This is a genomic window from Bradyrhizobium sp. CCBAU 051011, from assembly GCF_009930815.1.
In the GTDB taxonomy this organism is placed as follows: Bacteria; Pseudomonadota; Alphaproteobacteria; order Rhizobiales; family Xanthobacteraceae; genus Bradyrhizobium.
In genome coordinates, this window is sequence record NZ_CP022222.1 from 7,716,872 (window position 1) to 7,771,645 (window position 54,774).

55 protein-coding genes, 1 tRNA gene and 5 pseudogenes (1 of these 61 running past the window's edge) are annotated in these 54,774 nt (G+C 62.9%); 24 read left to right on the forward strand and 37 right to left on the reverse strand.

Annotated elements, in window-relative coordinates:
• Window positions 1–376: 376 nt before the first annotated feature.
• Complete coding sequence (locus tag ACH79_RS43380; RefSeq protein ID WP_202639378.1) at window positions 377–556, reverse strand: hypothetical protein; 180 nt, start codon at window positions 554–556, stop codon at window positions 377–379.
• A gap of 60 nt (window positions 557–616) precedes the next feature.
• On the opposite strand from ACH79_RS43380, the gene ACH79_RS36410 reads away from it, so the two are divergent.
• Window positions 617–856: a hypothetical protein gene (locus ACH79_RS36410; RefSeq protein ID WP_161855233.1), complete on the forward strand. Its 240-nt coding sequence runs from the start codon at window positions 617–619 to the stop codon at window positions 854–856.
• A 579-nt stretch (window positions 857–1,435) separates the two neighbouring features.
• Here the strand turns inward: ACH79_RS36410 and ACH79_RS36415 are convergent.
• The gene (locus ACH79_RS36415) at window positions 1,436–2,005 is read right to left on the reverse strand and encodes a hypothetical protein (protein WP_161855234.1); all 570 of its coding nucleotides are present in this window, start codon (window positions 2,003–2,005) and stop codon (window positions 1,436–1,438) included.
• A 462-nt stretch (window positions 2,006–2,467) separates the two neighbouring features.
• Between ACH79_RS36415 and ACH79_RS36420 the strand changes: the two genes are divergently transcribed.
• Window positions 2,468–3,127, forward strand: coding sequence for a peroxiredoxin (locus ACH79_RS36420; RefSeq protein WP_161855235.1), 660 nt, complete (start codon window positions 2,468–2,470; stop codon window positions 3,125–3,127).
• Window positions 3,128–3,251: 124 nt separating this feature from the next.
• On the opposite strand, the gene ACH79_RS36425 is transcribed toward ACH79_RS36420, so the two are convergent.
• The 3 genes from ACH79_RS36425 to ACH79_RS36435 form a co-directional block, all read right to left on the reverse strand.
• A complete protein-coding gene (locus tag ACH79_RS36425) occupies window positions 3,252–3,653 on the reverse strand; it encodes a DUF2177 family protein (protein ID WP_161855236.1) in 402 nt (133 codons plus the stop codon).
• Window positions 3,654–3,760: 107 nt separating this feature from the next.
• The gene (locus ACH79_RS36430) at window positions 3,761–5,497 is read right to left on the reverse strand and encodes a methyl-accepting chemotaxis protein (protein ID WP_161855237.1); all 1,737 of its coding nucleotides are present in this window, start codon (window positions 5,495–5,497) and stop codon (window positions 3,761–3,763) included.
• A 131-nt stretch (window positions 5,498–5,628) separates the two neighbouring features.
• On the reverse strand, window positions 5,629–6,504 hold the full coding sequence (locus ACH79_RS36435; protein WP_161855238.1) for a DMT family transporter: 876 nt from the start codon (window positions 6,502–6,504) through the stop codon (window positions 5,629–5,631).
• A gap of 68 nt (window positions 6,505–6,572) precedes the next feature.
• Between ACH79_RS36435 and ACH79_RS36440 the strand changes: the two are divergent.
• Window positions 6,573–6,754, forward strand: a pseudogene (locus tag ACH79_RS36440) (S-(hydroxymethyl)glutathione dehydrogenase); the annotation flags it as partial.
• Window positions 6,755–6,918: 164 nt separating this feature from the next.
• Here ACH79_RS36440 and ACH79_RS36445 read toward each other — a convergent pair.
• Window positions 6,919–7,365 carry a hypothetical protein gene (locus ACH79_RS36445; protein WP_161855239.1) on the reverse strand — a complete coding sequence of 149 codons (447 nt, stop codon included), beginning with the start codon at window positions 7,363–7,365 and terminating at the stop codon, window positions 6,919–6,921.
• Window positions 7,366–7,691: 326 nt separating this feature from the next.
• Between ACH79_RS36445 and ACH79_RS36450 the strand changes: the two genes are divergently transcribed.
• Window positions 7,692–7,952, forward strand: coding sequence for a hypothetical protein (locus ACH79_RS36450; RefSeq protein ID WP_161855240.1), 261 nt, complete (start codon window positions 7,692–7,694; stop codon window positions 7,950–7,952).
• 49 nt (window positions 7,953–8,001) lie between these two features.
• A tRNA-Arg gene (locus ACH79_RS36455) sits at window positions 8,002–8,078 on the forward strand.
• A 37-nt stretch (window positions 8,079–8,115) separates the two neighbouring features.
• Here ACH79_RS36455 and ACH79_RS36460 read toward each other — a convergent pair.
• From ACH79_RS36460 to ACH79_RS36480, 5 genes and pseudogenes are all read right to left on the reverse strand, one after another.
• Window positions 8,116–9,300, reverse strand: a pseudogene (locus ACH79_RS36460) (IS481 family transposase).
• Between the two features lie 66 nt (window positions 9,301–9,366).
• Window positions 9,367–9,630 carry a hypothetical protein gene (locus ACH79_RS36465; protein ID WP_246738271.1) on the reverse strand — a complete coding sequence of 88 codons (264 nt, stop codon included), beginning with the start codon at window positions 9,628–9,630 and terminating at the stop codon, window positions 9,367–9,369.
• A 1,510-nt stretch (window positions 9,631–11,140) separates the two neighbouring features.
• The gene (locus tag ACH79_RS36470) at window positions 11,141–11,485 is read right to left on the reverse strand and encodes a hypothetical protein (protein WP_161855241.1); all 345 of its coding nucleotides are present in this window, start codon (window positions 11,483–11,485) and stop codon (window positions 11,141–11,143) included.
• Between the two features lie 300 nt (window positions 11,486–11,785).
• A complete protein-coding gene (locus tag ACH79_RS36475) occupies window positions 11,786–12,796 on the reverse strand; it encodes an alpha/beta hydrolase (RefSeq protein ID WP_202639107.1) in 1,011 nt (336 codons plus the stop codon).
• 471 nt (window positions 12,797–13,267) lie between these two features.
• A complete protein-coding gene (locus tag ACH79_RS36480; protein ID WP_161855242.1) occupies window positions 13,268–14,437 on the reverse strand; it encodes a cupin domain-containing protein in 1,170 nt (389 codons plus the stop codon).
• Between the two features lie 257 nt (window positions 14,438–14,694).
• On the opposite strand from ACH79_RS36480, the gene ACH79_RS36485 reads away from it, so the two are divergent.
• Entirely contained in the window at window positions 14,695–15,063 is a 369-nt protein-coding gene (locus tag ACH79_RS36485; RefSeq protein ID WP_161855243.1) for a hypothetical protein, read from the forward strand.
• A gap of 15 nt (window positions 15,064–15,078) precedes the next feature.
• On the opposite strand, the gene ACH79_RS36490 is transcribed toward ACH79_RS36485, so the two are convergent.
• Complete coding sequence (locus ACH79_RS36490) at window positions 15,079–15,576, reverse strand: hypothetical protein (RefSeq protein ID WP_161855244.1); 498 nt, start codon at window positions 15,574–15,576, stop codon at window positions 15,079–15,081.
• A 146-nt stretch (window positions 15,577–15,722) separates the two neighbouring features.
• Window positions 15,723–16,307, reverse strand: a complete 585-nt coding sequence (locus ACH79_RS44460) for a hypothetical protein (RefSeq protein ID WP_246738272.1) — start codon at window positions 16,305–16,307, stop codon at window positions 15,723–15,725.
• A gap of 281 nt (window positions 16,308–16,588) precedes the next feature.
• Between ACH79_RS44460 and ACH79_RS36500 the strand changes: the two genes are divergently transcribed.
• The gene (locus ACH79_RS36500) at window positions 16,589–16,972 is read left to right on the forward strand and encodes a VOC family protein (protein WP_161855245.1); all 384 of its coding nucleotides are present in this window, start codon (window positions 16,589–16,591) and stop codon (window positions 16,970–16,972) included.
• Between the two features lie 3 nt (window positions 16,973–16,975).
• Here ACH79_RS36500 and ACH79_RS36505 read toward each other — a convergent pair whose 3' ends face one another.
• Window positions 16,976–17,422 carry a hypothetical protein gene (locus ACH79_RS36505; RefSeq protein ID WP_161855246.1) on the reverse strand — a complete coding sequence of 149 codons (447 nt, stop codon included), beginning with the start codon at window positions 17,420–17,422 and terminating at the stop codon, window positions 16,976–16,978.
• A gap of 237 nt (window positions 17,423–17,659) precedes the next feature.
• Between ACH79_RS36505 and ACH79_RS36510 the strand changes: the two genes are divergently transcribed.
• The gene (locus ACH79_RS36510; RefSeq protein WP_161856748.1) at window positions 17,660–18,010 is read left to right on the forward strand and encodes a GrlR family regulatory protein; all 351 of its coding nucleotides are present in this window, start codon (window positions 17,660–17,662) and stop codon (window positions 18,008–18,010) included.
• A 17-nt stretch (window positions 18,011–18,027) separates the two neighbouring features.
• Here ACH79_RS36510 and ACH79_RS36515 read toward each other — a convergent pair whose 3' ends face one another.
• Both ACH79_RS36515 and ACH79_RS36520 read right to left on the reverse strand, forming a co-directional pair.
• Window positions 18,028–20,709 carry a PAS domain S-box protein gene (locus ACH79_RS36515; RefSeq protein ID WP_161855247.1) on the reverse strand — a complete coding sequence of 894 codons (2,682 nt, stop codon included), beginning with the start codon at window positions 20,707–20,709 and terminating at the stop codon, window positions 18,028–18,030.
• 108 nt (window positions 20,710–20,817) lie between these two features.
• A complete protein-coding gene (locus ACH79_RS36520) occupies window positions 20,818–21,588 on the reverse strand; it encodes an AraC family transcriptional regulator (RefSeq protein WP_161855248.1) in 771 nt (256 codons plus the stop codon).
• A gap of 76 nt (window positions 21,589–21,664) precedes the next feature.
• Between ACH79_RS36520 and ACH79_RS36525 the strand changes: the two genes are divergently transcribed.
• Window positions 21,665–22,087 (forward strand): nuclear transport factor 2 family protein, encoded by a 423-nt coding sequence (locus tag ACH79_RS36525; protein WP_161855249.1) that lies wholly within the window; start codon window positions 21,665–21,667, stop codon window positions 22,085–22,087.
• 7 nt (window positions 22,088–22,094) lie between these two features.
• Here the strand turns inward: ACH79_RS36525 and ACH79_RS36530 are convergent.
• The 11 genes and pseudogenes from ACH79_RS36530 to ACH79_RS36580 all read right to left on the reverse strand — a co-directional run bounded on the left by ACH79_RS36530 (window position 22,095) and on the right by ACH79_RS36580 (window position 35,865).
• A pseudogene (locus ACH79_RS36530) lies at window positions 22,095–22,974 on the reverse strand (DMT family transporter).
• A 69-nt stretch (window positions 22,975–23,043) separates the two neighbouring features.
• On the reverse strand, window positions 23,044–23,844 hold the full coding sequence (locus ACH79_RS36535; RefSeq protein WP_161855250.1) for an NUDIX hydrolase: 801 nt from the start codon (window positions 23,842–23,844) through the stop codon (window positions 23,044–23,046).
• 4 nt (window positions 23,845–23,848) lie between these two features.
• Window positions 23,849–24,805 carry a dihydrodipicolinate synthase family protein gene (locus tag ACH79_RS36540; RefSeq protein ID WP_161855251.1) on the reverse strand — a complete coding sequence of 319 codons (957 nt, stop codon included), beginning with the start codon at window positions 24,803–24,805 and terminating at the stop codon, window positions 23,849–23,851.
• A 116-nt stretch (window positions 24,806–24,921) separates the two neighbouring features.
• Window positions 24,922–25,803: an SDR family oxidoreductase gene (locus ACH79_RS36545; protein ID WP_161855252.1), complete on the reverse strand. Its 882-nt coding sequence runs from the start codon at window positions 25,801–25,803 to the stop codon at window positions 24,922–24,924.
• A 207-nt stretch (window positions 25,804–26,010) separates the two neighbouring features.
• Window positions 26,011–26,871 carry a MaoC/PaaZ C-terminal domain-containing protein gene (locus ACH79_RS36550; RefSeq protein ID WP_161855253.1) on the reverse strand — a complete coding sequence of 287 codons (861 nt, stop codon included), beginning with the start codon at window positions 26,869–26,871 and terminating at the stop codon, window positions 26,011–26,013.
• Window positions 26,872–27,154: 283 nt separating this feature from the next.
• The gene (locus ACH79_RS36555; RefSeq protein WP_161855254.1) at window positions 27,155–27,544 is read right to left on the reverse strand and encodes a Zn-ribbon domain-containing OB-fold protein; all 390 of its coding nucleotides are present in this window, start codon (window positions 27,542–27,544) and stop codon (window positions 27,155–27,157) included.
• Complete coding sequence (locus ACH79_RS36560) at window positions 27,544–28,692, reverse strand: thiolase domain-containing protein (RefSeq protein WP_161855255.1); 1,149 nt, start codon at window positions 28,690–28,692, stop codon at window positions 27,544–27,546. The genes ACH79_RS36555 and ACH79_RS36560 overlap by 1 nt, the downstream gene beginning before the upstream one ends.
• An 837-nt stretch (window positions 28,693–29,529) precedes the next feature.
• Window positions 29,530–29,874: a GcrA family cell cycle regulator gene (locus ACH79_RS36565; protein ID WP_161855256.1), complete on the reverse strand. Its 345-nt coding sequence runs from the start codon at window positions 29,872–29,874 to the stop codon at window positions 29,530–29,532.
• 243 nt (window positions 29,875–30,117) lie between these two features.
• Window positions 30,118–31,083, reverse strand: coding sequence for a magnesium and cobalt transport protein CorA (locus tag ACH79_RS36570; protein WP_161855257.1), 966 nt, complete (start codon window positions 31,081–31,083; stop codon window positions 30,118–30,120).
• Between the two features lie 82 nt (window positions 31,084–31,165).
• Window positions 31,166–32,145 (reverse strand): annotated as a pseudogene (locus ACH79_RS45270) (CorA family divalent cation transporter).
• 213 nt (window positions 32,146–32,358) lie between these two features.
• Window positions 32,359–35,865, reverse strand: a complete 3,507-nt coding sequence (locus ACH79_RS36580; protein WP_161855259.1) for an indolepyruvate ferredoxin oxidoreductase family protein — start codon at window positions 35,863–35,865, stop codon at window positions 32,359–32,361.
• A gap of 291 nt (window positions 35,866–36,156) precedes the next feature.
• On the opposite strand from ACH79_RS36580, the gene ACH79_RS36585 reads away from it, so the two are divergent.
• A complete protein-coding gene (locus tag ACH79_RS36585) occupies window positions 36,157–37,377 on the forward strand; it encodes a cytochrome c (protein ID WP_161856749.1) in 1,221 nt (406 codons plus the stop codon).
• Window positions 37,378–37,381: 4 nt separating this feature from the next.
• Here ACH79_RS36585 and ACH79_RS36590 read toward each other — a convergent pair whose 3' ends face one another.
• Window positions 37,382–38,023: a trimeric intracellular cation channel family protein gene (locus ACH79_RS36590; RefSeq protein WP_161855260.1), complete on the reverse strand. Its 642-nt coding sequence runs from the start codon at window positions 38,021–38,023 to the stop codon at window positions 37,382–37,384.
• Between the two features lie 133 nt (window positions 38,024–38,156).
• Here ACH79_RS36590 and ACH79_RS36595 point away from each other — a divergent pair, with 133 nt between their 5' ends.
• The 4 genes and pseudogenes from ACH79_RS36595 to ACH79_RS36610 form a co-directional block, all read left to right on the forward strand.
• On the forward strand, window positions 38,157–38,561 hold the full coding sequence (locus ACH79_RS36595; RefSeq protein ID WP_161855261.1) for a hypothetical protein: 405 nt from the start codon (window positions 38,157–38,159) through the stop codon (window positions 38,559–38,561).
• A gap of 183 nt (window positions 38,562–38,744) precedes the next feature.
• Entirely contained in the window at window positions 38,745–39,485 is a 741-nt protein-coding gene (locus ACH79_RS36600) for a bifunctional 2-polyprenyl-6-hydroxyphenol methylase/3-demethylubiquinol 3-O-methyltransferase UbiG (protein ID WP_161855262.1), read from the forward strand.
• 152 nt (window positions 39,486–39,637) lie between these two features.
• Entirely contained in the window at window positions 39,638–40,075 is a 438-nt protein-coding gene (locus ACH79_RS36605) for a VOC family protein (RefSeq protein WP_161855263.1), read from the forward strand.
• A 19-nt stretch (window positions 40,076–40,094) separates the two neighbouring features.
• Window positions 40,095–40,274, forward strand: a pseudogene (locus ACH79_RS36610) (hypothetical protein); the annotation flags it as partial.
• A gap of 94 nt (window positions 40,275–40,368) precedes the next feature.
• Here ACH79_RS36610 and ACH79_RS36615 read toward each other — a convergent pair.
• Together ACH79_RS36615 and ACH79_RS36620 are read right to left on the reverse strand one after the other, a co-directional pair.
• Entirely contained in the window at window positions 40,369–41,178 is an 810-nt protein-coding gene (locus ACH79_RS36615) for an oxaloacetate decarboxylase (protein ID WP_161855264.1), read from the reverse strand.
• A gap of 68 nt (window positions 41,179–41,246) precedes the next feature.
• The gene (locus ACH79_RS36620) at window positions 41,247–41,555 is read right to left on the reverse strand and encodes an NIPSNAP family protein (protein ID WP_161855265.1); all 309 of its coding nucleotides are present in this window, start codon (window positions 41,553–41,555) and stop codon (window positions 41,247–41,249) included.
• Window positions 41,556–41,781: 226 nt separating this feature from the next.
• Here ACH79_RS36620 and ACH79_RS36625 point away from each other — a divergent pair, with 226 nt between their 5' ends.
• The 6 genes from ACH79_RS36625 (at window position 41,782) to ACH79_RS45275 (ending at window position 46,113) form a co-directional block, all read left to right on the forward strand.
• Entirely contained in the window at window positions 41,782–42,480 is a 699-nt protein-coding gene (locus ACH79_RS36625) for a helix-turn-helix transcriptional regulator (RefSeq protein WP_161855266.1), read from the forward strand.
• A gap of 57 nt (window positions 42,481–42,537) precedes the next feature.
• Window positions 42,538–43,047 carry a hypothetical protein gene (locus ACH79_RS36630; RefSeq protein WP_161855267.1) on the forward strand — a complete coding sequence of 170 codons (510 nt, stop codon included), beginning with the start codon at window positions 42,538–42,540 and terminating at the stop codon, window positions 43,045–43,047.
• Between the two features lie 76 nt (window positions 43,048–43,123).
• Window positions 43,124–44,344, forward strand: a complete 1,221-nt coding sequence (locus ACH79_RS36635; protein WP_161855268.1) for a bifunctional 2-polyprenyl-6-hydroxyphenol methylase/3-demethylubiquinol 3-O-methyltransferase UbiG — start codon at window positions 43,124–43,126, stop codon at window positions 44,342–44,344.
• A 131-nt stretch (window positions 44,345–44,475) separates the two neighbouring features.
• Entirely contained in the window at window positions 44,476–45,489 is a 1,014-nt protein-coding gene (locus ACH79_RS36640) for an alpha/beta fold hydrolase (RefSeq protein ID WP_161856750.1), read from the forward strand.
• 83 nt (window positions 45,490–45,572) lie between these two features.
• Window positions 45,573–45,827 carry a GCG_CRPN prefix-to-repeats domain-containing protein gene (locus ACH79_RS44470; RefSeq protein ID WP_246738275.1) on the forward strand — a complete coding sequence of 85 codons (255 nt, stop codon included), beginning with the start codon at window positions 45,573–45,575 and terminating at the stop codon, window positions 45,825–45,827.
• Window positions 45,805–46,113 (forward strand): hypothetical protein, encoded by a 309-nt coding sequence (locus tag ACH79_RS45275; protein ID WP_161855269.1) that lies wholly within the window; start codon window positions 45,805–45,807, stop codon window positions 46,111–46,113. Before ACH79_RS44470 ends, ACH79_RS45275 begins: the two co-directional genes overlap by 23 nt.
• 368 nt (window positions 46,114–46,481) lie before the next feature.
• On the opposite strand, the gene ACH79_RS36650 is transcribed toward ACH79_RS45275, so the two are convergent.
• Entirely contained in the window at window positions 46,482–46,796 is a 315-nt protein-coding gene (locus ACH79_RS36650; protein ID WP_161855270.1) for a hypothetical protein, read from the reverse strand.
• 187 nt (window positions 46,797–46,983) lie between these two features.
• On the opposite strand from ACH79_RS36650, the gene ACH79_RS36655 reads away from it, so the two are divergent.
• Window positions 46,984–48,231: a glycerophosphodiester phosphodiesterase family protein gene (locus tag ACH79_RS36655; RefSeq protein WP_161856751.1), complete on the forward strand. Its 1,248-nt coding sequence runs from the start codon at window positions 46,984–46,986 to the stop codon at window positions 48,229–48,231.
• Window positions 48,232–48,339: 108 nt separating this feature from the next.
• Here the strand turns inward: ACH79_RS36655 and ACH79_RS36660 are convergent, their stop codons facing one another.
• From ACH79_RS36660 to ACH79_RS36675, 4 genes are all read right to left on the reverse strand, one after another.
• Window positions 48,340–49,089 (reverse strand): protein-L-isoaspartate(D-aspartate) O-methyltransferase, encoded by a 750-nt coding sequence (locus ACH79_RS36660; RefSeq protein WP_246738277.1) that lies wholly within the window; start codon window positions 49,087–49,089, stop codon window positions 48,340–48,342.
• A 165-nt stretch (window positions 49,090–49,254) separates the two neighbouring features.
• A complete protein-coding gene (locus ACH79_RS36665) occupies window positions 49,255–50,058 on the reverse strand; it encodes a hypothetical protein (RefSeq protein WP_161855271.1) in 804 nt (267 codons plus the stop codon).
• 225 nt (window positions 50,059–50,283) lie between these two features.
• Entirely contained in the window at window positions 50,284–51,525 is a 1,242-nt protein-coding gene (gene ftsZ, locus ACH79_RS36670) for a cell division protein FtsZ (protein ID WP_161855272.1), read from the reverse strand.
• A 51-nt stretch (window positions 51,526–51,576) separates the two neighbouring features.
• Window positions 51,577–52,083, reverse strand: coding sequence for a hypothetical protein (locus tag ACH79_RS36675; protein ID WP_161855273.1), 507 nt, complete (start codon window positions 52,081–52,083; stop codon window positions 51,577–51,579).
• A 254-nt stretch (window positions 52,084–52,337) separates the two neighbouring features.
• On the opposite strand from ACH79_RS36675, the gene ACH79_RS36680 reads away from it, so the two are divergent.
• The 3 genes from ACH79_RS36680 to ACH79_RS36690 all read left to right on the forward strand — a co-directional run bounded on the left by ACH79_RS36680 (window position 52,338) and on the right by ACH79_RS36690 (window position 53,580).
• On the forward strand, window positions 52,338–52,547 hold the full coding sequence (locus tag ACH79_RS36680; RefSeq protein WP_161855274.1) for a hypothetical protein: 210 nt from the start codon (window positions 52,338–52,340) through the stop codon (window positions 52,545–52,547).
• A gap of 64 nt (window positions 52,548–52,611) precedes the next feature.
• Window positions 52,612–52,962 carry a cupin domain-containing protein gene (locus tag ACH79_RS36685; RefSeq protein WP_161855275.1) on the forward strand — a complete coding sequence of 117 codons (351 nt, stop codon included), beginning with the start codon at window positions 52,612–52,614 and terminating at the stop codon, window positions 52,960–52,962.
• A 156-nt stretch (window positions 52,963–53,118) separates the two neighbouring features.
• Window positions 53,119–53,580, forward strand: coding sequence for a glyoxalase/bleomycin resistance/extradiol dioxygenase family protein (locus ACH79_RS36690; RefSeq protein ID WP_161855276.1), 462 nt, complete (start codon window positions 53,119–53,121; stop codon window positions 53,578–53,580).
• 113 nt (window positions 53,581–53,693) lie between these two features.
• Here the strand turns inward: ACH79_RS36690 and ACH79_RS36695 are convergent, their stop codons facing one another.
• Window positions 53,694–54,053, reverse strand: a complete 360-nt coding sequence (locus ACH79_RS36695; protein WP_161855277.1) for a hypothetical protein — start codon at window positions 54,051–54,053, stop codon at window positions 53,694–53,696.
• 122 nt (window positions 54,054–54,175) lie between these two features.
• Window positions 54,176–54,774: the final stretch of an acyl-CoA carboxylase subunit beta gene (locus ACH79_RS36700; RefSeq protein WP_161855278.1), read on the reverse strand. 934 nt of this gene lie beyond the right edge of the window; only the last 599 of its 1,533 coding nucleotides appear in the window; its start codon lies beyond the right edge, outside the window; the stop codon is at window positions 54,176–54,178.

Genomic DNA, 54,774 nt, shown 5'->3' on the forward strand with positions numbered 1-54,774 from the left:
TGAGCCTGCCGCTGGAGGCACTGGTGTGAGCTGCTTCACCTTCAAAAAATTATTCTTCGCGCTGTCACTTGAGGCCAATCTGCGCGCCAGCGTTGAGCGTTGTCGGCTTCGCACATGGTTGGTTGAGCCACGCGATTTCGCAGAAGAGCACTGATCGGCCGCGTCATGACCGAGGGGATGCCGAACGACCGAAAGCCGATGCCGGCACCGTGACATCAAAGCCGTCGGCCAACGGCCTGCGCACGTGTTGAACTTCCAGCGCGTCGGCTCGCAGCGCTATTTCGATGCCGCGGATTTTTCGGGACGAACGCTTGGGCTGAAAGCGGAAGGTGAAAGCAGAAAACGGCGGGGAAATAAGCCCGCCGCATGTATCTGACTATCCGATGCGCCAATGCCCCTTGTGGATGTCGAATTTCACCAGACCCTCGTCGCGCATCTTCAGAAGCAGGGATTGGCAGGCTTCCTCATTCGGGAGATTGGCGCGCCGCATGACTTGATACGTCTTGAGCGGCTTCTCGCGGAGCGCATTGAGGATATTCTCGCGATCTTTCAGCATGACTGATGCAATCCAAAACTGGCGTTCATGATGAACCGATCAGGCCACGACGAGTTTGATATGGCCGTCTTCAAGATTTCCCGCCGCGAGCGCGTCGCGCGCCATCTTTTCGATAACAGGCCAATTTGCGAGAAGATATTTTTGGGCCAGCGCCTTCGTCGGCAACCCGGTTTGCAGAATGCAGAGCTGCCGCGCGTTCCCGTTCGCGATCTGAAAGGACACCGCTTGCGGCCCCTCGACGGTCTCTTGTTCGGTGGGCTTGGCAGCTATCCGCATCCGCTATTCGCTCTGAATTCTTGATTAAGGCAGCACTGTCGGGTCGACATCCCTGCCGCGACTTACGTTCGTTTCGGGCTGGTAGGCAATCAATCCAATACGGTTGATCGACGGACGTCAATCAGCCTGGTCGTCCTCGACCTTCGAGCCTCTCGGCTTGGAGCTCGGTTGCGTGTTGCGGACCGCCTCGGCCAGCATCAGACGCAACTCGTCCTTTGTCATCGGTGGTTGCCGCGTGGTCGATGATTTCCATTGTGCCATAAGAGTCTATATGGGGTGCCCAAGTGACAGTTAAAGCCCCGGAACCGAGCACAACGTAGTCGCTTATACCGCGTCGCTCGCACCTTAATGTTTCGTGGCTGCTCGTTAGATCGTGAGCCCGATGTCGTTGTTCTTCCGCCTTCGCTCGTTGAGCTACGGCGGACAACTCGCTTTGCCCACCGCGCCGCGAGAGTGCGAAACGGTATTCACAGTCTCGCAATGACGCGGAAAGGCCGCGTTATACTGGATGCCCTGCCCTCGCCGGACAGGGCGAGGAAGCCCGACAACAAAAACGGCGGGGAATGACCCCGCCGTCTTCAAATCAGTGATCACCGAATGAACCTACAGCATCCCCATATCCAGCATGCCCGGCAATTGCGCGAGCGGCAGCGCGGCGACGCCGACGAGCGTGGCGACCAGTGCTGCGAGCCTGCGGTTGCTGTGACGCTTGCCGCGCATCTGGCTGGCGATCCATTCCAGCACCTGGGTGTCGATATTGGCGGCCTTGGTCGGCGCCCAGCTCTCGATGTCGGTATCGGGCGACAGCGCAACCGTGCGCGGCGGCACCGGCAGGCCGGACTCGGAGGCCGCATGGTGGGCGACCGCCTTGGCCAGCAGATCGTCGAAACGGCCGTCGTCGGTACGCTCCGCGGCGGCGTCGCTGATTTCGAACAGCGCTTCGATTTCGGCGCGGCTCACCGGCTGATGCTCGACCGCGCTCACGGTCAGGATGCGCGCGCACCAGGCGGCGTCATCGGCGTCGAGCGCGCGGGAGAAATGGATACGGCCCCGGGTCGTGGGCCCCTCGCCGGTGATCACGCCGTCGCGCACGATGGTGAGCGCATGCGCGGCGGTCTTGCGGCAGGATGGTTCAAGGGATGTTTCAGCGGCTACAGCCGTCACGGCAGACATAGTTGCACTTCTCAATTTCAATTTCAGCCCAGCATTTCCATACCGGGCATGAACGAGCGGTTAACGATTCGAAACTCGCATTTCGAGATTTTTACATGGTTGCCAATTGGTCGCTGTGAGGTTGGTCACGGTTCAGCGAAAGCCCCCTCGGGTGCAAAGCGGCCCGGGGTGATGCGGGCGATAAAAGGCAATATCGGGGCAGGCAAGGCAGAAAAGTGGAAGAGCTTTTGAAAAGATCGAGATCAAACAAAAGGATGGCCTGGAAAACTGACGGAGCCCGTTCAAATACGGAGTGAGAGCTTCTTTTCGTCGAAGAGGCGCCGACCAAAAGAAGATGCTAGGAGTTCCGGGCTCGCGGAGAAGGATCTCACCTTTTGCGCGAACCTGTTCACTTAACCCGTTCACAGTCCTATAATCTTAAAGACAAATTCCCCTGTAAGTTGAATAACATGAGGTGAAATCATGGCACTCCAGATTGGCGCAACCGCCCCCGATTTCGAAGCCCAGACCACGGAAGGAAAAATCAAATTCCACGACTGGATAGGCAATAGCTGGGCGCTCCTGTTCTCGCACCCGAAGGACTTCACGCCGGTTTGCACCACCGAACTCGGCGCTCTCGCGAAGTTGAAGCCGGAATTCGACAAGCGCGGCGTCAAGCTGATGGGCCTGAGCGTCGATCCCGTCGACCGGCATGCGAAGTGGTCGGAGGACATCCAGGAAACGCAAGGCGCCGCGCCGAACTATCCGATGATCGGCGACATCGATTTCAACGTCTCCAAGCTCTACGACATGCTGCCGGCCTCGACCTCGGGTGATCCGCTCACACGTACGCCCGCCGACAACCAGACGGTCCGCAACGTGTTCGTCATCGGTCCGGACAAGAAGATCAAGCTGGTGCTGGTCTATCCAATGACCACGGGCCGCAACTTCGCGGAAATCCTGCGCGCGATCGATTCTCTGCAGATGACCGCCAAGCATCGCGTCGCGACGCCGGCCGACTGGAAACAGGGCGAGGATGTCATCATCGCGGGCTCGGTATCCGACGACGAGGCGAAGACGATCTACCCGGCCGGCTGGAAGGCGCCGAAGCCCTACATCCGGATCGTGCCGCAGCCGAAGTGACCGCGTAGCCGCTGTCGTAGGGTGGGCACAAAGGCGCACTTCGCGCCGTGCCCACCATCAAGAGCGGCGCACGTAGCGGTGGGCACGCCGCGCTTTGCCCACCCTACGGCGTCGCCATGATGAACTAGGCTTTCGCCGCAACCCAATCCGCCACGAGCAATCCGGCGGTCGACGCGACCGCCGTCACCAACGAACCCCACGCGACATCCACGATCGCCACCGGCCAGCTCCAGTGCTTGAGCAGCGCCAGCGATGTCAGGTCGAAGGTCGCGTAGCAGAAGAAGCCGAACAGCGCGCCATAGAGCAGCGTCGATTGCGAGCTTGCCCCTGCCCCGCCGCTGACGAAGATCACAGTGCCGGCGACGTAGAGAAGATAGAACAGGATCGCCGGCACGAGTTTGACCTCGCCCAGCATGTTGCCGACCTCTGAGGTGAAAAACCCCTTGGCGACCACGCCAAGGAACAGGAAATCGGCCGGGACGATGACCGACAGCGCCACCAGATAGATCACGGCATATCGGTTCACGGGAAGCCTCCAGCCCGCCAACGAGGGGCAATCATTCGCAGTAGAGGCAAACTACGAACGCGGAGACTTCAGGTTTCAGCGGCGGCGTCATGCGCCGCCGCAATGGCTCAGGCGGCGCGGACGCGATCGAGGAATTTCTCGACCTCGGCCTTCAGGTGCAGGCTCTCACTCGAAAGATTCTGCGCGGAGGCAAACATCCGGCTCGACGTCTCGCCGGTCTCCTCGGCGCCCTGCGCGGCGTTGCGGATATTGGCCGCGACGTCGGCCGTGCCGCTCGCCGCTGCGCGAACGCTCTGGGCGATGTTCTGGGTCGCGCCGCGCTGCTGCTCGACCGCCGCCGAGATCGAGGTGGCGATATCGCTGATGCGCTCGATGGTCTGGCCGATCGCCTTGATCGCGCTGACCGACTCTTCGGTCGCAAGCTGCATGCTGCCGATCTGGCTGGAAATCTCCTCGGTCGCCTTCGCGGTCTGGCCGGCGAGGCTCTTGACCTCCTGCGCCACCACCGCGAAGCCGCGGCCGGCGTCGCCTGCCCGCGCCGCTTCGATGGTGGCGTTGAGCGCAAGGAGATTGGTCTGCTCGGCGATCGAGGTGATCAGCTTCACCACGTCGCCGATCCGCGCGCCGGCTTCGGACAGTTCGTTGATGCGCTGGTCGGTGGCGACCGCCTGCTTGACGGCGTCGGCCGCGATCCCGTTCGACTCCTGCACGCGGCGGGTGATTTCCGCGATCGAGCTGGAGAGTTCGTCGGAGGCAGCCGCCGCGGTGCGGACGTGCTCGGATGCGGTCTCGGAAGCGCCGGCCGACTTGCCGGAAAGGCCGGCAGTTGTCCGTGCGGTCTCGGTGAGTTGCCGCGCGACGCGCTCGAATTCACCGGAGGAGGTCATTACCTTGTCGATGATGCCGCCGACGCTGGCCTGGAACTCGTCAACGAAGCCGCGCAGCTCGGCCTTGCGCTGATCGGCGGAAGCAACGGCTGCCGCTGTCTGCTCGTCGCGCATGCGGCGGCGTTCGGCCGAATTGCTCTTGAAAACGGCGATGGTCCGCGCAATCTCGCCGATCTCGTCCATCCGGTCGTCAAAGTCGATCTCGACATCGGCGTTGCCGTTGGCGATCGCCGTGATCGAGGCCGTGACCGAGGTCAGCGGCTTGGTCACCCGGCGCACCAGCACCATGGTCAGCAGCATCACCAGCAGCGCGGCAATGCCGGCGGCGATCGCCATGTTCTGAATGGCATGCGACAGCATGGTCTCGTAGTGCGCCATCGGAATACCCACATAGAGAAGCCCGATCACCTTTCCGGCCGCATTCACGATCGGGTAGTAGGCCGTCATGAAGGTCTTGCCGAACAGCGTTGCCGGTCCCTTATAGGCATCGCCGCGGCGGACCACCGCCTGGCCGGGGTGGTCGGGGGCAAGCTGGGTGCCGACGGCGCGGTCGCCGTTCTCCTTCTTCACATTGGTGGTGCGGCGCACGAACTGGTTGCTCGCCTCGTCATAGACGAACAGCGTCGCGTTGCCGCCGGTATAGCCCACCGCGCGGTCGACGATCGCGTGGTCCTTGAATTCGGGCATCTTGGGAATTTCGGCGCGGACGACGGCCCCATCCCTGATGGTGATCTTGGCATCGCCGTAGGTCTCGGCAAACGCCAGACCCAGCGTGCGCAGGTTGACCTCGATGTCGCGCAGCGCGCGATCGCCGAACTCGGAGGTGAGTGACCAATGGGCTGCGCCCACAACCAACCCGGTATTGACCGCGATCAGCAGGATGGCGGAAATGACAGCCTTGGTACCGAGGCGCAGCTTGAGCGCCGGCAGAAACTTTCCAATGGATCGCGTGGTCATAACGAGAAATCCCCCAAAACCGAGCCCAATCTGCCGCGTTTTGCTTACGATCGCCTTAATGGGCACAACTCAGGGAAAATACTGATAAGGCTCATGAAATTTACACGTGCATGGCGACCAAGCGCTCTACCTCAAACTGAGCGACGGTTGACCAGTAGCACCGCCGCAGCGCAGGCCACCATTCCGGCGATCGAGATCGAGTCCAGCCGTTCACCGAACAGCACATACGCCATCAGGGCCGTGACGGCGGGGACCAGGTAGAACAGGCTCGCCACCGAGGTCGCGGCCGAGCGGCGGATCAGCCAGTACAAGAGCCCGATCGATCCGATCGACAGCACGACGGCAAGCCAGGCCAGCGCCAGGATGAACTCGGTGGTCCAGCGCACCACGTTGGTCTCGAACAGCCAGGCGCCGAGGCCGAAGAAGATCGTCACCGCGACGTATTGCACGAGATTGCCGGACCGCCAATCGATCGCGCTGCAGTAACGACGCTGGTACAGCGTGCCAAGCGTGATGCTGACCAGCGAGACGGCCGAGGCGAGCCATCCCCAGCCCGCCTCCCCGCCCATCGGCCGGTCGTGCAGGATCAGCGCGACGCCGGCGAGCCCGAGCAGCAATCCGCCCCATTGCAGCGGCGTGACGCGTTCGCCAAGCCAGCGGCTCGCAAGCGTCGAGGTGAGAATCGGCTGCAGCCCCGGGATCAAGGCCGACAGCCCGGCCGGAATCGAATGCGCAATGGCGATCGCCGTGCCGCCGAGATAGATGCCATGCACCAGAATGCCGGCGACGGCGCTGTGCGCAATGCCGATGCGATCCGGCCAGCATGGTCGCGCCACCGCCACGATGATCACCATCAATCCCACAACGAAGGCCATGCGGATCGCGAGATAAGTCAACGGCTCGGCGCTGTTCAGGACATACTTGGTGCCGATGAAGCCGGTGCTCCACAGCACGACAAAGATCGCGGGCGCCGCCCGTGCGGCTATTTTTTCGAAGTCGCCGGTCATTTGCCGTCCGTGTTGCCCGATCATGTGCTACGCGGCAAGGACCGATCGCGCGAGGTAACCCGCGCGGGAAAGGCACCGCCTTCGGCGGCGCGCGGGGGCGCACCGATGTGCCGAAGATCGTCGACTGGTACATGCAGGGCAAGATCCAGATCGACCCGATGGACACGCATGTGATGTCACTTCCGAGATCAACAACGCGTTCGAGCTGATGAAGCGCAGCGAGTCAATCCGCGGCGTGGTGACGTTCTAGGGGCGAGGTCGCGCGTTTCCCTCGCCATCGCTCGTCATCCCGCGAATGCAGGATATCCAGTGCGCCGTGGCATCTCGATTCGATAGCAGGCGTCTCTGGAATACTAAATCGCCCGCTTTCGCGGGCGATGACGAGGGCAAAGGCCCAAACTCAGTGAATCCAGCTCACCACTCCTCCGGACAGGGATCGACGATCCTCCAGAGCTCTTTGCCGTTCTTGATCTTCTTCATCTCGGTGGTGAGCCCGCCGTTGCGACGGATCCAGTCCTTCACCGTTTCCGGATAATAGGACATCAGATCCGACGTCCCCTCCGCACTCGTGACCTTGATGCCGAAGGTGAAGGCCTTGTCGTAATAGGCCTGGTGGAAACCAACGCTCGCCTTCGGCGTCACACAGATCTTGTTCATCGGCACGATGCCGAATACCAGCGTGCAGGCCGAGTTGCAGATGCCGTCGATGATGACGCGCTCCTTGCGGTCGCGGATGCGCTTGTACTTGGTCTTGTACTCCTCGACATAGCCGCCATGGTCACGCGTAATGTGCAGGTCGGCGCGCGCGGGGCTCGCGACCAGGACCGAGAGGAGCAGCAGGGCAAGGGGCGTGATGCGCATGGGATCGATCAGAAACCGGATGGCCTTTCAGACCTGGAATAAGTCGGTCCGTCTACAGGACCGGGCAGAACTCTGGCCGGACTGTGTTGGGAATTCGTTAAGCATCCCTTGAGGCCAAAAATAGGCGCGCCAGGGTGCTTTTCCGCAGCTATTCTACCGGCCTCTCCTGAAATGGGAGACCAGATGGGCCAAGATATCGGAGGTGCCGGCTTCAACCGAATCAGAACTTGAGCTACTATCTCACTGTTTTAGCAAACTTTTTTGGTGAACCACCATCCGCTCAGACCGAATCGCGCCAGTTCCAGTGAGGCTTCCGGAGAATCGAAATGACCAAAGCGAAGTTTTTCGTTGCCGCCGCCCTCCTCTCCACCGCGGTCCTGGCGCCAAACCTGGCGGACGCCCGCCATAATCGGCACCACCATTTGTACAATTGGGGCCTGCCCTACCCGATCAGCTTCCTCCACAATTACGGGCCCGGCGTGGAACCCGGCAGGTTCGCCTATTACGACGGTCCCTCCACCGTCCTGTGCCGCCAGGGCGCGGCCGCCTATATCGGCCAGGACCGCCGGCGGCATCCGTGCTACTAGCGCGTCCCGGCTGGCCCTATCAGACCAAGTCTGATACGAGCCAGCGCAAGCGCTCGTAGCTCAGCTGGATAGAGCATCGGATTTCGATTCCGAGGGTCGGGAGTTCGAATCTCTCCGAGCGCGCCACTTCGGTACGGTCCGTTCCGGACACATGGGTTACGGTTTATTCCGGAGACATAGGTAACACCTTTGGGCCGAACGGGTTGTCTATCGGTTCGAGTCTGCATGTCTCGTCGTCGAAGTAACCCAAATTATAGTTCATGAAGGTGACGAGCCAAATCCTGTCGCTCACCTGCTTAATCCCGACGTTCTGCCCAGCGAAGACCACGCTGAGGTTGATTTTCTGCCGGTTGAAGCAGATACGGCCGCATGTCGTTACGGTCGCGGTCCTGTCGTGGAAGGGATAATCAAGGTCCGGCAGGCCCTGGTAGATCCGCCTTGAGGGGATATAGCGCTCGGCCGGGCACTGCATGTTGAGCGCTTGGTGAGGCCGCTCGTTGTTGTAGCCGTCGATGAAATCGTCGAACCTGGCCTGCTGCTGCAGGAAGTTGCGCGCGACCGGCTTGATGGTCTCCAACTTCAAGGTCAGATGCATCCGCTCGTGGCGGCCGTTCTGCTGCGGGTTGCCTGGCTTGATCCGCTCGATCGCGATGCCGAGCCTGAGCCACCAGACCGACAGCCTGCTCAATCCGAACAGCGCATTGGGACTGGCAAAGGGAACACCGTTGTCGGTGCGGATGGCCTGCGGCAGGCCAAACTCCTTGAATGCGCTTTCAAACACCGAGAAGGCATAGGCTTCCTTGGTGGTGTGCAAGGCTTCGCAGGCATGAGATAACGGCTGGCAAAGTCGGTGATGGTCAGCGGATAGCAGTAGCGGCGATCGGCGAGCATGAACTCGCCCTTGTAGTCGGCACACCAGCTCATTCGGTTGGGCCGGGTGAGAGAGTGTGGTGCCCTCAGCCCGGTTGCGTCGTCGGGTTCGCCGCTTGACCAGGCCATGACGATCGAGCACCGCATGCACGGTGCTGATCGCGGGCGTGTGCACATCCGGATAAAGCCGGGCCAGCCGTTCCCTGATCTTTGGGGCGCCCCAGCTCGGCTTGTCCTGCTTCAAGCGCACGATCAGCGTCTCGATCTGGGTGGGCAGCTGGTTGGCATGGCGATAGGGCCGGCGCGAGCGGTCGGTGAGCCCTTCCAAGCCAATCTCGTTGTAGCGCGAGAAGATCTTGTAGCCGGTCTTGCGGGAGATGCCGAACTCGCGGCAAAGGCCCGCCATCCGCTCCCCGTCCAGCCGCCGGGCAATGAATTTTAGACGCTCATCCATGGGTTTACACGCCTTCCAGGGCATTTTGCGCTCCCCGCAAAAGGCCCGATTGTGTAACCCATGTCTCCGGAATGAACTGTCACCCCTCTCTCAGGAAGGGCATACAAAACCGGGCACTCCAAAACCTGCCGTTTTTGCGCTTGAGGCGGCGACCAGCGTACGCAGCAGCGCGCTTTTCGCCCCCATGATGCGAACCTCTTTCGTGTCCACCTCGATGCGCTGGGCGAGCGCACGGAGATGGTCCCGGCGGTAGCCGCCGCCCTCGGTCCGCTCCGCGTCAGTGCGGGCCTGGTCGCGGATGGCCCTGAGCTCGGTCACGCGCTCCTGCCAGGAGAACCACCAAAGCCTTGTCATTCGCTACGCGTTCGCACGTTGAGCGCAGGCCAACCAAAGTCCCACTTAGGGCATCGATGAGGGTGAATCTGGACACAGAAGTCGGTCATCGATTCGTCTAGCCGTGCAATTCACCTGTGCGATAGCGATTTCGGATCAATCGCTTTGCTTCTGCGATCAGTTCGCGACCGCCACGGCCGGACCATTATTCCCGTCTACCACGTCTCGGACGATTAGGTTGACAGCAATTCGCTCCCGCAGCCGCGCGCATGGCCTGCAATGAACGCACGTAGTCTGGGTGTACAGGTCCGAGAGATGAGCCATAGAGTCTCTTCATATCCGCTCTCATCTCAAAACACACGGCCGCGTGCATGATCGCCGTCAACCCCACAAAGATGAGACTTGCGAGTAGCGGGTCTTTGGCATCCGGCGCGAGTACCAGCAGGATCCCGCCAGCTATCAAGAACGCATACGGCACGCCGTGCATAAATCGCCCATATTTCCGCGTTCTGGGTAGTGAAACTACCGCGAGCAGGGCGACGCCGTGCAGAACAATGCCAACCGTTCCCATCGCTCCCAGGACTTCCGCACCGTTGGGGGCGCAATCGGATGCAAGGGAATTTATAACGGCAACCAGCATGCGCCTCTCTCCACCGGTTGCCGAGTATCGCGGACCCGTGGAACTGTTCTGCGAAATAACTTGCTCAAATTTTAGAGTAATACCAGCGGTTCGCCGGGCGTAATAGCGCCGCCTGCACCGAACGCAGCGCTTCGGCGCTGCCCGAGACCCAGTTTTGGATTCATGGCATAAACGCCTGCTCGGCCTCCAAGCAAGCCTCAGGATTATGTGGGTGGGACATCCGCCGCGTTCGGCAGCAGTGCCCGCGAGGCATAGTGCAAAGTCGTAGGGTGTCGCAGCTTTACCGGTTGGGACGCGCAGCGGGCTGCGGCATCATAGCGGCACGGCGAACGAGCAGTGCCCGTGAGTTCTCCCAACTTCCGTCAGGACGTGATGGACGCGTTTTCGCGCGGCATTGCCCGAAGCATTGCAGCAGCAACAATCCGGCCCCTCCGAGGTGATCGGAGTTGCGGCGCTCGCACGTCCCGACCTCGTCATCGAGATCGTAGCAGTCGCGGCCCTCCCCGATTAGCCTCGCCCCACGCTCCGCCACGCCCCTTCACAGGGACGCCGTTACGAGACAGGCAGCATGCCGATCAGGAACAAATCCAAATGATCGCAACCGCAATCGGAACTCCCAAACCAAGCGCCCCGAAAATCGCCGCAACGAATTCGGAAAGCAGATTTGCTTGGTGTCGTACGCCAGGTGACGACATGACGTTGCTCCTTGGAGCCCCGCGAGCTCCCGCCCGCCCCCAAGATGAACGATCAATCGCGCCTACGGGCTAACGTCCGTGGCGACTCCCATTGACGGCCATGCTGGGACGATATGGTTAACAAGACGTTAACCGACACGGAAAAGCTTGAGTGGCGCCTATTTGGCGCCACTCCTTTTAGGCGTTCTTACGCCGATCAGAACGAGCAGCCATAGGCTGTGAGCGAGGCCTTCGTCGCGTCCAGGGTCTGCTTGCAGGTCGCTTCCATGGTCGCCTTGGTCGACGGATTCTTGGCCATGTCGACCCACGCCTTGCGGGTCTGGTCGATCTGCGTCTTGTACATCGCGCGCTGTGCCTCGGGGACCTTGGAGACGATGCAGGCGTCGTACTTGGTCAGGAAGTCGTCGCAAGAGGCGATGCCGGTGCTCTGCGCGTGGGCAGCGGCGACACTCGCGAGCAAGGCGACGCCGGCCGCGAGTGATAGCGCCTGTCGACGATTCGCGCGCGAACCGGCCGCCGCCTTGGATGTTGCTTGACGCATGACTTTCATTCCTCTGTATCAACTGAATAATTTGGATCGCCGGCAAACGTCTGGTGTCGCCCGTATCTCCCCGATCGACTCGCAAAGCGTCGCGCGCCGACAACCGGTCGGCGTTGCGGACGTTGAGCAATTCAAGCGTGCAGTTCGAGGCGAGACCGGCACTATCGTGCCGGCCACGAATAAGTGTTCCGTCAATTTGGCGAGATTATGGGTGACAACACGGTGACGTTGTGGTGGCCGCTTGCCGGCAATAGACGGGCACCATCAAGTTGCCGCGCGACGCCCGTTGCGCGGGAGAGATCACGCCGTCGAAGTGTCAATCGAGCGGCGTATCACCTTCCGCACCTCGGCGTTGGAGAGGAACAGGTCGTGGTTGATGACGCCCCAACCTGAATCGGACGCATCGATGACGCGCACCCCGAGCCGCTCGATAGCGGCCTTCTCGGCGGCGCCGACCCGTGTCATTCCGCCGGCCAATCGCCCCGAGATCGCCAGCGCACGGTCGTTCGTCGCGGCGACCACGGTGATCTTGCGGCCGAGCGGGCCCATGCGGGTAACTGACGACGCGAATATGTCCATGTCGATATCAGGCGAGGCGAACACCACGGCTCCGATCCTGTCTGAAACGGTGTCGCCATTTCGCGCATAGAGCTGGCGCAAACTTTCGAGCGCGAGCATGGTGCCCATGCTGTGCGCGACGATGTGGACACGCCCGGCGCTCGGGCTCGTGACGGCGGAATTGAGCACGCGCTCGAAATCGTCGCGTGACCACATCGCGCTGTCGCGATCATAGGCATAGTCGAACAGCCCCGCCTTGGACGGCCACGAGAAGACCATCGTCCGGCCGCGGAATTTGATGCCGTCGGCGAGATGCGCGGCATCGAGCGCCGCCGTCTCGAAGGTCTGCTTGAAACCATGCACGTAGATCAGGACGTCGCCCTGCCCGAGAAGATCGCTGACGTCCCCCGACACCGGCTCGACCGCATCGAGACGCCAATCACCGATACCCGCCGCGGCGAGCGAGAAACGGCTCTCGTCAGGCGGCACCAGTTTCGCCCGGGCGACGGTCATCCTCGTAGCGCGCTCCGGCCCGAACCAGGGCTTCGCCCGCGCACCGTTCGCCGGCTTGCGCGTGGTGGCGACGAGCAATGTCGGCTCGGCCGAGAGCGAGGATGCGTCGTAACGCGCGCCCGTCGCGCCCAGGCTGGCGCATCCGCCGAGCGCCAGCACGCTGGTTGAAGACACAATCCCGCGCAGAAACGCACGGCGGGACGTCACGGTCTCGTTTTGCAGCAAATGTTGGACGATCACACTGGACCTTTGGGAACAACGCCCCTTCGCAGAACCCGCCCGACGCAGGTCTCCTCAATCAGCATGGCGAGAAAAGGGCGGGCGGCGGAGATCGCAATTGTTCCGGTTCCATCGCGCTTCTGTGATCCCCTAGCGGCCGCGACGAAACCGTTTTGCCCCTGCCGCGAAGCGCTCCGGAAACAAAGCGCCGTTACGGTTTGGCCCAATCAAGCACGGGGTTAGATCATGTTAGTAACGGTCCTGAACCTCATTTACCGCGAGTTCCTCAAGCGTGCCCTTTCCGGCATGACCATACAGGGAGGAAGGCTATGACCGAGGTCGTGACGGCGTTCCTCATCTTCGTCAGCATCGGCGTGTTCCTGGCCCACGCATTTGATGCCTATCGGCTGCGCTAGGTCTCCGCGCCGCACCTGACACCGTTGCTCCGCGAGCGCTGTCGGCATTTTCGCGCACGCTTCGCGGAGCCGTTTATCAGGTGCCATCCCTGCTGGCGATGAACACGTCGCGATCCGGGAATTTTCCGAACGCCTCCGCCGGCTGTCCGAAATTTGTGGCGAGCACGTCCTTGGGATTGGCTGCGATCCATTGCGACAGGTCGATGGTCTCGTAGCTGCCGGCATTGAATCCGATCAGGATGCGTGCAGCACGGCTGCCGACATTCTCGATCGAGTGCCCATAGCCTTGCGGAATGTAGCCGACGTCGCCCTTCTGCAATCGCTCGGTCCGGTAGCGGCCATGAGAGCCGAACAAGGTGACGCTCACCTCGCCTTCGGTGACGTATTGCCATTCGTCGGCGTTCGGATGCCAGTGCAGCGTCCGCAGCGCGCCGGGATCGAGATCGAGCACGACGCCGGTGATCGTCTTCGCAATCGGGAAGCGGCTGGAATCGACGCGCCACTCGCGGCCGCCCCGATAGGTCGCATGCGGCGGCTGAGCCAGCAGGCGGTATTTGTGGGTCTCCGGCGGCAGCTTCCAGCCCTGCAGCGGCACTGAGGGCTCGGCCGGCGGCGGTTTGCCGCGGGCGAAATACACTTCCTCCTTTGGAAACGTCGCGAACGTAGCTTCAGGCAGGCCGAAATTCTTCGCCAGCAGCGCCGGCGGCGTATGCCCGATCCAGTCGGTGATGCTGAAGGTGCCGAACTCGGAGAAATAGCCGTTGTCGAAGATCAGGATGAAGTGACACGGCTTGTCATCAAGACATTGCAGCATGTGCCCGTGACCGCGCGGGAAGTACCAGACGTCGCCCGGGTCGAAATCGTTGGTCTCGGCAAGGCCGTTGGGGTCGACGACGGTGGTGCGCACCCGTCCCTCGATGACGAACGCCCATTCGGCGGCGGTAGCGTGCCAGTGCAGCTCGCGCATCGCGCCGGGCTCGAGCCGCATTGAGACCCCGGCGATCCCCTTCGAGATCGGCAGCTGCGCGACGGTTGCCTCCTTGCCGTAGCTGCCGCCGATGACCTTGCCGTCCGACTTCTCCAGCGCGAATTTGAAGGTCGGCAGATCCTTGCCTGCGAGCTCGGGGTCCGGGATGTTGTTCATGAAGCTCGGATCGCCGCCGGCGGCTGGCTGCGCCACAGCCAGCGCTGTCAGCGAGGCGATGCCCGCGGCGGCCAGAAATTCCCGGCGTTGTGGATCGGACATGATGCATTCCTCCGCGACCATAAATTCCCCGGGCGGCCGTCAACCCATATGCCACCAGAGGTCACTCTATACCACGCCGACACCCTCCGGTCCTGGGGTGGCCTATTCGAATGGCCATTAAATCAACTAGTTAGACAGACGCTCTGGGATGGTGCTAGAGATCGCTGGCGCGCAGCGGGATTTAGCGATTCCGAAGGTCGGGAGCTCAGGTCTCTCCCGGGCGCGCTCGTCGCTCACGGCTATTCGGACATTTCAATATGAAAAAGATCATCCTCGCGCTGGCGGTGCTCTATCCGGCCGCGGCCTTTGCGCAAACGACCGCCCCAGCCCCCTCCGCCGCTCCTCCGACGGTCGGTGGCAAGCCCCTGGTTCAAGTCGGATCGAAGGGCAAGAAGGAAGCCCCGGCCAAACCCCTGTCAGCCGCCCAGAAATTGCAGGCCTGCCAGGACATCGACGACGAGACCAAGGAACGGCTGAATTGCTACGACGCCGTTTATGCGCCGCAGCCCAAAGCGAAGGCGCCGGCGGCGAAGAGCGTCAGCGAGTGCCGCTTCGTCAAGGAGGAAGACGAGCGGCTGACCTGCTTCAACGGTTTTGCGGACAAGATTCCGAAGCTGCCGCGCTAAATCAGGCGAGCAGGCCTACCAGGTCCAGGTTGAGCGCGAGCTCGGACCGCCGAAGAAGCCGAATTGCGACTGCTGTGCGACCCGCACCTGCGGCGGTTGCGCAAACTGCATCGGCGGCGCCTGACGGCTCCTGGCGACCTTGCGCTTGCGCTGAACCTGCGGCTCGGGCTTCTTCGCCTCGCCCGGGACGAACTGGGCAAACGTCTCCCGCACACGGGCCTGCGCGTTGGCGTCGGCCGAGGCAGGGGGCACGGCGGCGGGTGCGGAAGGCGCAGCGGCCTGGGCGATCACGGCCGGCGGCGGAACAATGGTCGGAAGGCTGGTGTCGTAGACCACCCGCTCCGGCAGCTTCTGGTCGGAACGAATGCGCACGACGGTCTTGTCGACCGAAGGAGCGGCTTGAGAAGCGGCTTCGCTGGCCACGACAGCCTGCTGGGGAACAAACGCATCGATCGCCAACAACAGCGCGAGCAGCACTCCGCCGACAAACAGGAAATAACGCGCTACGGGCATTGGACTCGCTCCCCCCGCGCGAGCATCGCGCGGTTCAATCGCTCAACGGGCGATATACCGATTAGTTCCTGGCCGACCGGCAAGGTTCAAAGGCGCAGCTCACATTTCCGGGATGAAAGGCGGATTCACGCGGCGCAGACGCAGGGTTAAATACGGCTGGCGGTCACCAGTGAACATTTCGCCTTATTTGCGTTGACGTTGACGAACCCCACGAGCATGCCGGCATAGCGCTTCCGGCTCTTCATGTTCACGGTATCGGGGATGATGCGCCGGCGGTCGGTCAGATGGCTGCCGTCCTGGCGGACGAAGCGGCAGGCAATCTCGATATCCTTCACCGCGTAGTCATTGGTATTGCGAAGCGTGAAGGTCACCAGCGCCTTCGAGCCGAGCCCGCCCCTTCGCCATGACTGGGAGACAATGCGCAGGCCGTCGAGCGGTGACCCGGCGGGGGTCACCGTTTCGGGCGGCGCGATTTCGGAAGGCACCGCGGCGGCAGGGTCAGCATCTGAAGGGGCCTGGTTCGACAGGGTCGCCTGAGTCGCAGCCGTCTCGTCCGTGCGGGATGCATCTTGCGTGATACGGGTGACTTGAGGAGGCGTCGCCGCGGAATGGCTCTCGGCGTCGCTCGCTTGAGGGAGCATCAGCCAAATGGTGCATCCGGCAATGGCGATGGCCGGCAGTGCGGCAAGCCGCGCTTCCGACCTTCCGAACGACCAACCGGCGATCTTCATAGCCGTGCCCTCAACCCGGCAGCGCCGGCGATTGCCGTGCCGCGCATGAAAAAAGCCCTACGGGGGTTTTCCCCGTACGGCTTTTCTCACGACCGCCGCTGTACGGATCCCGCCGCGCATCAACAATCACCCAGGGCAGAAATGGTTTCATACCACCTCGACAATATTGCGGCGGTAGCGCAAGGCTTGCAGGATGGAATCGTGGATACGCGGCGACTAGATTGCCGCCGCACCACGACGTCGGTTTTGGAGCCGCAACAACAACAATGGGGAAGACCGAAATGCCTACCGTTACCTGGGACCATGTCCATTTGCGCAGCCCCGATCCCGAAGCGACCGCGACTTGGCTGCAAGACGTTCTGGGCGGCGAAATCGTCCGTGGCCCGGGGCGGATCGACGTCAAGCTCGGCGGCGCCAATGTCTTCATCGCGCCGGTCACCGCCGGCGACGGCGTCAACACACCGCCGGTCACGCCCTATCAGGGCCTCGACCATTTCGGCCTGACGGTGAAGGACATCGACGCGGTCGCCGCCGAGATCAAGGGCAAGGGCGTCGAGTTCACGAAGGAGCCGACTACCATCCGGCCCGGCGTGCGCATCTGCTTCATCCGCGGGCCGCAGGGCATCTCGATCGAGCTGCTCGAACGCGACAGGAAATATGCGTGACCGCTAGGTCATGCTGCCCGGCATGAAACAGCGGATGCTCAATCCCTGATAGCCGCGGATCGGCCAGACCATGGTCCGCCCGACGCGGTTGGGCTCGGTGATGACGGCATCTTCGGGCACGTCATGCCACTCGCCGTCGATGCGAACGCGGTAGCGCCCGCTCTTCGATTCCCAATCCACGTCGCTGACGGCGCTGCCGTCGGCGTCGGAGCAGCACGGTCCCTTCCCGCTCCTCAGACTGTCGAACCATTGCTTCAGCGGTGAGTTGGCATAGCGCCCGTCGGGATCGCGGGCTTCGCCGGGATTGGAGACGAGCGGCATCAGCAAAACGCCGCCGATGATCAGCGGTTTTTTCCAGCGGCCCGCGCGGTGACGGCCCGTGGTTACAAGACTGCCATTCTCGGCGTAGAGGTGCGGCACGTGGCCGCCGGAATTCATCCAGTTGGTCACTGTTTCTCTTGCTCCAGCACCCGCCGGCCGGTGCCGAAATCAACTATGCATTTCGCGGGCCAATTGCGTCGCCTCCTCCCCCGGCCTCATCCCTGCGTCACGCCGGAGTGGTGCGCTTCACGTTTGCTTCCTGCACGGGAACAGGCAGGCCTCCTGACGCGTTGACGGTGCAGGCCACGCTTTGGCATAACCCCTTGATCGGCTTCGGTGGGCGCTGCGGCCGGCACCTGGGACGTCATGAAGAACGGGCTCTATTCGATCCACGTCACCCTGCTGGATGGGCGTACCGGCAAGGGCAGCGGCGTTATTTTATTCCGGGATGGTCAGATTCTCGGCGGCGATGCCTATCTGTTTTATACCGGCAGCTACACCGTCAAGGGCGACACATTCAAAGGCGAAGTCCTGGTGCAGCGTCACACCACCCCGCGCGATAACGACAATCCGTTGTTCGGCGGCCCCAGTCCGGTCGGCATCGGCGTATCCGGCACGTTTACCGACACCCGCGGCAGCATGAATGGAACCGCGCTCGTTGGCAAAGCCAGCCAGATCTTCGGCGCCACGCTGCACAAGCTCGCGGATATCAACTAGCGGCTCCGAACGCGTGCCTACTCCGCCGCCTGCTCCAGCGGCGCGGTGCGCGGCAGAATCATCTGGATGCGCGTGCCGCCGCCCGGCTGTGAATCGAGGTCGAGCCGGCCACCGAGGCGCGTCGTCACGATGCTGTAGACGATGTGCAGGCCGAGACCGGTACCGCCCTGATCGCGCCGCGTGGTGAAGAACGGATCGAACGCGCGGCGGCGGACATCGAGGCTCATGCCGCAGCCATTGTCGGAAAAAATGATCTCGACATTATCCTTGCCGGACTCCCGCACCTGGATATCGACCGTGCCGGGCTTGCCGTCCGGAAATGCATGCGCCACCGAATTGAGGAACAGGTTGGTCAGCACCTGTCCGTAGGGCCCCGGATAGCTGTTCATGATCAGGTTGGGCTGGCACTCGACATTGAGCGTCAGATTGTGTTTGCGCAGGCCAGGCCGCAGGCTCATCACCACCTGCTCGGTGAGATCGCCGAGGTCGAAGGAGCGCTGGTCCGAATAGTTGCGGTCGGCGGCGACCTGCTTGAACGACTGGATGAGCTCGGCCGCACGGTTGAGGTTGGCGACGAGTTGCGACGACGCATCGCGGCTGGTGCCGAGAAAATCGTTCAGGCTGGAGCGCCGCAGTTCGCCGCGGGCGACCTCGGCCGCAAAGTTCGACGTTTTGCGCTCCAGGGCGGACGCGACCGTCAGGCTGATGCCGACGGGATTGTTGACCTCGTGCGCGACGCCGGCCACAAGCCGGCCCAGGGCGGCGAGCTTTTCCGCCTCGATCAGCGAATTTTGTGTCTCGCGCAAGTTTCGCAGCGCGCCCTCCGCCGCATCCTTGGCCTTGCGCATCTCGGATTCGACCCGCTTGCGCTCGCCGATATCGAGCGCAACGGTCACGATGTTCTCGATCTCCCCGGCCGCATCGAGGATCGGCAGCTTGTTGACCAGCCACTGCCGCATCTGGCCGGACACATCCTTGTATTCCTCCTCGTAGAAGCCGAGTTCCTTGCCGGCCGCCAGCACCCGCTTGTCGGGTTCGCTGGTCTTTTCCGCGCCGTAGCGCGACATCAAGTCGGCCGTGGTGCGGCCGATCGCATCCCCCGGCTCGACCCCGAAAATGCCGGCCATATAGCGGTTCATCAGGACGTAGCGAAGCTGCCTGTCCTTGACGTTGATGACCGCAGGCACGGTGTCGATAACCATCTGCAGCAAGCGGCGGCCTTCGGCAATCGCATCCTCGGCGCGCTTCTGGTCGGTGATGTCGCGCACCGTTCCCTCGTAGCGGACGATGACGCCGGCCTCGTTGTGCACGGCGCTGGCGCTGTCGGAAAGCCACAGCACCGAGCCGGTGCGCGTGCGAACCTGGTACTCATATTCGCGAACCATGCCGTCGCGCTGCATCAACCTCTCGTATTCCGTCCGCGCCTCTGGATGGACGTAGACGGTATCGGCGATATCGCCGATGCCGTTGATCAGATCCTGCGGCGTGGCATAGCCCATCATCCGCGCCAATGCCGGGTTGGCGTTGAGCAGCGCCCCGCCCGGCGTCGTGACATAAATTCCGTCGACCGAGGATTCGAACAGCTTGCGGTAACTTTCCTCGGCAAGCCGCTGCTCGGCGAGCGCGCGCACCGCCGCCTCGCGCGCGCTGTCGGCATCGACCAGCGTCTGCCTGAATACTTCGGCGGCGCGGGCAATGTCGCCGATCTCGTTGTCCACATCGGTCGCCGGAATCGAGGCGCTCTTCTCGCCGCCGGCCACCGCGCGGATCGAGGATGCAATCGCGGCAAGTGGACGCACGGTTCGGCGAACAACAAGAAGCGAGGCAAACAGTCCGATCAGCACGCCCGCAGTGCCGAGAACGATGCTCTGCCACTTGGCTTCCGCCAGTGTGCGGGCGAAATCGCGGGAGAGTACACGCCCTCGCCGCTCGCTGACGTCGCGCAATAATTCCGTGACGCGCTGGATCAGGCGGCCCTCCGCGCCCAGCACCTCCTTGTCGATGTCGGAGATCTGCCCTTCGCGCCTCGATATGCCGATAATCGCGTCGGCATAACCATCAACAGCCGCGCGGAGTTTCGGCTCCGTAATGGTCATAGAGCGCATGCCCTCTGCGGCATTTTCGGCAGCCGATGGATTACGCGCCAGCAGCGCCGAAGCGATCCGGCTCTGGCTCTGAAACAATGCCGACGCAACATGGGGATCGGGCGTGTCGGCGATCGCGGCGTCGAACTTTTCGCGCAGGGGCGGCAGCGCAACGATCATTTCGGCGCGGCGGTTGATCAGCGCGGAAATCCGCTCGATGCCGTTGCGGTAGGTCGTCAGGCGCTCGGATACGCCGTCGATCATGTCCTGCTGCTCGGGAGCGAGTTCCAGCCGCGTCTTCTTCAGGACCTCACTGAGCGCGGCCGCGGCGTCGCCGACCTGGAGCGACTGGTTGCCGGGATCGGTGACGAAATCCCGCGCGGCAAGCCGCAACTCGTTCATGCGGCGGTCGATGTCCTCGGCGAGGTCGCCGACGCTCTGCAGCCGCTGAAGCTCGGCAAAGGTCGAATCGATGTGGCGAATGGCGATGACGCTGGCGGTCGAGGTGATGATGATCACCGCCAGCACCAGCATGAAACTGCCGAATGTCAGTTGGCCGATCGAAAGCGAGAACGATCGCGGCGGCAGCGAATTCGGCGGCGTTTCAGCGGTCATGTGGGGTCGGGGCAGGCTCCAATCGGGCGCAATATACGATGACTTCCGGGCCGTGGGGAACATGCCGGCGGGTGGTTTAATGACGGTATATGAGCCGAATCGCCCGGATCAGCCCGGCCCCGGCTTCAGGGCCTTCGCCAGGTCCGAGGGCATCAGGCCGAACATGTCGCGAAATGCGCTCGAGAAATGTGCCGAGCTCGCGAAGCCGGCCGCGTGGGCGGCCTCTGTCAGGGATGCCCCCTCGCCGCTGGCGCGGACCGCGGCCCCCATCCGGTTCCAGATGCGGTAGCGCCGCAGCGGCACCCCGGTCTCCGCCTTGAACAAATGCAGGAAGCGTGACGGCGACAGGCCGGCGCGGGCCGCAAGGCTGGTCAACCGGTGCGCGCGGTGCGGCTCGTCCCGCATGTGCCGCAGCGCTGCAGCAATTCGCGCGTCGGGACTAGCCTGCCCGCCGATCCCCAATAGCCCACCGAGGGATGCGCGCCCCTCCGGTGCCGCGATCCGGTTTTCGGCCAGCCCCATCAGGACCTCGATCACGGCGGGTTCTTCCCGCAGATCGAAGGCTGCGCTCGGCGTCGCGTCCGTCATCCGCGGGATCAGCGCCCTGAGATCGCGTCCGAACGGATCGACATAGAGGAATGCCATCCGGCCCCGTTCGATGCGCAAATGGTGCAGGCTGTTAGGCAGGATCAGCACGCTGCGGGCTGTGCGATAACGTGTCGTGCAATCGCTCGGATCGTCAGCGACTTGCAGCGGCCCGTCGAGGCCGACGGCAAGGACGGCGGTCGCGTTCCGGTGTGGCGTCAGCCCGAAGGCCGGGCCCAGGTACAGCACGCGGGCGCCCCACCCGATCAATATCGCTGCCGCCGTCTCGCCCATAGCCAGTTCTTGAAAGCCCCGAAGGTTCGGCCGGTGCAATCATTGCGGATCACAACGGTCAACGAGATGGACAACGATGGCAAATAGCCGTCCTGCAATCGAGCCCGAAGCTGCGGTCGAGCGCAACCGGCGGGCTCTCGGCCGCTACGCGAGCGCCTGGCTCGCCGGCGATCGTGCAGCGCTTGCCGCCTGCTATCATGACGACTTTACGCTGCATTATTTCGGTCGCCACCCCCTCGCCGGCGATCACAGCGGGAAGGCCGCCGCGCTCGCCATCCTGGCCGAGGTCACCAGGCGCACCAATCGCCGGCTGCTCGCCATCGTCGACGTCATGGCCGGACCCGAGCGCGGCGCGCTGCTGGTCCGCGAGTGCTTTGAGCGCGACGGCAAGACAGCCGAGGTCGAGCGCTTGCTGGTGTACACCGTGCGCGACGGCCTGCTTTCAGAATGCTGGGTCTACGACCAGGACCAAGCCCTGGTCGACGCCTTCCTCGCCTGAACGGGGTTCACGCGGCCGCGGCGGACCGCTTCCGCGCCGGGATCGTCATCGCGGCGACGCCGACGACGACACAGGCAAGCCCGATCCAAACCGTCGAGCTCAACTGCTCGCCGAGGAAGATCACGCCCACCGCGACACCGATCGGCACCCGCAGATAGGCCTGCGCGGTGGTGCCGACCGAGCCCAGGGTGCGGATCAGGCGGAAATAGATCACGAAGGCGAGCGCCGTCGAAAACACCGCGAGCGCGACCAGCGCCAGTATCGAGCTGATCGACGGCTGCAGCGTCCAGCGAGCCCGCCGCAGGCACAATCGGGTCGAGACCATTGAAGCCGCGGCCGAGGATCGCCGCGCCCGTGTAGCAGACGGCGGCCAGCACCATCACGATCTGGGCTGTCAGTTCCTGACCGAAGCCGGACAGCGCCTGCACGCCGACAATCAGGCAGATGCCGGCCATCCCGGCGACGACGCCAAACAGCTTCCGGGACGTCACGGCCTCATGGCGCGTGATGGCGAGCGTCAGGAAAAACGTGAATATCGGCGCAGTGGAATTGAGGATGGTTGCCACCCCCGCGTCCAACGCCTGCGCGCCCCAAGCGACCATGATCCACGGGATGACGCTGTTGAGGCAGGCCTGAAACAGGAAGCGTCGCCAGGTCGCGGCATCAACCGGCATGCTCACGCCGCGCCAGCGCATGATCGCCAGCAGCAGCAATCCGGCAATCAGCGTGCGGCACGCGATCAGGGTGATCGGCGGAATCGTCGCCACGCCGATCCGGATGAAGGTGTACGAGGCACCCCACAGCGTCGCCAACGTCAGCAGCAGCGCCAGTTCGGTCGTCATGCCCGCAGGTCGCGGATGTACTTCTGCCATGCTTCGCCGGCCCATTATGATTGCCTTCGAAGCAGAATCTACCGCGCTTGCATACAGAGATACTTCGTTACCCGTCGAACTGTGCTATCCGACCGAGCCGACCTCGAACACCTCGCCGTCATAGCCGGCTTCGAGGGGAATCCGAAGCTGGCGGCCGCCATTATTCCTGGTCATCACCGGCGTCACGGTGACGACGGATTTGCCCCTGGAGTCGTCGAGCGCGGCCTGCACGCTGGCTTGCTTGCCGAGCTTGATCAGGTTGCGCGTGGTCGGGAACGGCAGCTTGAAACGTCCGCTCTCCCCGCCCTCCAGCGCCTCGCGCGGCGAGACCCAGATCGAGTCGGTGGATTCCTTGCCGTCATGGGCGCCGACCTGTTCGGGCGGCGCGGCGGCGAGGAAGAACCAGGTGTCGAACCGTTTTGGCATGCCCTCCGGCGTAATCCAGTGCGCGTACGGCATCAGTTCGTCGAGCGCCAGCACCATGCCGTTGTCGCTGAGCACCTTCAGGAAGCTGATCTTGCTGTCGCAGAGGTCGGCGCGATGCGCCGCCTCGATTTCGCTGGCGCGCTTGGCGTCGACCAGCGTCCTGGAACCTTTTGGCCGCGTCAGCAGGATGCCGCTCTCCTCAAAAGTTTCGCGGATCGCGGCGATGCGGAAGCTCAGCGTGGCATCGTCGAGCCCCTCGCCGCCCGAATAGAGTTCGGGCCGCGCGATGATCTCCTTATCGCCCTTGTCGACGCTGCCGCCGGGAAACACCAGCGCGCCGGAATTGAAGTCGATCTCATAATGGCGGACCATCATGAAGACCTCGATCTCCCTGGCGTCAGCGCTGTCGCGCAGCAGCAGGATGGTGGATGCAGGACGCGGGGCGACGCCTTCGGCCATGTGACTAGCCCGCCGCGCTGGATTGCGGTTGCAGGTTGGCGCGGCGATCGACGCGCGCGACCCGCGACAACAGATAATCGACCTCGGCCTTTGCGGTCGCCGTGATCGTCGCCCCGGGCTTGCGCTGGGCGCTGGACGAAATGATGCCGCGCTTCTGCAGCACGTATTTGCGTACCGACAGGCCGGCGCCGGGCTGCTGCTCGTAGCGGATCAGCGGCAGATGCGCGTCGAACAGGTCGTGCGCAGCATCGCGCTTGCCGGCCTTCGACAGCTTGACGACGTCGATCAACAATTCGGGGAAAGCGTAACCGGTCATGGCGCCATCGGCGCCGCGCTCCATTTCGAAATCGAGGAACAGCCCGCCATTGCCGACCAGGATCGACAGCGGCCGCAGCGAGCCGTCCTTCTGGAAATTGCGCAGCGTGGTGATTTTCTCCAGGCCCGGCCAGTCCTCGTGTTTGAGCATCACGCAGGACGGCGAATCCATCACGATCTTGCGGATCACGGCGGGCGTGAAGATCACGTTGAGCGTCAGCGGATAGTCCTGCAGCACCCAGGGAATCTCGTCGCCGATCGCTTCCTGCGCCTGCTTGAAATAGCCCGTGATCTGGTCGTCGGTGCGCAAATGCGGCGGCGGCGCGATCATGACGCCGGCGGCGCCGGCATCCATCGACGCCTTGGCCAGCGAGCGCATCGAGGCAAAGCCCGGCGCCGAGACGCCGACGATGATCTGCATGTTCTTGGCGCGCTTGACGAAGCGAACCGCCACCTGCTCGGCTTCGGCCGCATCGAGCTTGGGCGCCTCGCCGAGAATGCCGAGCACGGTGACGCCGTCACAGCCGACTTCGGCGTAGAAGTCGGTCAGGCGATCGATGGATTTTTCGTCGATGCGGCCGTCATCGTGGAACGGGGTCGGCGCAATTGCGAAGGTGCCGGCGGCCTGGGCGGTGAGTTTGGTCATTCGTGCGTCTATCCTCTTTCGTCGTTCCGGGGGCGCGCGCCAGCGCGAAACCGGAACCCTTTCGCCCGTGGTAGCATGGATTCCGGGCCCACGCCTCGCGAGCCCCGGAATGACAGCTATTTGAATCGCCGCGCCGACTTCTTGATATCTTCCTCGGAGAAGAAGATTTCCTTGGCGTGGGTCACGATATCCTCGGCCTTCCACCCCGTAAACGGCGGCGTCCAGCCTTCCATTTCCATCATCCGCATCTCGCGGACCCCACGGGGGCCGGAAACGCCAAGCACCTTGCCGGTCTGGTCGCCCGACAAGTCGCTGACCATGTAAAGCACGGCCGGCGCGATGCCATCAGGGCCGAGCGCGGCGCCCGGGTTCTCCTTATAGCGCGGCAGATCAGCGGTCATGCGGGTCAGCGCGCCCGGAGACAGCGTCCAGACCCGGATGTTGTACTTGCGGCCTTCAATGGCCAGCACATTCGACAGTCCCCAGATACCGCCCTTGGCGGCGCCGTAGTTGCTCTGGCCGAAATTGCCGATCAGGCCCGAGGTCGAGGATGTGTTGACGATGACGCCGCCGCCGTTCTCGCGCATCCATTTGAACACCGGCTGGGTGCAGCAGAAGGTGCCCTTGAGGTGCACCTTGATCACCTTGTCCCAATTGGCCTCCTTGGCCTTGGCGAAGGTCTCGTCGAGCAGGATGCCGGCGTTGTTGACCAGAATATCGGCGCGGCCGAAATTCTTGATGGCGTCGTCGAACACCGACTGCCCGCCGGCCATGGTCGAGATGTCGGAACCGTTGGCGACGGCGCGGCCGCCCTCGGCCTTGATCGCATCCACGACCTGCTGGGCCATCGACTTGTCGGAGCCGGAACCATCGCGGGGACCGCCGAGGTCGTTGACCACGACCGCCGCGCCCTCGCGCGCGAACAGCTTTGCGTAGGCTTCACCGAGCCCGCCGCCCGCGCCGGTGATGATGGCTACCTTGCCGTCGAGTAATCCCATGGTGTTTTTCTCCCGTTTTTCTTTCTTGCTTACCTCGCCCCGCTTGCGGGGAGAGGTCGGATCGTCTCGGCGATGCGAAGCATCGTCCGGTGCGATCCGGGTGAGGGGATACAGGTTTATCCAGCGACACCAGACTCGCGGATAGGCCCCTCACCCCGACCCTCTCCCCGCGAAGAGCGGGGAGGGAGAACACTGCCCTCGCCGCTTCTAACCCAGCACCGTCTTGCCGCTCTTGATCACGGTGACGCCCCTCGCCTTCACTTTCGCTTCGAACGAGACGACGTTGCCGTCCTTCCACAATTCCATCGTCACGGTCTCGCCGGGATAGACCGGCGAGGAAAACCGCGCCGCGTGCTGCTTGAAGGCGGACGGGTCGTAATCGGCATAGGTCTGCAGCACGCCGCGGCAGGTGATGCCGTAGGTGCACATGCCGTGCAGGATCGGTCGCGGAAAACCGGCCTTCTTGGCGAACTCGGGATCGCTGTGCAGCGGATTGCGGTCGCCGCACAGGCGGTAGACCAGCGCCTGGTCCGGCCGCGTCGTGATGTCGACGACCTGGTCGGGGGCGCGGTTCGGCACCTGGTGCGGTTCGGGCTGGCCTTCGGACGGGCCGCCAAAGCCACCGTCGCCGCGCGCGAAGCGCGAAGCCACCAGCGTCGCCAGCTTCTCGCCGTTCTCATCCTTCAGCACGGTCTGGTGCCGGATGACGGCGCCCTTGTCCTTGCCCTTGTCGAAGACGTCGAGCACAGTCGAGTCGGCCGTGATCTTGGCGGCGCTCGGCAGCGGCTTGTGGAAGGTGATGTCGCGCTCGCCATCGACCACCATGACGCGGTTGAGGTTCATCTCGCCGGGGTTCGAGCCCCAGGCTGCCACCGAGGCGAAAGTCGGCACGACCTTCAGGGGACGCGGGGTGAAGGTGCCTTCGTTGACATAGGCGAGCTCCTTCTCGTCCATGGGATCAGCGCCCATCCCGATGCCGTAGGCGTAGAGCATCACGTCACGGTCGGTATAGGCGTATTTCTGGCCGAGATTTTTCAGGGCCATGAGCTGTTCGTAGTTGATCGGCATTTCGGTCGTCCTCTCCCGAACCTTTTTCTCTTCGGCGGTGCCCGTTGCTGCGCCCTCTCCCCTTGTGGGAGAGGGCATCGCTGGCAGCAGCCACAAACTCTCTTGGGTGAGGGGTTGGCTCCACGGACACATCTGTCTCGTGGATAGAACCCCTCATCCGGCGCTTCGCGCCACCTTCTCCCACAAGGGGAGAAGGGAAGATGGACCGGCAGCCTGGCTGCCACCTTCTCCCACATCCGCCTTCGCCTAGGCTTCGGCGGAATGAGGGGAGAAGGAAGGAAGACTAGGCCGCGGTGAAGAACGGCAGTGGGGCGCCGTCGGTTGGTTTCCACACCAGCTTGACCTTCTGGCCGATCTTGATCTTCTCCAGATCGCAATCGACGATGTTGGTCTGCAGCGACGGGCCTTCCTTCAGCGTGACATAGGCGATCGCATAGGGACCGGTCGGCGATTTGCGCATCAGGCTGTAGGTGTAGACCGTCGCCTCGCCGGAAGCTTCCTCCCACTCCGTCTTGTCGGAGAAGCAGAACGGGCAGATCGAGCGCGGGAAATAATGCCGCTCGCCGCAGGCGGTGCAGCGCTTGATCAGGAACTTGCCGGCCTTGGCCGCTTCCCAGAACGGCGCGGTCTCGGGATTGGTCACCGGCGTCGGATATTTCTTGGCTTCAGCCATCACACGCGCTCCAGAATGCAGGTTGAGGCGGCGTGACGCACGCCGAGAAGTCCGCCGGTACCGTGGGCGATCGCGAGGTCGCAATTCGGCACCTGCACCTTCGGATGGGCTTCGCCGCGCAATTGCCGGACGGCCTCGAGGATTTTCGTCATGCCGCCGCGGTTGACCGGGTGGTTGCTGCAGAGGCCGCCGCCATCGGTGTTGAACGGCAGCTTGCCGACGCCGGAGATGAGATTACCGTCGGCGACGAACTTGCCGCCCTCGCCCTTCTTGCAGAAGCCGAGGTCTTCGAGCTGCATCAGCACCGTGATGGTAAAGCTGTCGTAGATCGAGGCGTATTTGATGTCCTTCGGCGTCACGCCCGCTTCCTCGAAGGCGCGCGGGCCGGACCAGACGCCGGCGGAATAAGTCAGGTCGAGATCCTTGCCACCGCGCGGTCCCTTCATGGCTTCGCCATGGCCGATCAGCCGCACCAGCGGCTTCTTCAGGCTTTTCGCGATTTCCGGCGTGGTCACGATAACAGCGCCGCCGCCATCGGTGACGACGCAGCAATCCATCCGGTGCAGCGGGTCCGAGATCATCGGCGAGTTGATGACGTCCTCGACCGTGACGACATCCTTCAGCATCGCGTGCGGGTTGTACTGGGCATGATGCGAGGCCGCGACCTTGATCCAGGCAAGTTGCTCGCTGGTGGTGCCATAGTCGTGCATATGGCGCATGGCACACATGCCGTAGGCATTGTGGGTGGTGGCCCCGTACGCCGCCTCGAAGTCGGCTTCGGCGCCGGCGGCGCGCGGCGGCATCGGACCGGTGCGCGGCTTGCCGGCCAGCGTCACCAGCGCGATCGAGCATTTGCCGGCGGCGATCGCCTCGGCCGCGTGGCCGAGATGGATCAAATAGGAACAGCCGCCGGTCTCGGTGGAATCGACGTGGCGCACCTTGAGCCCGAGATAATCAACCATCGGCCAGGCGCCACCGGGGGCATCGCCTGCACAGAAATACCCGTCGATATCGGCCTTGGTGAGCCCCGCATCCTCGATCGCGCCCTTGGCGACCTCGGCATGCAACTGCGCCGTTGATTTATCGGGTGCGTGCCGGGTGGGATGCTCGTAGATCCCGGCAATGTAGGCTTTGCCTTTGATGGTCAAATCGTTCTCCGTTGGCGTTTCTTCTTCCTGAAAGTTTTTTCTGGCCTGTTGGACGGACCTTGGCAAGCGCGGAAATATTCCGCCGGGCGAGAGGGTAGCGACTAGACTCAAGTCGGGATGATTATCTGCAGAAATCGTATCAGGTCGGCGAGGCGGATATGCCAGCGCGTTCTCGCGGCGCGACGCGCCCGAGTTGTGCATGGTCACCTGCCCTCGTTGTGAGAGGGCGCAGGGAAGACCGGGTGCGCGCTGCACCCGCGGTCTCGTGTGCAATGTGCATAAGGAAATGCGCACACGAGCATACAGGTCCAGCGGAGAGCATCCGGCCTTCCCTGCGCAATGGTTTGACGGCTTATGGCGCGCTCTCCCTGGAGACGAATTCCTCTTGCCTCCATCGCCGGCGGATTGAAGGGTTTGAAAACCCGGTCGGGTCTTGCAAAACCTCCGCCGGCTTAACGCCAGCCACGGGCGCCAGAACCACACGCTTTTGCCGTACGCGAAATGCGCCGCTCGTCCTGCGCTGAGATCGATCGCTCACTGCCGTAAAGGCCGCCCTGCAATGCCTCGCGCGCGCGAGCGCTTTCGCGTCCATCGCTCCCCGCACTCCACGTATCGTGACGACGCGTACGCCCCTCTTCATGAGGCGGGATGGCGCGAACATGGAGCTGATTTGGGGGAAATGAGAAGCGATATATTTTCGCCGCGCGATCTGGATGACCCAAATCACGTTGAATCGGCTGGTGAAATTCGCTTATTCGCGCAAGCCGGTTTTGCGGTGGGTTGGGCCGTGCGGCAAGACCGGCGTCCGTTGATCGCCGACGGGCCAATTGGCAAGCGTCAGCCCGTATTCCTGACCGCATCGACCAGCATGGCGTAGAGCTGGCGCTTGGTGAATTCCTTCGGCTGCGTTGCCGCGGGCTTGGTCGCTACCGGCTTTCGCGGAGACATGACCTTGTCCGCCGGGCGGTCACAGGCCGCTGACAGCGCCGTCTTTCGTTTCGGTGCCGACACGATCATGGGGCTCGCGGTTGGCGGCTTGTGACCGCGCTTCTGGCCCATGCGCTTCAACTTGGCGCTCACGGCATTGCGGCTAAGGCCGAGCCGACTTGCGATCTGACCGGCACTGTGGCCGTCGGCCCAGAGTTTCTTGAGCAGTGCTACGTCGTTCGCATCCCAACCCATGAGGATGATTATACATCGACTGCGAGCAACAGGCTAGTCGTTGCGCACGTTGCTTGAACGAGTAGATGGTCTTGTCGTTAACGCCGCATCGTTGAGAGGATGGCAAGCGACTAGCCCGCCGTAGTTCAACGAGCGAAGGCCCCCCACCGCCACGAGCGGAGTGTGAGATGGTGGGCACGGCGCGTCGCGACCTTGCCCCACCCTACGCGGCTCAACAAAGCCAACGGTGCGCGCGAACTAGCATCAGAGCCATCGAGCGCGTTTGAAACGCAGGTAAAGCACCGTGCAAAGCAGGGCAATAGTGCCAATGACGACAAAATAGCCGTACTGGGTCTTCAACTCGGGCATATTCTCAAAGTTCATGCCGTAAATCCCGGCGATCGCGGTGGGGACGGCCAGTATCGCGGCCCAAGCGGCCAACTGCCGCGTGATGACGCCCTGACGCTGCTGCTCCAGGAGATTGCTCACCTCGAAGACCGAAGTCAGAACGTCTCGCAAGGCGTTCACCATCGCATCGACGCGTCGCACATGATCCAGGACGTCCTGGAAATATGGACGGGCGTTGGCGTCGAGACATGGTGTATCAAGATGTACGAGCCGGCCGCAGACCTCCGTCATGGGGCCGATGATCCGCTTAAAACGGATCAGCTCCTGGCGCAGCCCGAAAATTCGCTTGATCTCTGCGCGGCTGAGGAAGCTGTCGAGAGCGCTTTGCTCCATGACCAGCACGCGTTCCTCGATCGTTTCGACGACGGGAAGATAGCCATCAACGATGAAGTCGAGGATGGCGTGGAGAACATAGTCCGGGCCCTGGCCCAGCAGGCTGGGCGCGGCTTCGAGTTGCGCGCGGAGGTCGCTATGCGCCCGTGCCGAGCCATGCCGAACCGAAATGATGAAATTCGTCCCGGCAAAAATTGCGGTTTCGCCGTAGGCGATGTGATCGTGCTCGAGATGAGCGGTGCGCGTCATTACGAACAGTTGTTCGCCATATACATCAACCTTCGGCATTTGATTCGCTTTGAGTGCATCCTCGATCGCAAGAGGATGAAGCCCGTAGTTTTTCTCAAGTTGCTCAAGCTCTCGTTTCGAAGGCTCGAATAGTCCGATCCAGACGAACTCGGACTTGCCCTTGCAATCGATGGGTTCGTCCAATGAAACGGCTCTTAGTTTCTTGCCATTACGATAGAGGTGGGCTGCCACGACGCTCACAATGCGCTTTCCTCCGAACTTATTGAGCCTTGTAGCGTGGGCAAAGCGAAGCGTGCCCACCGTTAACACCGCGAATGCACGGCTACAGCGCCTTGGTCCGCCTCAGCAGCCACCAGGTCAGTGCTCCCGCGGCGATCACCAGCAGAAGCGCATACCAGGTACCGCCATCGCCGGTCTGGAACGGCATGTCCTTGGTGTTCATGCCGAAGAAGCCGGTGACCAGCGTCGAGGGCAGCATGCATGCGGTCAGGACCGACAGCGTGAACAGGCGGCGGTTGGTGATCGCCGTCATGCGGCCGGCGATTTCGTCCTGCAGCAGCCGCGCGCGCTCATAGATCGCGCTGAACTCGTAGTCGAGCGCGTCGAACTTCTGCGCAAGCTTGCGCATCGCCGACAGCAGGGTTTCGGATTCGACGTCCTCGCGTGTCTCCAGGCGATGAAACAGCGCACGGATCTGCGACAACTGCCGCCGCGTGCGGATCGCCTGCAAACGCACGCGGCCGAGCCGCAATCGCTCATCGTCGATCTCGTCGTGCAGCACATGATTCTCGACGATATCGAGCTCGTCGCCGAGGCCCGCCGAATAGCGTCCGATCACATCGGCGAACTGGTCGACGATCGCATCGAACAGCGACACCGGGGTGGGAAACTTGCGGCCGCTATCGAGCGCACGCCGTGTCAGCTCGATCGCGCGCAGCGGCTTGCGCGGGCGGTGATCATCAGCTTTGACGAGATCGCAAAGTGCACCCGCAGGAGATCGTCGCCCTCCTGCATGAACTCCTGATGCAGGTCGGGCAATACGCCGGCAATCTCCTCGTCGAAGATATCGAGGCGGATATGCTCGTCGGCATCGAGCAAGGTCTCGCGCGCGACATCGGACAGCGGCGCACTGGCGAGCCAGTCGTGGCAGCGACGGTTGGACAGATTGAAATGCAGCCACAGCCAGCCGTGCGGATTGGCGAGTTCCGCATCGAGGTTGGCGACGTCGAGCTTCGTCGCGGAGCCATCGCTCGCGAAGCGATAGGCGGAGATGATGCCGATGTCGGCGAGAGGCTGGTCCATCTGCTAACCCGTTGCTGGTGCGAAGCAGGCAATGCGTCAACGCAGTGGCAAGCTGATGGCGACTACACCCCATCGAAGCTCTGGAGACAAGCTTTTGATTCAATTGGGTAATGAATCGTAGAGGTGGGCAAAGCGAAGCGTGACCACCATTCGCGCGCGGAGTGTTGGATGGTGGGCACGACGCAAGTGCGCCTTTGCCCACCTTACGGATCCCTACTCCGCCGCGATCTGGCGCGGCGCGGGAGGCGGGTTGGCGAGGTCGGCGGCGAGTTGCGCGTGGCGCGCTTTCGCGTCCTGGACCGCCTTCTCCTTGACCGGGCCGTAGCCGCGGATGCGGTCGGGCAAGGACAGGAGCTCGACGGCGGTGTCGTGGGTCACCGGCGACAATAGGCCGAGTACCGTTTCGACATCCTTCTCGTAGGCTGCGATCAATTCACGCTCGAGCTTGCGGTCAGCCGAGTAGCCGAAGATATCGAACGGCGTGCCGCGCAGGAAGCGCAGTTTTGCCAGCGTCCGGAACACCGGCATCATCCAGGCGCCGAACGCGCGCTTCTTCGGGCGGCCGAGCGCATCCTTGCCGCCGCCGAGGATGGGCGGCGCGAGATTGAAGTTGAACTTGAACTCGCCCTCGAACTGGTCGCGGAGCTGCTTTTCGAAGCGTCCGTCGGTGAACAGCCGCGCGACTTCGTACTCGTCCTTGTAGGCGAGCAGTTTCGCGTAGTTGATCGCGACCGCCCGCGGCAGCGCGTCGCCATAGCCGCCGTCGGTCGCCGCATCGCGCACCCGTTTCACCAGAGCCCGATAGCGCTCGGCGAGCGCGGCATTTTGGTATTCGGCGAGGTGCGCGCTGCGGTGAGCGATGACCTCGTCCAGCGTCATCGCATCGAGCGTCTTCGCGGCCACCGGCTCATCCTGGCCCTTCATCATCGCCTCAAGCCGCGCCGGATCGGCGGCGGCCAGACGGCCGAGTTGGAAGGCCTGCGTATTCATCTTGATCGAGACGCCGTTGACCTCGATCGCCTGCAGGATAGCCTTTGCCGACAGCGGCAGCAGGCCCTTCTGATAGGCATAGCCCAGCATCATGATGTTGGTGGCGATGGAATCACCGAGCAGCGTTTCGGCCGGCTTGGTGAAATCGTAGAACGACGAATCCTTGCGCAGCTCGGTCTCCAGCACGTGGTTGACCTTGCGGCTCTGGAAATTGAAGTCGCGATTGAGGATGAAGTCGGCGGTCGGAATGACGTGGGTGTTGATGACGCCGACGGTGCGGCTGGCTTCGCAAAGCGTAATCGTGTCCTTGGCGGCGGCGACCACCTCGTCGGCGGCCATCACGAGATCGGCGGTGCCGGTGACGATGCGCGAACAGGTGACGTCGGCGGTATGCTCGGAAAGGCGAACGTGGCTCAGCACCGCCCCGCCCTTTTGCGCCAGGCCGGACATGTCGAGGATCATGCTGGCCTTGCCCTCGATATGCGCGGCCATGCCGAGCAGCGCGCCGATGGTCAAGACGCCGGTGCCGCCGACGCCGCCGACCGCGATGTTGTAGGGCCGCTGCAGCGACGGGAATGACGCCGGCTCGGGCAGATCGCCGATATCACCGAGGCCTGCACCATCAAGGCTTGCCGGCGCGCGGCGGCGCGGCTTGCCGCCGTCGATGGTGACGAAGGACGGGCAAAAGCCCTTGAGGCAGGAATAGTCCTTGTTACAGGTCGACTGGTTGATGGTGCGCTTGCGACCCATCTCGGTTTCCAGCGGCTCGACCGAGATACAGTTCGACTGCACCGAGCAATCGCCGCAGCCTTCACATACGGCCGGATTGATCATGACGCGGCGCGCCGGGTCTTCCATCAGCCCACGCTTGCGGCGGCGGCGCTTTTCGGCGGCGCAGGTTTGCACGAAGACGATGGCCGAGGTACCCTTCAGCGTGCGACAGGTTCTCTGGACCGAGTCGAGTTCGTCGCGATGCGCAACCTTGACGCCGGGCGCAATGTCGGACGCCGGATAGGCACCTGGATTTTCTGAGACCAGATAGATATTGCGGATGCCTTCGGCGTGAAGCTGGAAGGTGATCTGCTGCGGCGACAATTCGCCGTCGACATGCTGGCCGCCGGTCATTGCGGTCGCGTCGTTATAGAGGATCTTGTAGGTGATGTTGGCGCCCGAGGCGATCGCCTGCCGGATCGCGAGGCTGCCGGAGTGGAAATAGGTGCCGTCGCCGAGATTGGCGAAGACATGCTCTTCCTTGGTGAAGGGGGCGACGCCAACCCACGGCACGCCCTCGCCTCCCATATGGGTGTAGGTCTCGGTGTTGCGGTCCATCCACAGCGCCATGAAGTGGCAGCCGATGCCGGCGAAGGCGCGGCTGCCCTCGGGCACCTTGGTCGACGAGTTGTGCGGGCAGCCCGAACAGAAATACGGCGTCCGGGTGACGGGAGCGACCGCCTGCATCTGGGTCGCCTGTCGGCCATTGAACCAGTCGGCCTTGGCGCGGAGCATCGCGGCGATTTCGGGGTTGAGGTTAAGTCGAAGCAGGCGCTCGGTAAGCGAGCTCGCAAGAGAGGCTACGCTAAGCTCGGCGGCGAAGGTGAGGAACCGCTTGTCGTGGTCGTCCATCTTGCCGATGATGCGCGGACGGACGTCGTCGCGCCAGTTGAACAGCTCCTGCTTGACCTGGTTCTCGACGATCTCGCGGCGCTCCTCGACGATGAAGATTTCCTCGAGGCCGACGGCGAAATTGCGGACACCTTCCGGCTCCAGCGGCCAGGGCATGCCGATCTTGTAAAGCCGCAAGCCGATCTTGGCGGCGACCTCCTCGGTGATCCCCAACTCGCGCAGCGCCTGACGGATGTCCTCGTAGCTCTTGCCCGACGCCATGATGCCGTAACGGGCATTCGGCGAATCCATGGTGATGCGGTTGATCTTGTTGGCGCGCGCAAAGGCGATCGCCGCATAACCCTTGTAGTCCTGCAAACGCAGGTCCTGCGCATAGCGGTCGTCGGGCCAGCGCAGATTGAGACCGCCCGGCGGCATCTCGAAATCGGTCGGGATCGCAAACGGCGTCATCTCGTCGGTGAGATCGATCTCGGCGGTGGTTTCCACCGTCTCGGTGATCACCTTCATGCCGACCCAGCAGCCGGAGTAGCGCGACATCGCGATACCCAAGAGGCCCATCTCGATCATTTCATGGATGCTGGAGGGATAGAGATACGGCATCAGCGCGGAGATGAAGGCGTGGTCGGACTGATGCGGCACGGTCGAGGATTTCGCGCCATGGTCGTCGCCGGCGAGGACGAGCACGCCGCCGTTTTTGGCTGAACCGGCCGTATTGCCATGCCGGAACACGTCGCCGCAGCGGTCGACGCCGGGGCCCTTGCCGTACCAGATGCCGACCACGCCGTCATATTTGGCGCCGGGCGAGAGATTGAGCTGCTGCGAGCCCCAGATCGCTGTGGCCGCAAGGTCCTCGTTCACGCCGGGCTGGAACTTGATGTTGTACTGGTCGAGATGTTTGCGGGCCGCGAAGAGCTGCTGGTCGTAGCCGCCGAGCGGCGAGCCGCGGTAGCCGGAAATGAAGCCTGCGGTGTTGAGGCCCGCGGCGCGGTCGCGGCGGATCTGCGCCATCGGCAGGCGGACCAGCGCCTGGATGCCGGTCAGGAAAATGTGGCCGGTGCCTTGCGTATATTTCTGGTCGAGACTGATCGGACCTTGGTTGATTCCCATTGCAGCCCTCTTTGCCAGCCGGTGGAGCCTTGTTTCGGAACGACTGTTTTTAGCTAGTCATCTGATCTCATTAGAACCAGTCTATGTCGGATTATTCCGTGGGCGCAGCACAAATCTCGCCCCGCAGGCCGCCGTTTCAAAGATCGCAATTTCGTGCCGGGAATAACGCCAGCGCTTTTCGGTTTGTGTCGTCCGGAAGCCCCGGCGCGAAATGGCATGACGCCCCACCTCTGTCCGCTTTCGCGCTATAACGCCCGAGGAGGCCAGATGGTGCAGGGACGACGTCGGATCATGCGGGCGATTCTCGCTGCCATGCTGTTGTGCACTGCGCTCGCGGGCGGCGACGTCCATGCCCAGTCCAAGGTCGAGCCGACGGCTGAAGACATCGCGCGCGGCAAGGCGCTGACCGAGGCCGGCGACTGCGCAAGCTGCCATACCGCCGATCGCACAAAACCGTTCGCCGGAGGAAAACGGATCGATACGCCGTTCGGCGGCATCTATTCGCCGAACCTGACGCCGGATCGAGAGACCGGCTTGGGGGCGTGGAACGATGACGATTTCTACCGCGCGTTACGGTTCGGCGTTGCGCGCGACGGCTCGCGCTATTACCCGGCGTTCCCCTACCCGAACTTCACCAGGCTGACGCGCCAGGACATTGTTGCGATCCGCGCCTATCTGGCGACGCTGACGCCGGTGCGCAGCGAGCCCCGCGCGCCGGACTTGCGCTTTCCGTTCAACTACCGCTTCGTCATGCGCGGCTGGAACTGGCTGTTCTTCAAGCCCGGCATCCTGATGCCCGATCAGCAGAAGAGCGCGGAATGGAATCGCGGCCGCTATCTGGTCGAGGGCGTCGCTCATTGCGGCGCCTGCCATACGCCAAAGAACATCTTTGGCGCGGACAAGCGTGACCAGGCCTATGGCGGCGGGCGCGTGGCGGGCATGTTCGCGCCGCGGCTCGATGCTGCCGAGCGCAGCGGCCTGAAGTCGTGGAGCGTGGAAGATATCACCGAGTATCTGCAGAGCGGCCGCAACGCCAAAAGCCATGCCGGCGAGCTGATGTCGGAGGTCGTGGTCAACTCGACCTCGAAGCTGAGCGATGCGGATGTCCGCGCGATCGCGGTTTACCTGAAAGATCTGCCGGCCGGCGCGCCGGAGCCGAAGGTCATCCCGCCCTCGCCTTCGCAAATGGCTGCGGGCGAAAAGCTCTACAACGGCGCCTGCATCGCCTGCCACGAGGAGGACGGATCGGGCGCGCCGCGGATCTACCCGCCGCTGCCCGGCAACGCCAATTTGCAGTCCGCCGACGCCTTGAGCACGCTGCGTATCATCCTCGACGGCGCCGAGACCGTGACGACGCCCCGCGCGCCTAACAAGGGATCGATGCCGGCCTATGCCGCGAAGATGACGGATCAGGAGATTGCCAGCGTGACCAACTACATCCGCAATGCCTGGGGCAATGCGGCGCCGCTGGTGACGGCGGACCAGGTCGCGAAAGCGCGGCGGCCCAAGTAGCAGCTCACCGCTGCTCCCCATTGAACACGAATTTCGGCATTTCCCATTTGTAGCGGATGGCGAGCAGACGCAGCGTCAGACCGAGCACGAATGTCAGCGCCGTCCAGAGCGGGGGATTGAGGTTGAGTCCGAAGGCGGTGGCGTAGAACAGTCCGGTCACGACGGAGACGCTGGCGTAGAGTTCGGCTCGAAACAACAGCGGCACGTCGTTGCAGAGAATGTCGCGCAGCACGCCGCCGGCGCAGCCCGTGATCATGCCGGACACGATCACGATCGGCAGCGAAGCGTTCATCTGCCAGGCGACATCGCAGCCCGCCATCGTGAAGACCACGAGCCCGATCGCATCGAGCACCAGGAACGCCGCATTGAGCCGATGCACCTGCCGCGCGATCAGGATGGTCCCGAAGGCCGCGATCCCGGTCAGCGCCAGGTAAGACGGGTTCTGCACCCAGACCAGCGGATATTGCCCGAGCAGCACATCGCGGATGGTGCCGCCGCCAAGTGCGGTAATACAGCCGAGCATGCATACGCCGGCCCAGTCCATGCTACGCCTACCCGCCGCGAGTGCTGCGGTCATCGCCTGCGCGGTCAACGCGACGTAAGTCAACAGATGCAGAACGGTATCGCCGGGCGGCAGGCTCCACATGGCAAACCTCACGTTCGGAACCTGAGGGAATCAGCGGTTCCAACATTACAGGGTTGCAACTTGGCGCGGAACATCCGGTCCTGCCAGCCATTGTCTTTCCGCTTAGCTGGGATGCTAACGGAGGAACTCATTCATGCAACCCAATCCAAACGATCCCTACCGCGCCGGCCTGAGCGATGAAGAAATCCGCCGTCAGGCCCGCTTCAACAGCCTCGACAATGAGTTGCAGCCTGACCCCGCGCTGGCCGAGGGTTCGCCCAGCGGCGCCAAGGTCGCGATGTTTGCGGTCGCGATCGCAGTCGTGCTCGGCGCGTTGTTCTATGGCCTGAACAACACCACCGTGAACCAGGCCGGCACTACGCCGCCCAATCAAACCGCGCAGACGCAACCGGCCAACCCCGCAGCGCCTCCAGGCATGCGTGACGTAACGCCGAAGGCGAACACCGAGCCGGGAACCACCACCGGCGCCGCGACCACTCGCCCGACACCGCCGTCGCAGAACCCGACGGGTACGGAAGTCGATCGCGCCAAGCAGTAACGGGTGACGATTTGAACAACGAGCAGCGGGCCAAAAGCCCGCTGCTTTTTTTTGCGTCAAGGCGAAGTGCCGAGATGTCAACCATGCACACTGAACATGCGAACCGCCAAACCTGACCTCGCTGCTTGCGCACGAGGCCTTTCAGCTTTGAAGCATGCCTCTATCTTCATTATGGAAATTAACGTGGCACAGAATATCTACGACAATCCCGATTTCTTCGCTGCCTACAGCCAATTGCCTCGCCAGGTGCATGGGCTGGACGGAGCGCCCGAATGGCCAGCAGTCCAGGCCATGCTGCCGGCGCTGACCGGCAAGCGCGTCGCCGACCTGGGCTGCGGCTTCGGCTGGACCTCGCGCTGGATGCGCGCGCAGGGCGCGGTCTCGGTGCTTGGCCTCGATCTGTCGCAGAACATGATCGCACGCGCCAAGGCCGATACCACGGACCCCACCATTGAATATCTGCTCGCCGACCTCGAGACGCTGGAACTGCCGGAAGCGGCTTTCGAACTCGTCTACAGCGCCCTGACCTTTCACTATGTCGAGGATTTTCCGCGCCTTGCGCGCATGATGCACAAGGCGCTGGTGCCCGGCGGAGATCTGGTATTCACGATCGAGCATCCGATCTTCATGGCTGCGGCGCATCCGCATTGGATGGCCGATGAAGACGACCGCAAGACTTGGCCAGTCAACCGCTACTCGGTCGAGGGCGAGCGACGCACGGACTGGTTCGCCAAGGGCGTGGTGAAGTACCACCGGACCCTCGGCACGACGCTCAACGCGCTGATTGATGCGGGCTTCCAGTTACGCCGGGTCAAGGAATTCGCCCCGACGCGCGAACAGATCGAGCGCGCGCCCGAACTGGCCGAAGAGCTGGAGCGACCGATGATGCTCCTGGTCTCGGCACGAAAGCCAGAAAGGCGTTAAGAGACCGCTTGAAAACGGGGTGGCGGTTCAGGCCGTCCATGATTCAAACTTCTGATGTGGACAGCAGCGAATCGGACCCGGAGGGCCGCCGGGCGTTGGGGGCACCTCAAGCGTCCGTGTTAGGACTAGGCGACACCTTGGAGATTGGAAACATGGCGCTCAAGCGGATGGACAACGTAGGAATCGTCGTCGAAGACCTCGGAGGGACGATTGAATTCTTTCGCGAACTCGGCCTCGAGCTCGAAGGGCGGGCCACGATCGAAGGAGAATGGGCCGGACGTGTCACTGGACTGGGCGATCAGCATGTCGAGATTGCCATGATGCGCACACCGGACGGCCATAGCCGGCTCGAGCTCTCCCGCTTCCTCAGGCCGCCTGTCGTCGCAGATCACCGGAACGCCCCGGTCAACGCACTAGGCTACCTCCGCATCATGTTCGCCGTGGACGACATCGACGAGACGCTTGAAAGGCTCCGCACGCGCGGCGCGCAGCTCGTAGGCGAAATAGTCCAGTATAAAGACGCGTATCGGCTGTGCTACATCCGTGGGCCTGAAGGGCTTCTCATCGGACTCGCCCAAGAACTCAGCTGAGCGCGATACGAAGACAGGGGTCGTCGAGCGGACCTTCGGCTGGATGACACGATGGCGGCGCCTTGTCCGCGACTACGAGGCCCGCATCGACGTGTCAGAAGCCATGATCCATGTCGCCATGGGCGGTCTTCTGCTCCGGCGTATCAGCCACCGACATTTTCAAACAGCCTCCAAGAGCCGAGCCGCCCGTGCCGCATGACACGGGGGGCCTGCGATTGACTGCAACCATAAGATCGATGGCGCTACGGGAGTAACAGTCACCTAACGCCTTCGGCCGGGCATAGGACCTGACCTTAGCTAAACATCTTGTTGAGGTCGCCGCCGGAATAGCCGTTGGCGAATTCGCCGAACGTGCCCTTCTCCGCCATCTCCTTTGACGCCTTCATGAAGCCGGCCCACGCCATCCGCGCCAGCGAAGCGCCGATGCTGATGCGGCGCACGCCGAGAGCGGAAGCCTCCTTCAGCGAGGGACCGGTGCCGACCAGGAGATTGACGGGTTTTGGTTGCACCGCTTTCACCACGGCCGAAATTTCTTCCGCCGTCGCAATGCCCGGCGCATAGAGGCAATCGGCCCCGGCTTCGGCATAGGCGGTGAGTCGGTCGATCACGAGTTCTAGATCCTTCTGCCCGCGCAGGAACGCCTCGCAACGGCCGGTGAGCAGGACGCCGCTGTTGTCGGCATCGATCGCCTGCCGCGCCGCCCTGATGCGGTCGACGGCAAGCGCGCGGTCGAACAGCGGTTTTGCGTTATCGCCGGTAAAATCCTCGATCGACAGGCCGGCGACGCCGGTCTTCACCGCGCGCGCGACATTGACGGCGACCTTGTCCGGCTCATGCGCAAAGCCGTCCTCGAAGTCGGCGTTGACGGGGATATCGACCGCCGCACAGATCGCCGTGAGATGATCGCAGACGTCGTCGACGGTGACGCGGTTGTCCGCCTTGCCGAGGGTCCATGCAAAGCCGGCGCTGGTGGAGGCCAGCGCCTTGAAGCCGAGATGCTGCAGCGCCTTCGCGCTGCCGACGTCAAAGGGATTGGGGATGATGAAGCATCCGCTCTCGTGCAGTTTCCGGAATGCAGCGCGCTTGTCAGCAGATGTCAGCATGGGTCGCTCCCCTCATTGTTTGTTGGCGCCGGGTAGATAGGAACGCGACGCCCATTCCGCCAGACGTCTCACGCTACGACCTTGCGCAGGAATGTCCGCTCCTCCGCAAGAATGAACTGGTTCTCCTCGGCGAAATTGAAATTCGCCATGCCCTCGCTGTCCGCGCGCAGCCGCGCCCGGTAGCTTTCATAGGCCGCGAGACTCTCGAACGAGATCAGCGCGAAGGCGATGTTGTTGGTGCCCTCGTGTGGCATCCAGTAGCCGAGGAGATCGCCGCCGCATTTCGGGATGATGGTGAGCCAGTTTTTCGAGTACTGCTCGAATAGCGCGCGTTTGAAGGGATCGAGCTGATAGCGGATGAAGACGGTGACGGTCATGAGGGGCTCCAATGCTGAATTCTTCGTCATTGCGAGCCAACGGGTCGCGCGAATGCGCGCCCGATGACAGGCTCCGCGAAGCAATCCACAGCGCCGCAAGCGGAGGAATGGATTGCTTCCGCCTTCGCTAAAGCTACGGCGGACAAGTCGTCGCTTGCGCTCCTCGCAATGACGGTCGCGAGAATACCCGCTTGATCGACGTCAATGCTTCGGCTATCATCGAACTATGAAAGCAGGCCCCGACATTGCCATGGTCGCCTCTCTCGTCGGCGACCCCGCCCGCGCCAACATGCTGACCGCGCTGATGGACGGCCGTGCGCTGACCGCGAGCGAATTGGCGCACCAGGCCGGTATCACGCCGCAGACCGCGAGTTCGCATCTCTCCAAGCTCGAGGCCGGCGGGCTGATCGAGCCGGAGAAACAGGGCCGCCACCGCTATTACCGGCTCACCGGGTCTGACGTCGCTCACGTGCTCGAGGGACTGGCGGGCTTGGCCGAGCGCGCCGGCCATACCCGCGTGCGCACCGGACCGAAGGAGCCGGCGCTGCGGCGGGCGCGGATCTGTTACGACCATCTCGCCGGCGATCTCGGCGTGCAGATGCTCGACAGCCTGCGCAAGCAAAGACTGGTCCGGCAAACCAAGCAGGCGATCGAACTCACCGGCGAAGGCAAACGCTTCATGGCGGAGGCGCTGCAGATCGACACCGAAGCGCTGGCGCATCCGCGGCGTCCGGTGTGCAAGGCCTGTCTCGACTGGAGCGAACGGCGTCATCACCTCGCCGGCACGCTGGGAGCCGCGGTGATGAACCGCTTCACCGAATTGAACTGGGCGGCGCGCGATCCCGCGCCGGGCAGCCGCGTCGTGAACTTCACCCGCACCGGCGAAAAGCGATTTGCGGCATTGTTCGGAAGCGAGCAGGCCTAGCCGGGACGCTTGAACAACGCCGACCAAACGGCGACCAGCGCTTCCGACGAGATTTTCATGAACCGTTTGCTTCGAACCATCGCCACAGCGATGCTGATCGCGTGCTATGCCCTGCCGGCCCCGGCTGAAGAGCTGCCCAAATTCAGCGGTCACAAGGTGAAGGTCTATACCGGCAAGCGCGCCAAGCCGCGGCTCGACCACGAGTTCTGGCGTGATCAGAGCCACACCTATCGCGCTGCGATGCGAGACGACAAGGTGAATGCCGGCGGGCGCTTCATCGTCGTCATCCTGCCCTGCGGCACCGAATGCCAGGCGCCGACATTCCTCGATGTCCGCACCGGGCGGATTACCCAGTTCTTCACCGTCTCGAATTGGGGTAATGTGCCAGATGAGCTCGAGCCCGTGATCAGCCGGGCTGACAGCCGCCTGATCGTGTTCCGCGGCAAGCGCAACGAAAAGGGCATCAACGGCAACCACTGTTATTCGATCGATGACCGCGGCGAACTCAAGCACCTGCACTCGACGGCCACCGGCGGCGATTTCAGCGCGGCGCTGAAGGCCGAGTGAGGCGGATGCAGCCCCCTCCGACCTTGTCGTGATTTCGGATATTGCTCGCCGGATGGGTCCGATCTAGAGTCGTGTCATGGAAGACACGGTTACGGAAGCGGTCAGGCAGCAGTACGAAGCGTATAGCTATCCGCCGCCAATTGAGGACGGCGAGAAATTCCTGAAGAAGTGGGGACCGCTGACCTGTGACCCCAAATTTGCAGGCATTCAGCTGTGGCCGGAGGGCCGGCCTCGGCAAGACCTGCGCATATTATGCGCCGGTTGCGGTTCCTCCCAAGCGGCTCTGATCGCCCTCAATAACCCGGACTGTGCTGTCCTCGGTATCGACCTTTCCGAGACCAGCCTCGCTCATTCGAAGCGTCTTTGCGACCGACACGGCCTCGCCAACCTTGAACTTCGGCAAATGAGCCTTCTGGATGTCGGCGAGTTGAACCGCCGCTTTGACCTGATCATTTGCACTGGCGTCCTTCATCACCTTCCCAATCCGGACGCCGGACTAAAGGCTCTCGCGGATGTACTCGATCCATCCGGAAGCATGGCAATCATGCTTTATGGGAAGACGGGGCGCGCTGGAGTCTATCTGGTCCAGGACATCTTGCGGCGGCTTGGAGCCGGTCGAAACGCCGAGGGCGTCAGGATTGCCCGCGAACTTCTGAAGTTTGTTCCATCGAACCATTATCTGATCTCGGCGACCGGCAAACTACCCCATGATCTTGCCGACGATGCGGGCATCGTGGATATGCTGCTTCACCCGCAAGATAGAGCCTACTCGGTGCCGGAGATCATCAAGTTTGTCGAAGCGGCTGGGCTGGTTTTCTCCGGCTGGAGCGATAACGCCCTCTACTGCGCCGACCGGTATCTCAGCGGAGAGATGCTGGAAAGGGTTTTGACGCTCCCGCCCGCGGAGCAGTGGGCCGTCGTCGATAATCTTACCATGCTGAACGACAGGCACGATTTTTTCGTCAGGAAGCCGGAAAGCACGCGCTTCCTTACCCGTTTCGATACAGATGATTTTCTGTCATATGTCCCGCACATTCGATCCGGCGTCCGCTTGGCTGGTGACGTCAACTCATTGGTCTTGACGCGCCCTGCGCCTCAAGGGGAAGTCATTATCCCGATATCGAGATCGGAAGCGCTCATGCTGGAGCAGGTGGACGGAAAAAAGCGGATATCGGATATTCTGTCCCACTCCATTTTCACAGGATCTGAGCCCGACAAAAGAGCGAATTTCGCGCGCGCCGTCTGCGAGCGCATGTGGCGATCGGGGCATGTCCTGTTTGGCCGATCCGGCTCTTAAGCTCCAGGCCGGGAGACCGGATGGCGCGGCGGTGTGGAATGCTCTCGCCAACGTGAAACGGAAAGTCTTTACATCGTGTGAGGTCAGCATCAATACGCCCCTGTCTTAGAGGAGTGTTTGAGATGCGAAGGATGTGCGTCATCGCGCTGGCAGCCGCTTTGGCCTTGATTGCGTTATCGCCTGCGGCATCAGCAGAAACCGAACGACCCGCGGCGCGCGAGCCCTACGGCATCGCGCTTGAAGGTTTTGCCTATCCCTACCCCGTCCATCTGCTGCCGCTGGTGAACGACGGCGAGCAGGTGCGGATGGCCTATATGGATGTTGCGCCGGCGCAGCCGAACGGACGCAGCGTGGTGCTGCTGCACGGCCGCAATTTTCCATCGAGCTACTGGGCGCCGGTCATCAAGACCTTGAGCGATGCCGGCTATCGCGTGATCGTGCCGGACCAGATCGGTTTTGGAAAATCGTCGAAGCCGCAGGGCGATTTGCATTTCGATACGCTGGCGCGCAACACGATGGCGCTGCTCGATCATCTCGCCATCGCCAAAGCCGACATCGTCGCGCATTCGCTCGGCGGCATGCTCGGCGTGCGGATCGCGCGCGCCTATCCTGACAGGATTGCGCATCTGGTGCTGACCGCGCCGATCGGGCTCGAAGATTACCGGCTCTACGTGCCGCCGACGCCGACCGAGAAGATTCTGGAAAACGAGGACAAGTTGACCGCGGAGGCCTATCGCAAGCAGCTTGAGACCAATTACGCGCTGAAACTGCCGCCTGAACAGGTCACGCCGTTCATCGACGCGCGCTTCAACATCAAGGGCAGCGCCGAATATAAGCGATGGCTGCGCGCCTTCGTCAGCTCGGCGCAGATGATCTACCGCGAGCCTGTAGCGCACGAGATTCCCCTGATCACGCAGCCGACGCTGTTCGTGATGGGCGCCGACGACCACAACGCGCCGGGCCGAGCCAATGCGCCGGAGGCGCTGCGCGCGAAAATGGGGCAGAATGCCGAGCTTGCCAAAGCGCTCGCTGCTGGCATGGCGAAGGGGCGGGCCGAGGTGATCCCGAACACGGGACATCTGGTCTTTCTGGAAGCGCCGGGCAAATATAACGAGCTGGTGCTCGGATTCCTGGCCGCCCCGTAGCATCGGGGAACATTCATGTTCCATTCAGGTCTCGGAACTAAGTTCCGTTCCGTGCCGCCTTGCGGCCGAAAACGGGAGAAAACATGAAGTACCTTTTCGCAGCAGTTTTGGCCCTGGGCACCGTTGCCAGCTTCAGCGCGGCGGAAGCCGCGCAAGGATGCGGCCCCGGCTGGGCTCGCGGCCCTTACGGCCGATGCCAACCCATTCGCAGGGCCGTCGTAGTTCGTCCAGCCCCGGTCGTCGTGGTACGGCCTGCAGCTCCGGCCGTCGTCGTGCGGCCCGGCCGCGTGTGTCCTTACGGCACCGTGTGGCGCTATGGACGCTGCCGCGCTTACTGATATTTTTCAAACAACGAAAAAAGCCCCGCTCGCGCGGGGCTTTTTTATTGCTTCTCTAAATGATCGATTGCGGCGGCTTACCAGTAATAACGACGCCGGCGCCAGTAACGGCGGCGCCAACGACGGCGGCGGCGATGCCATCCCCAGTGCCGGCGGCGCCAACGTCTGCGCCAACCCCAGCGGCGGCGGCGCCAACCCCAGCGCCTTCGGCCCCAACCGCGTCCACGGCCGCGGCCCCAGCGCACTTCTTCGGGCGAAAGGCGATCGACCTCGTCGCCTGACGTGACGGCGGGTTGCGCATCCTTGTTGTCGGGCAACTTGTTGGCGTCGTCAGCGAGCGGCGTCGGCATCAGCGGCGCGGCCTCCGCGCTCGCTGCGAGCGCGGCGCCGCCCGCAACAAATCCTAAGGCGAGTTTCAGAAAGTGGCGACGCTCCATCACATCTCCTCCTCCGTTTGCTGGGTGCGAGAAGGAGAGTTTCGATGCGCCGAGATGAACGCGCGGTGAATTGCGCGTTCAGCTTTGTCGTAGTCGCAGTCTACCCCAGTTTATTTTCGCGCGCTGTTGCGCGCGGCGGAACCATTGTCGTTGCTGCGGCATTATCGTGTCGAGCGCGCGTGTAACGATCCGCCATCGCAACGAACGCGTCGCCATCTCACGCCGACAGCTCTTCCGCCAGCAGCAGCACTTCGCGCGTCCGCGTCACGTCGGGCCAATCGCGATTGAAATCGGCGACCAGCCGCTTCATTTCCGGCCCATCGGTCGCGCGTTCGAGCGCGGCCTTATCAGGAAATTGATACATCGCGTGGTGCAGCGCCGGATCGGTGGCGCTCCAGTAGCGCCACGCCTTCACGGCGCCGAACGACTTCATGGCGTCCGGCAGATGCTCGCGCGAATACCAGGCATCGAAGGCCTGGCGTTTGGCGGGATCGGAGACGGTGGCGCGGACGACGAAAAAAGCTGCGGGCATATCGTTTCTCCCTGGAATTGTTCTTGTAGGGTGGGCAAAGCGCAGCGTGCCCACCATCCATCAGCAGCGGTGCAAGAAACGGTGGGCACGCTGCGCTTTGCCCACCCTACGGCAGCTCCTAACATGCAACTGTCACATGCTCCGTGATATCAAGGCCGCGCGCAACGCGTTATCCGAGGTGCCACCTATGCCTGCCCGCCATCGCTCCGCCCTGCTCGCCGCGCTCTGGCTCCTGATCGCGCCCCTGCCCGCCGCGGCCGACGACATCCTGCTGCCGCGCGAGCCGCAGATAGGGCCACGGCCGTTCTATCTCGTCGACAAGATGAAGGATGGGCCGCTGAAGCAACAACTCAGCCAGTGCACCGGGCCGTTTCGCAAGACGGACTTTTCGATCGGCCACCGCGGCGCCGCGCTGGAATTTCCCGAGCATACGCGCGAGTCCTATATCGCCGCTGCCCGGATGGGCGCCGGCATCATCGAATGCGACGTGACATTTACGAAAGACCGCGAACTGGTTTGCCGCCATTCGCAATGCGACCTGCACACCACCACCAACATCCTGACCGTGCCGGCGCTCGCCGCCAAATGCACGCAACCCTTAAGCCCGGCCGATCCCGCCACCGGCAAGAAAGCCTCCGCAAAGTGCTGCACCAGCGACATCACGCTGGCCGAATTCCGGATGCTGAGTGCGAAGATGGACGGCTTCAATCCGGATGCCAAAACGCCGGAGGAATATCAGAACGGCACGCCGCGCTGGCGCACCGACCTCTATGCCAATTCCGGCACGCTGATGACGCATGACGAGAGCATCGCGCTGATCAAGAGTCTCGGCGCCAAATTCACGCCGGAGCTGAAGGCGTCGGAAGTGCCGATGCCGTTCGACGGCGACTACACCCAGGAGAAATATGCCAGCCAGATGCTGGACGCCTACAAGAAGGCCGGCATTCCCCCGAGCGACGTGTTCGCACAAAGCTTCAACCTGGCCGACGTGCTCTATTGGGTGAAGACCGAGCCGGAATTCGCCAAACAGGCGGTTTATCTCGAAGAACGCTATGAGAAGCAGGGCCTCGATCCCGCCAAGCCGGAGACCTGGAAGCCCTCGATGGCGGAATTGAAGGCGCAAGGCGTCGCCATCCTCGGCCCGCCGATCTGGACCATGCTGACGCTGAACGACAACAAGGAAATCGTTCCCTCCGAATACGCCAAGGCCGCCAAAGCCGCCGGCCTCGACCTGATCGGCTGGTCGCTGGAGCGCGACGGCCCGCTGCACAAGGGCGGCGGCTTCTATCACCGCTCCATCAGGTCGGCGATCGACCGCGACGGCGACACGCTGACGGCGCTCGACGTCTTGGCAAAGCAGGTCGGCATCCGCGGCATGTTCTCGGACTGGCCGGCCACGACGACGTTTTATGCGAGCTGCACCGGAATGAAGTGAGCCTCGTAGGGTGGGTTAGCGCAGCGTAACCCACCGAAGTCTTACCACGCGGTCGGTTCGGCCGGTGGGTTACGCCTTCGGCTAACCCACCCTACGCGGTCCCTCCTCCTAATTCTTCGAACGCGTAAACGGCACAAAGCGCACGAGGGCGACGGCGCGCGCCGTCGTCTTGTCGGGAGCGGTTTTTTCGACGACCGTGAGTTGCTGAATGGAGTAAGCGGCGCCCACCGGCATGACGAGGCGGCCGCCCACCTTGAGCTGCTCGATCAGCGGCGGCGGCACCTCGCCAAGCGCGGCGGTCACGACGATGGCGTCAAACGGACCGCATTCGGGCCAGCCGGCAAAGCCGTCGCCCAGACGGACACTCACATTGTCATACGCGAGGTCCCGAAGTGTTTTCGTGGCGACCTCGGCCAGTGGCGGAATGATCTCGATAGTGCAGACCTTCCGCGCGAGGTGCGCAAGGATGGCGGCCTGGTAGCCCGAACCCGTGCCGATTTCGAGCACGACATGATCGGGCGCGACCTCGGCCAATTCTGTCATCAAGGCCACGATATACGGCTGCGATATGGTCTGGCCGTGACCGATCGAAACCGGCATGTCCGCGTATGCGATGGAGCAGGATCGTTCAGGGATGAACAGATGGCGTTTGGTTTGCCGCATGGCCTCAAGGACCCTCTCCGAGAGGCCCTGCCGTCCCAGACCACGGGCGTCGGAGCGGCCGTAGGCACGGACGGTTTCGACCATGTCCGCGCGTTCGCGGGCGCATTCGGCGTCCTGTGCCGTCGCTTCCCGCGCGCCGGCAACCATGGACAGCACGAGTGGCAACAAGATCCTCATGATCGTGCGCTCGGCCATGCAACAATCGAAAGCACCGTCCGCCGTCGCGGAAGGAAGCAATGATGCTGTCGCGCCTTAACGGAACGCGCGGGCAGACCGACATGCCCTGCCCGAGGTCCAGCCGCCGTGCCTTCCAGCAAGAAATCGGACGCCGCCTTCGGCGGACGGCGGCGCCGATGATAACTACTGTTGGGCGGACGGCAACCGTACCGGCGGCCGCGCCTGCGCTCTGGCTTCCGTTGCCGGAGGCGTCGACACCGGCTTCGGCTTACGCGCGGGGTTGGCAACCGGCACTGGCGGCGCCGCCGACGTCCTGGGCCGCAGGTTTTGCTCGGAGAAATTGGCGATCGTGCGCGCCATTTGCTCCTGGTTCGCCTTGAGTTGCTCGGCGGTCTTGGCACTTTCGCGGGCCAGTTCTGCCTGGCTGGCCTTGAGCTGTTCGATCTCCTGCTGCACGCCTGCGAGATCGCGCGCCATCGTCTGGAGCAACTGGGCCTGCTCGGCAGCGATCGCGGCGGCTGCCGCATCTTGCGGTGCGGCCTGGGGCGGAGCCGGCAATTGCGAAACTGCGGCATCCGCCGCAGCCAGCCGAACGGCAGGCGGGCTCTGCTGGTCGGCAAGAACAGGCGTTTCCGATGGCAATGACGAAGCCGCGGCCAGTTGCGGTGCCCACCGGGCGACCATCGGCCTGACCGTCTCGCCATAGGATTGCCAGGCGAAAGCAGCGGTACAGATGCCCACAGTCAACAGCAGGCCGATCAAGCCGCGTAGCGCCGGCCTGCCGCGCGATGGCTGACGAATCCTTTTCGCCTTCTCCAGCCTGGAAATCTGCTCATTGAAGCGCGCGAGCTCTTCATCCGCGCGGGCAATCTGCTCATAGGCATGCGCGAGCCGTTCATCGGCGCGCGCGACCAGTTCTTTCTCTTGCGCGGATAGTGCTGGATTGACCTGCGGATCGGTCTGCGTGGTGCTCGCCGGGGAATCCATGGGGCGCCTCCTGCCAGTTTTGCCGTCAACTGAACGGGCGATCGTCGGATTGTAGACACTCCCTACCGCGGTTTTGACCAAAGCATGGCTGGAGGATGGAAAGTCTGGGGCGATTTGAACAGTGCCCCCGGGGCACCGCGCATGCCTTGAGGGGGATCTTCAGATCGCGCGCAGCTATCCACCTCCCGCATCCGGGAAGCGAGTGACCTTGGTTGTTTCGACGGCTCAGTTCGCCTTGCGGCCCAGGAAGGCCGGAATATCCAGCACCTTTTCCTCGATCGGGTTGTGCACGGGAGCCGCGCGGCCGTATGGGTCGAGGCGCTGCGGAGCCGCGGCATGCCTCGCGTGTTCGGCGACCGCCGGTCGTGTTTCGGGGCGGCGGAGCGGCGGCGGGCTGGCGAATTGCGGCGGCGGCGCACCGCGCTGGTCGGCGATGCGGCGCCGGTCGTTGGAGAGCCTGCCGGCGAGATCGGTAAGCAGGTTTTCCGCGACCTGGGTCTGGCCCGTCGCTTCGACATTGTCGATGCCGGTCGCCACGACCGAGACGCGGACGATGCCTTCGAGGCTGGCATCGAAGGTCGCGCCGACGATGATGTTGGCGTCCTGATCGGCCTCGTCGCGGATGCGGGTCGCGGCTTCGTCGACCTCGAACAGCGTGAGATCCCGGCCGCCGGTGATGGAGACGATGAGGCCGCTGGCGCGCTTGATCGAGGGGTTCTCGATCAGCGGGTTGGAAATCGCGGCTACCGCGGCATTGAGCACGCGCTTGGGGCCGGAGGCCTCGCCCCTGCCCATCATCGCCTTGCCCTTCTCGCGCATGACCGAGAGCACATCGGCGAAATCGAGATTGATCAGGCCTTCCTTGACGATGAGGTCGCTGATGCAGGCCACGCCCGAATACAGCACCTGGTCGGCCATCGCAAAAGCGTCCGCAAAGGTGGTCTTCTCGTTGGCCACCCGGAACAGGTTCTGGTTCGGGATGATCAGGAGAGTGTCGACCGCTTTCAGAAGTTCCGCAATGCCGGCTTCGGCATAGCGCATGCGGCGCGCACCCTCGAACTGGAACGGCTTGGTGACGACGCCGATGGTGAGAATGCCGAGCTCGCGCGCAATCCTGGCGATGACGGGCGCGGCGCCGGTGCCGGTGCCGCCGCCCATGCCGGCGGTGATGAACACCATGTGGGCACCGGTCAGATGATCGCGGATCTCGTCGGTGGTCTCTTCCGCCGCCGCACGCCCGACGTCGGGCTGGGCGCCGGCGCCAAGGCCCCCGGTCACCTGCGTGCCCATCTGGATGACACGCCTGGCCTTGGAACTGGTGAGCGCCTGGGCATCGGTATTGGCGACGATGAATTCGACGCCTTCAAGCCCGGCGTCGATCATGTTGTTGACGGCGTTGCCGCCGGCGCCGCCGACCCCGAACACGATAATGCGCGCCCTCAGCTCGCGAATGTCGGTGCCAGTCATTGTTGCCCCACGGTTGCTCCGCTCAACCGCGGAATGAGAGAAAAGGGATTGCTATCCACGAGACGCCCTGCGGTCTGCTTCCACCAGGCTCGCCGCCACATGCCCGACCCGGCGCGCAGAATGTCCGTGATTCTCGTCTGAACTGGAAGTTCGGACAGCGGCCCGCAGGGCCACCACCTCGCCCTCCAGCCGCGCCGTCGCCTCCCGGGCGGCGGTGGTCTCGGCAGTCGCCTGCAGCAGTTCCGCCATCAGGCGGTCGGCGCGCGCGCGTTCGTGCTCGAAATCCCAGCGATTGCCCGCTGCCCTGGCCTCGAGCTGCACGATCTCCGCCTGCAGCGTCACGACGAGCGCCCTCAACTGAGCGGCCTCGCCCGCCCGGTGACCACCCGGTGGGTGTGGCGTATGCCTGATTTCGGCGAGATCGACGCTCACCAGCGCCTTCCCGTCGTCGGAAAGCGAGCGCGGCAAGTGGAGCCGCCTGGCAAGCGAACGGGCGGCCGCTGCCGAGATGTTCAGGCGGGCGCCCAGGGCTGCATAGGTCAGAATCTCAACGGACATCGGCTGTTCTCCCCGAACGAACCGCGCTGGAATCGTCTGATGATGACCGGATAGTGCCCGTGAGGCTAAGGGCAATATAGTTAACAGGTGGTTAACCGGCCGGTGGCGCCGTAATGATTTAGCCACCCCCGCGGCCGCCCTGCCCGGCTGCGGCCGGCCGGCGAAAGCCAACCGGGATCGGGAACCGGCAGCAAGCTGGCGCGGGATCGACAGGTCGCGGTATATTCGGCCATCGCGGCTGAGGCGCGATAGAGATGGACGACGAAGAACTCGCTGACCTGCACCGATTCCTGGCCGAGTACCACCGCCGGCTCGCCCGGGAAGCCGTGCTCGATGTCGTGCAGCAATATCACTCCGACCTTGCCCAACGGCTCGCCGACGAGGCCGCGCTGATCCCGAGACGAACCGCGATCGCGCAGCGGCTGCGCGAGGGTGAGCAGCAGAAGCGTAACGAGATGGAGTGAGCGGCGGAAGCCTATCATCACGCTGCACCACGCGATGGGGGCGGATGATCCGAGGGAGGCCGTCATGAACCAGCCGCAGCCAGTCAAGGACGCCAGCCACCTTTACGAAGTCGAGCGCCGCGCCGAGCATGCGGCGCGCCCCGGCTTTCGCATCATGGAGTTGCAGCTCTCCGAAACCCAGAAGGTGCCGTGGCACACCCACAGCAATGTGTCAGATACTTTCTACGTGCTGGAAGGCCAGATGAGGCTGTTCCTGCAGGATCCGAAAGAGGAAGTGAGTTTGAAGCCCGGCGAAGTCTATGTCGTCAGGCCGACGCGACCGCATCTGGTGACGAACGGGGGCACGAAGTCGCTCACCTTCCTGGTTCTGCAAGGGGTCGGCGAATACGATTTTGTTCCGCTCCTGAAGGGTTAGGTTCCTGGGGAACTGGCAGCGGACATGCATTGACGCGCCACCAATGCGCGGACTGCCGTCACACTTTGTTCAAACAACGGATCGACAATCGCGGCAATACAAGAGCGGGCTGGGCCATCCTGCATGGATCAAATCCATCGAACCAAGGAGACAGCCATGGCAAGTAAAGTAAAGCCGGTTCCCGAGGGATTCCACACCGTCACGCCTTATCTCGTCGTCGACGGGGCCGACAAGGTCATCAACTTCATGAAAGAAGCCTTCGGAGCCCAGCCGGTATTCGAGCCGATGATGCGGCCCGACGGCAAGGTCATGCATGCGGAGTACAAGATCGGAAATTCCATCGTGATGATTTCCGACTCCTCGGAGCGCGCGCAAGCAACATCGACCATGCTGTATCTCTACGTACCCAACGTCGATGCCGTTTATCAGAAGGCGCTCAAGGCCGGCGCGACATCGTTGATGGAGCCCGCGGATCAATTCTATGGCGACCGCAGCGGCGGCGTGAAGGACCCCGCCGGCAACTCCTGGCACATCGGCACCCACATCGAGGACGTATCGCCGGCTGATCTCAAGAAGCGCGCGACGGAATATATGAAGCAGCAGCACAAGGCGGCGTAGGCGAAACGCGCAAGCTTCGTAGGGTGGGTTAGCGAAGCGTAACCCACCGAAGTCTCGATACGCGGTTAGTGCAGCCGGTGGGTTACGCCTTCGGCTACCCACCCTACGCGCTATCAAAGATACGGCAATGATTTGGCCATGCCAGCATCAACCAGCTGCAAATATTCCCTTTTCAGAACTGAACCCAACAACTCCCACGCCCATCGCGCATTGCGCAGGTCCAGGTGTTCGATAAACGAAACTCCGATCGCATTCTTCAAATGATCGTTTCCGTCTCTGTAGTACTTCTCGGCCAGCTTGAAGCACGATGCGACGTCTTTTGTATTCCCGAGGGTGATGGCACGTTGCACGAAACCGGCAAACACACCCATTTCCAGATGTAGCAAGCCGTGCTGCGCATTAATTGCGGTTGTCAAATCCGGAAAAGTGTCCTTCAACTCCTTCAGGAAGATGCTTCGATGAAGGTCGCCCACTTGGAATCCTCAAGGTTTGTGTTGGGTCGTCGCGACACCTATCCTGCTTGCACCGTCACTCTCGATTTGCGGTCGGCTCGGCCGGTGGGTTACGCCTTCGGCTAACCCACCCTACGCATCTGTCACAACGGCAGATTATCGTGCTTCTTCGCCGGCATCTCGACCTTCTTGTCTTTCAGCATCGCGAGCGCCCTTGCGATCCGCCTTCTTGTCGAATGCGGCATGATGACGTCGTCGATGTAGCCGCGCTCGGCGGCGATGAACGGTGACAGGAAGCGGTCTTCGTATTCCTTGGTGCGCTTGGCGATTGCGTCGGGATCGTTCATGTCGGCGCGGAAGATGATTTCCACCGCACCCTTGGCGCCCATCACCGCGATCTGCGCGGTCGGCCAGGCGTAGTTCATGTCGGCGCCGATTTCCTTGGACGCCATGACGTCGAACGCGCCGCCATAGGCCTTGCGGGTGATGACGGTGACGAGCGGCACCGTGCATTGCGAATAGGCGAACAGCAGTTTCGCGCCGTGCTTGATCAGGCCGCCATACTCTTGAGCGGTGCCCGGCAGGAAGCCCGGCACGTCCACAAACGTCACGATCGGGATGTTGAAGGCATCACAAAAACGGACAAAACGCGCGGCCTTGCGCGACGCATCGCTGTCGAGCACGCCCGCCAGCACCATCGGCTGGTTGGCGACAAAGCCGACGGTGCGGCCGGCGATGCGGC

Bases quoted from the DNA above. Each gene is read 5' to 3' on its own strand.
- ACH79_RS36595 (WP_161855261.1), top strand. From the start codon at position 38,157: ATGCAACCCAATCCAAACGATCCCTACCGCGCCGGCCTGAGCGATGAA.
- ACH79_RS36655 (WP_161856751.1), top strand. From the start codon at position 46,984: ATGCCTGCCCGCCATCGCTCCGCCCTGCTCGCCGCGCTCTGGCTCCTG.
- ACH79_RS36660 (WP_246738277.1), bottom strand. From the start codon at position 49,089: ATGGCCGAGCGCACGATCATGAGGATCTTGTTGCCACTCGTGCTGTCC.
- ACH79_RS36680 (WP_161855274.1), top strand. From the start codon at position 52,338: ATGGACGACGAAGAACTCGCTGACCTGCACCGATTCCTGGCCGAGTAC.
- ACH79_RS44460 (WP_246738272.1), bottom strand. From the start codon at position 16,307: ATGAAGATCGCCGGTTGGTCGTTCGGAAGGTCGGAAGCGCGGCTTGCC.
- ACH79_RS36500 (WP_161855245.1), top strand. From the start codon at position 16,589: ATGCCTACCGTTACCTGGGACCATGTCCATTTGCGCAGCCCCGATCCC.
- ACH79_RS36685 (WP_161855275.1), top strand. From the start codon at position 52,612: ATGAACCAGCCGCAGCCAGTCAAGGACGCCAGCCACCTTTACGAAGTC.
- ACH79_RS36650 (WP_161855270.1), bottom strand. From the start codon at position 46,796: ATGCCCGCAGCTTTTTTCGTCGTCCGCGCCACCGTCTCCGATCCCGCC.
- ACH79_RS36465 (WP_246738271.1), bottom strand. From the start codon at position 9,630: ATGACAAGGCTTTGGTGGTTCTCCTGGCAGGAGCGCGTGACCGAGCTC.
- ACH79_RS45275 (WP_161855269.1), top strand. From the start codon at position 45,805: ATGGACGCTGCCGCGCTTACTGATATTTTTCAAACAACGAAAAAAGCC.
- ACH79_RS36435 (WP_161855238.1), bottom strand. From the start codon at position 6,504: ATGACCGGCGACTTCGAAAAAATAGCCGCACGGGCGGCGCCCGCGATC.
- ACH79_RS36590 (WP_161855260.1), bottom strand. From the start codon at position 38,023: ATGTGGAGCCTGCCGCCCGGCGATACCGTTCTGCATCTGTTGACTTAC.
- ACH79_RS36550 (WP_161855253.1), bottom strand. From the start codon at position 26,871: ATGCCGATCAACTACGAACAGCTCATGGCCCTGAAAAATCTCGGCCAG.
- ACH79_RS36675 (WP_161855273.1), bottom strand. From the start codon at position 52,083: ATGTCCGTTGAGATTCTGACCTATGCAGCCCTGGGCGCCCGCCTGAAC.
- ACH79_RS36605 (WP_161855263.1), top strand. From the start codon at position 39,638: ATGGCGCTCAAGCGGATGGACAACGTAGGAATCGTCGTCGAAGACCTC.
- ACH79_RS36490 (WP_161855244.1), bottom strand. From the start codon at position 15,576: ATGCCCGTAGCGCGTTATTTCCTGTTTGTCGGCGGAGTGCTGCTCGCG.
- ACH79_RS36615 (WP_161855264.1), bottom strand. From the start codon at position 41,178: ATGCTGACATCTGCTGACAAGCGCGCTGCATTCCGGAAACTGCACGAG.
- ACH79_RS36540 (WP_161855251.1), bottom strand. From the start codon at position 24,805: ATGACCAAACTCACCGCCCAGGCCGCCGGCACCTTCGCAATTGCGCCG.
- ACH79_RS36665 (WP_161855271.1), bottom strand. From the start codon at position 50,058: ATGGATTCCCCGGCGAGCACCACGCAGACCGATCCGCAGGTCAATCCA.
- ACH79_RS36535 (WP_161855250.1), bottom strand. From the start codon at position 23,844: ATGGCCGAAGGCGTCGCCCCGCGTCCTGCATCCACCATCCTGCTGCTG.
- ACH79_RS36450 (WP_161855240.1), top strand. From the start codon at position 7,692: ATGACCAAAGCGAAGTTTTTCGTTGCCGCCGCCCTCCTCTCCACCGCG.
- ACH79_RS36485 (WP_161855243.1), top strand. From the start codon at position 14,695: ATGAAAAAGATCATCCTCGCGCTGGCGGTGCTCTATCCGGCCGCGGCC.
- ACH79_RS36630 (WP_161855267.1), top strand. From the start codon at position 42,538: ATGAACCGTTTGCTTCGAACCATCGCCACAGCGATGCTGATCGCGTGC.
- ACH79_RS36565 (WP_161855256.1), bottom strand. From the start codon at position 29,874: ATGGGTTGGGATGCGAACGACGTAGCACTGCTCAAGAAACTCTGGGCC.
- ACH79_RS36620 (WP_161855265.1), bottom strand. From the start codon at position 41,555: ATGACCGTCACCGTCTTCATCCGCTATCAGCTCGATCCCTTCAAACGC.
- ACH79_RS36625 (WP_161855266.1), top strand. From the start codon at position 41,782: ATGAAAGCAGGCCCCGACATTGCCATGGTCGCCTCTCTCGTCGGCGAC.
- ACH79_RS36420 (WP_161855235.1), top strand. From the start codon at position 2,468: ATGGCACTCCAGATTGGCGCAACCGCCCCCGATTTCGAAGCCCAGACC.
- ACH79_RS36520 (WP_161855248.1), bottom strand. From the start codon at position 21,588: ATGGGCGAGACGGCGGCAGCGATATTGATCGGGTGGGGCGCCCGCGTG.
- ACH79_RS36635 (WP_161855268.1), top strand. From the start codon at position 43,124: ATGGAAGACACGGTTACGGAAGCGGTCAGGCAGCAGTACGAAGCGTAT.
- ACH79_RS36585 (WP_161856749.1), top strand. From the start codon at position 36,157: ATGCGGGCGATTCTCGCTGCCATGCTGTTGTGCACTGCGCTCGCGGGC.
- ACH79_RS36580 (WP_161855259.1), bottom strand. From the start codon at position 35,865: ATGGGAATCAACCAAGGTCCGATCAGTCTCGACCAGAAATATACGCAA.
- ACH79_RS36640 (WP_161856750.1), top strand. From the start codon at position 44,476: ATGTGCGTCATCGCGCTGGCAGCCGCTTTGGCCTTGATTGCGTTATCG.
- ACH79_RS36480 (WP_161855242.1), bottom strand. From the start codon at position 14,437: ATGTCCGATCCACAACGCCGGGAATTTCTGGCCGCCGCGGGCATCGCC.
- ACH79_RS36430 (WP_161855237.1), bottom strand. From the start codon at position 5,497: ATGACCACGCGATCCATTGGAAAGTTTCTGCCGGCGCTCAAGCTGCGC.
- ACH79_RS36445 (WP_161855239.1), bottom strand. From the start codon at position 7,365: ATGCGCATCACGCCCCTTGCCCTGCTGCTCCTCTCGGTCCTGGTCGCG.
- ACH79_RS36690 (WP_161855276.1), top strand. From the start codon at position 53,119: ATGGCAAGTAAAGTAAAGCCGGTTCCCGAGGGATTCCACACCGTCACG.
- ACH79_RS36415 (WP_161855234.1), bottom strand. From the start codon at position 2,005: ATGTCTGCCGTGACGGCTGTAGCCGCTGAAACATCCCTTGAACCATCC.
- ACH79_RS36510 (WP_161856748.1), top strand. From the start codon at position 17,660: ATGAAGAACGGGCTCTATTCGATCCACGTCACCCTGCTGGATGGGCGT.
- ACH79_RS36410 (WP_161855233.1), top strand. From the start codon at position 617: ATGGCCGTCTTCAAGATTTCCCGCCGCGAGCGCGTCGCGCGCCATCTT.
- ACH79_RS36525 (WP_161855249.1), top strand. From the start codon at position 21,665: ATGGCAAATAGCCGTCCTGCAATCGAGCCCGAAGCTGCGGTCGAGCGC.
- ACH79_RS43380 (WP_202639378.1), bottom strand. From the start codon at position 556: ATGCTGAAAGATCGCGAGAATATCCTCAATGCGCTCCGCGAGAAGCCG.
- ACH79_RS36515 (WP_161855247.1), bottom strand. From the start codon at position 20,709: ATGACCGCTGAAACGCCGCCGAATTCGCTGCCGCCGCGATCGTTCTCG.
- ftsZ (WP_161855272.1), bottom strand. From the start codon at position 51,525: ATGACTGGCACCGACATTCGCGAGCTGAGGGCGCGCATTATCGTGTTC.
- ACH79_RS44470 (WP_246738275.1), top strand. From the start codon at position 45,573: ATGAAGTACCTTTTCGCAGCAGTTTTGGCCCTGGGCACCGTTGCCAGC.
- ACH79_RS36545 (WP_161855252.1), bottom strand. From the start codon at position 25,803: ATGGGATTACTCGACGGCAAGGTAGCCATCATCACCGGCGCGGGCGGC.
- ACH79_RS36470 (WP_161855241.1), bottom strand. From the start codon at position 11,485: ATGCGTCAAGCAACATCCAAGGCGGCGGCCGGTTCGCGCGCGAATCGT.
- ACH79_RS36555 (WP_161855254.1), bottom strand. From the start codon at position 27,544: ATGGCTGAAGCCAAGAAATATCCGACGCCGGTGACCAATCCCGAGACC.